We start from the raw sequence: 55,133 nt of genomic DNA on the forward strand, positions 1-55,133 counted from the left end.
GCAACGGCGACACCGCCCTTGAGATAGGTCAGCCAGCGCTCATCGGTCACCATGCCGATACGTGCGGTGGCCATTGCAAGCCATTCGGTGCGCGAGCGCACGTCGAGATTGTTATCAAGGTTGGTGCGGGTGCCGCCGCCGATATCGCCGCCGACCAGTTCGCCTTCGACGCCCATCACGATGACGCCGAGCTGTACATTGGCGCCGATCTGGCCACCGCCGAAGCCGCCGGTCATCGCGAACTTGCCAACCGGCGTGTAGTCACGCCAGTTGCCCTGCCCCGATCCGTAGCCGGCCTGTGCACCGAGATAGAGTCCGGTCCAGTTGAATCCCGTCTGTGCGTATTGCAGCGGCGGGATCGGCTTTGCCTCGTTCGGAGCGCCGAACTGGTAGTTCGCGCCGATCTTGATGAGATGTAGCGTCTGCTTGGTCGACGCCGTGGAGACGACCGGCCCGGTGGAGGCCCGCGTACCGTTAAAGTCGAAGTCGTGGTCGGGGAAGCTGATGAAATCATACTCGCCGCGCAGCGACCAGCTATTGGCAAGCGCATATTCCATGCCGGCGCCGACGATCCATCCCCGCCGCGTCTCGCTGCCGGACAGCGTGATCCTGTCCGGTCCGGGAACCGAGACCTGGACGTCGTAGCCGTGATCTTCATTGGCCCAGGCGAAGCCGCCCTTGGCGTAAGTGAGCCAGCGGCCGTTGGCGAAGCCAACGCGTCCGGTCACGGTTGATAGCCAGTTGATCTGCGACGACTGGGTCAGGGTGGCCTGGTTCAGAACGCTCACCGAGCGATTGCCCTTGATGCCGCTGAAGCTGATGTCGGCTTCGATGCCGAGCAGCAGGTTGCCAATCTGTTGATTGTAGCCGGCCTGCACGCCGCCCAGCGCACCGTCGGTCCGGATATTCAGGATCTGCAATTCGGTCCCGCCGAGACCGTAACCGGCATGAACGCCGGCATAAAAGCCGGTCCAGTTATAGGCAGGATCGATGGCGGGGGCCTTGGTATAGGCGCGGGCCGGCACGTCTGCGGCGATGGCGGCATTGCCGAGGCTGAGGAGGCCGATGGTGCCGAGGAGAAGTTGTTTCATGTCGCTTCCTTGCAGGTGCGCTGGCAGCCTTCGAGGAATCGGGGCTGCTTCGCGCGTCATTTCGGCGGCGACCATGGATAAAAATACCGCTCCCGTCGTGGTCCTACGCGCTTCCTTTGTGCAGGATCGCGCGCTCGACGTCGTATTGTGAGCGGATGTCGCCGCTCGGTCTCACCTGGAAGTACTACTGGGGAGCGCGATCGTGGGACCACACGACGACCACCGGCCAGCGACTTACGGGTCACCACCGGGGCGGAGCAGTGCGCCGCATGGTTTCAAAAGATGATAAATTATCGTCGTCGGCGTTGAACCAAAGTCAGGGGTCCGGACGACCTATCTCCGCACACATTGAAATGGGCGGTGATTGGGAACATGGAAAACACAAATCTCGCATTCAGCAGCCACTCCGACTTTGGATCCGATCGTGCCAAGGTGCACAGCATCGAAAAGCCGGACCCCGTGAACCTCACAGAGGTCGGCGGCCTGCGCGGAGCGCGGATCGCCAGCGTGATCAGTCAGATCAACGAGAGCTTTGCTGACCAGCAGTTCTCAACCCGGGTGGTCGCCGAGAAGCTCGGCCTGTCCGTCCGCTACGTCCAGGACCTGCTGCAGGGCTCCGGCCTCAGCATCACCGATCGGATCATGGAGCTCCGGCTTGAAAAGGCCCGCAGCATGCTGACCGGCGATCGGCAGTGCAGCCTGAAGATCAGCGAAGTCGCGGCCGCCTGCGGCTTCAACGAACTATCCTATTTCCACCGCAGCTTCCGTCGTCGCTTCGGCGCGTCGCCGGCGAAGTTTCGCATCCAGTCAATGAATGGCTGATGCGCGCTTGCGCTTGAAATAGTCCAGCGTCCCGCGGCTGATGACGTAATCCTCAGGGGTCACCTCGTCGGCCGCGATGTCGTCTGCTTTGGCCAGGCGGGTATAGAGTGCGCCGAAATCCTGATAGCTGTCCCGCAGCAGCTTCTCGAAGCTCTCGATGACGAAATAACTCTGCTGGAAGTCATCGATAATGTAGTTCGTCCGCATCACGCGTTCGAGGTCGAACGCGATCCGGTTCGGCGAGGCGTCTTCCAAGGCGAAGACCGACTCTGTTGCTGACGACAGAATGCCGGCGCCGAAGATGCGCAACCCGTCCGCGCTCTTCATCAGTCCGAACTCTACCGTGTACCAGTACAATCGTGCCAGGTTCTTCAACTGGCCGAGCGCCATCGCGCGCTGGCCGCCTTTTCCATAAGCCTCCATGAAGTCGGCATAGACCGGGTTGGCCAATAGCGGAACGTGCCCGAAGACGTCATGGAAGATGTCGGGCTCCTGCAGATAATCCATTTCGTGTTCGGGGCGGATGAAGGCGCCGGCCGGGAAGCGGCGATTGGCAAGATGATCGAAGAAGATCTCGTCAGGCACCAGTTCGGCGACCGGTACAACCTGCCAGCCGGTCAGCGGCTTTAGACGTGCACTCAGTTTCTCCAGATCGGGAATGCCGGATTCGGACAGTTGCAGCATGTTCAATGCAGCGAGGAATTCGTCGCAGGCGCGGCCTTTCAGGACGGTCTGCGCGCGGGCGAACAGACGGTCCCAGCGGTCGTGCTCGGCGGCAGAGTAGGAGCCCCAGTCCTGGTCCAGCGTGAAGTCCGGGCGTTTCGGGGCGCTGAGGTAGCGGCTCTTTTCGGTCGAATGATCCAGCTCAGTCATGACGCTCTCCGACTTCGACGTTTCGATCAAAACATAAGGCGCCGCTGTCGTGAGAGAAGTAACTTCTCACAAGGACTTGTTCGGCGACAGCAATCCACCACCCTCTGCGTTGCATTTGCAAAGGCGTTTCCTTGTCGGAACCCCGTCTCGATGACATTTTCAGTGGCGACAAACGTGCTCCCATATCGCTGAAATGATTGCGAAATCTCGGCGAAACCTCACGGGAGGCACGGGCAAAACACTCTCATCATTGACCATAAGGAATACGACCGTGCGGTCCGTAATGTCTTCTCGCTTCCTCTCAGGCGCTTTCGCGGCAGTGCTGCTGGTCTCCGGCGCAGCAGGGGCTTTCGCTGACAACTGGCCGAGCCGGACAATCAAGCTGATCGTTCCGTTCCCGCCGGGAGGCGCTGCGGACATCACGGCGCGGGTCTATGCCGACAAACTCGGCGAGGCGCTGAAGCAGACCATTGTGGTCGAGAACAAGGCTGGAGCCGGTACGGCTATTGCTGCCGACGCTGTCGCCAAGGCCGATCCGGATGGCTACACGCTGTCGCTGGCACCTGCAGGGCAGCTCACGATCCTGCCGCATATCAACAAAACCATCTCTTACGACCCCTTCAAGAGCTTCGCGCCGGTGGCCATGCTGACGTCGGTGCCTTACGTGCTCGCGGCCAGCCCCGATACGCCGGTGTCATCAGTGAAGGAGCTCGTCGCTGCCGCCAAACGCGAGCCCGGCAAATTCACCTACTCGTCGTGCGGACCCGGCACGCTCTGCCATCTGAGCGGCGAGCTGTTCAAGAGCCTGACCGAAACGGATCTGCTCCACGTGCCGTTCAAGGGCAGTGCGCCGGCCGTCAATGCACTGCTCGGAAACCAGGTGAACCTGTCTTTCGACACGCTGACGGTGCTGGCGCCGCAGATCCGCGACGGCAAGGTCAAGGGTCTCGTGATCACCAGCCGCGAGCGCTCGTCGCAGCTTCCCGATGTGCCGACGCCGGCGGAAGCAGGCGTGTCTGATTTTGTCGTCGACTCCTGGTTCGGCCTCGTCGTGCCCGCAGGGACGCCCGACGCTATCGTCGATCGCCTGAACGCTGAAGTGGTGCGCATCGGTGCGCTGCCGGATGTTCGCGAGCGTCTCGAAAAGCAGGGCCTCAGCATCACGACCTCGACGCCTCAGGCTTTCGCCCAGACGATCAAGGACGATTACGCCCGCTGGGGACGCGTCGTCGATGCGTCAGGCGCGAAGCTTTTCTGACCATCGATACTGCCTGGCGCATCGGTCGGGCAGAGCGAAACGAAGAAAAGGCCGGGTTGAAGTTTCAACCCGGCCTTTCGCTTGTCGATTGTCAGCCGAAGCGTGTGCTCAGGCAGCAACCTTCGACTTCTCGATCGGGTGTGGCACGCGGAAGCCGACGGCGAGACGGTTCCAGACATTGATGGCGCCGATCGCCACGGTGATCTTGAGGCATTCCTCTTCCGAGAAATGCGCGCGCAGCGCTTCATAATCGGCATCGGGCGCACGGGTCTGCGCGATCAGCGTGACGGCATCGACCCAGGCGAGGAGGGCACGTTCGCGCGGCGTATAGACCGTCGATTCGTGCCAAACCGACATCATGTTGATCCACTGCTCGCTGAGGCCGTCGTGGCGGGATTCCTTTACATGCATGTCGACGCAGAAGGCGCAGCCATTGATGATCGACGAGCGGAGCTTGATGAGGTGGACGATCGCAGGCTCGAGGCCGCTCTCCTTGACAACATATTGATCGAGCGCCGCGACGGCTTTGTAAGCGTCGGGGGCGGCCTTGGCGATGTTGAGACGGGCCTGCATGGTCTTTCTCCTTGGTGTGCGGTTTCAGGTTTCAGTTGGCGTTGCGACGTCGTTCGTTGAGTTCGAGGAAGGCGCAGCCGCGGGCAGCGATGACGCCGTCGGTGTCCTTGGCGCGGAGATCGCCGATCACATCTGCGATGCTCACCTTGGCCAGTTCGTCGCGATAGACGCGCTCGGCACGCAACATCGCGGCATTGATGCCGCAGGGCGCCGTGGGTTTGCCGGGCAGGGGATTGGGGCCGCGCTGGCGGATTTCGCTGCAGCGGAAGGCGGGCGCATCGCCCTCAACGGCAAGGACGACATCGAGCAGGGTGATCTGGTCCGGCGTCCGGGCAAGACGATAGCCGCCGGTCGGGCCGGGCTGTGCGACGAGCAGGCCGGCGCCCGAAAGCGCCTGAAGGTGTTTCAGGAGATAGCTGGTGGACACGCCATGGAACTCGGCGAGGGCGCCGGCGGACAACACGCCGTTCGATTGCAGGCCTGCGAGCATGGCCACACTGTGGATCGCCTGCTCAACCCCGTCGCTCATCTTCATGGCTTCATTCCATCTCTATCGTGGATAATTGTTATCCGCGATTAAGGATGTCGTCAAGTGTCCGTGACTGAGGTGGTTCGCAGGTGGGCAGTGCAACAGAATCTAAATGCCGATGCCGGTATGACGCACCAAGGTACTGTGATCCGAAGCCGGGGGGCCGGGTCAGTTCAGGGAACTCGACATGGCATTGCGTGACTTGCTGGCGCCGCAGGCGCGGCGGACGACTTTCGTTGCAGCAGCCATTCTCGGAGCCGGCCTCGCCGCGACATTCGCCATTCGCGAATTTTCGGAACGTTTGATCGCGGCCGATATGCAGCGTCGCTTTGCTGCCGACGCCGTCGATATTTCCAGTGCGATCAGCGAACGGCTGCGCACCCACGCCGAAGTACTGGTCAGCATGCAGGGATTGTACGCCTCGATCGGCCGTGTCGATCGCGCCCAGTTCCGTCGCTACATCGATGTGCTCGATCTCGGCCGCCGCTATCCCGGATTCCAGGCCTTGCAGTCGCTGCGTCATGTGACGCCGGACCATCTCGATGCCTTCGTTGCCGAAGTTCGTGCCGACAGGAGCATCGAGCATTCCGGACAGCCGGATTTCGCCGTGCGTCCGCCGGGGCCCCGATCGATCTACAACATCGTCGAATTCGTCGAGCCGATGCGTGGCAACGAAAGCGCGTTGGGCTTCGATGCCGGTGCCAATCCTGCGCAGCTGGACTCGCTGCGGCGTTCCGCGGAGACTGGCCGGATTGTCGCGACGCCGCCGGTCAAGCTGGTGCAGGACACCTCGGGTGGCCTCGGTTTCATTATCCGCGCGCCGATCTACCGGGCCGGCGAGCCTACGCAGACCGTCTCGCAGCGAAACGCGGCGCTCCACGGTTTCGTTGCATCGGTCTATCGTACCAACGACCTGATGCGCGGCATCCTCGATCCGCGGACGCTGCAGCAGATGCATATCCAGGTGGTTGACCGCGGTTACGCCAAGCCGACGCAGGAAGGCGTCATGATTGGCGAGCCGGAAGATACGACCGTCACTCCGACTCTCATGTACGACAGTCTGGAGCCCAATCTCGGTCTCGTCACGCAGATGGTGATGTCGGCAGGGATCTCGGCAGATCGTTCACTGGTTGTCGGCGAGCGCGTCTGGCGCGTGCTGTTCACCGCCAATCCCGGCTCGATCTACGAGGTCAGCCATACAGTGCCGAACGTCGTCCTCGCCAGCGGCAGCGCCATCAGCCTCCTGATGATGCTGCTCGCCGTGATCACGATGAGGTCGCGCCGGTTGTCCGGCAATCTCAGCACGCTCGATGCCGAACAGCGCGCGCTGGTCGACAATCCGCTGGCAGGCATCCTGTTTACGGCCGGCCATCGCATCCTGCGCGGCAATCGTCGGATCGCCGAGCTCTGCGGTCGCAGCTCCGATACGCTTCCCGGCAACACGATCGACGACCTCGTTGCGACGAAGGTGGACGGGGAGGCGTTTGATGCGGCGTTGAATCGCATTCGTGACAGCGCCATGGCGACTGAAGTCGAATTGCATCTGCGCCGCAGCGACGGCTCCACGCTGCTGGTCGATGCCTATGGCAAGCCGCTGGCTACCGGCGATATCCTCTGGGTGATCCAGGACAAGACAGATGCACTCGCTGTCGAGGCGGAGCGGCGCGCGCATGCGCACGCTATGGAGGAGGCCAACGAACGGCTGACGACCTCGCTGCAACTGGCGGAAATTCGCGGCAAGGAAATCGTCCTGCTCACGGAACTCTCGGGCGTGCTGCAGTCGTGTCAGTCGCGCGAAGAGATTTTCGCGGCGGTTCAGACCTATGCAGGCTACCTGTTCACGGAGGAGGCGGGCGCGCTGTACTATCTGAATAACGCACGCAACGCCGTTCAGCGCGGCGCCCATTGGGGCGCGCTACAGGCCGATGCGGTGTCGTTTTCGGTCAATGACTGCTGGGCGCTGCGTCGTGGCACGACATTCCCGATTTCTGAGGCGAGTCAGGGACTGGTCTGCAATCATGCCGGCCCGTGCGGTGTCTCCGGTACGGGGTTCATTTGTCAGCCGCTGATCGCGCAGAACAACCTGCTTGGTCTGCTGTACCGCGAGCATACGTCAGCGTTCGGTGAGGGGGCAGATCAGTTGGCGACGATGCTGGCCGAACAGGTGTCGCTGGCGATGGCGAATCTCGAACTCCGCGAGTTGCTGCGTCAACAGGCGGTGCGCGATCCGCTGACGGATCTCCATAACCGCCGCTACCTCGAAGATGCCCTGGTGCGCGAGACCGCGCGCAGCCACCAGGACGGCAAGCCGCTGGCGCTTGCGATGCTCGACATCGATCACTTCAAGGGCATCAATGACAGCCACGGTCACGAGGCCGGTGACGCCGTGCTGCGTGGCCTCGGCAGGATATTGCGCGAGACGACACGCGCGTCGGATATCATCGGCCGTTTCGGCGGCGAGGAGTTCCTGATGCTGATGCCGGGCGTGACGGTCGAGGTTGCAGCGCAGCGGGCGCAGCAGGTGCTCGATGCCGTGCATCGCATGCAGGTGACGCTGCCATCGGCCGTGCTCGATGGCGTCACACTGTCGATCGGTCTGGCGGTGATGCCGGTGCACGTCGCCAAGGGCGACGACCTGCTCGCGGCCGCCGACGCCGCGCTTTACGAGGCTAAACGCGAGGGCCGCAACCGCGTCGTGGTCAGCCATCGCCGTGCGAAGGCCGATACTGCGGCCTGAGCTCGTGGGCAATTACAGGAAGGGTGGAGCCTAGCCGTACTGCGCCGAAGCGACACCCCTCGCACATCGTGACAACGAGCCATGAGTTTCGCGAAGATGCTCTTCGATCCTACGGCTCCTGAACGTCTAGGTATCCTTTGTCGGTTTGAGGCAGCTCGATCGGTCAATCCAACGCATTGCGAAGCCGAATGCTGCTGACGTGGAGCGAGGTGTCCCATAGGGGCGCCAGCGTCTTCAGAGACGGCAGGACGCGCAGCTCGACGCCGGCATTCTCCAGTGCCTTTTCGATGTTGTCGATCCGCTCGACATTGAGCGGCATGGATGGTGCGCGCGACACCCACGCGCCTGCATCTCCGAGATCCTCGAACCCGTCAGGCGAAAGTTCGTAGCGATAGATCGTCGTCTGAGAAAGCTTGTCCAGCCAGCCGAACTCGATATGCGCGACCATGCGGCAGGAGGTCATCTTCTTGTAGGCGGTGAGGTATTCCGGCGTTGTCGTCGCTGTCGGCCAGACAAAAACGCGCGGGCAGTCGCGCGGGAATAGATACATCGGCGCATGCCAGTCGTCGATCGCCCAGACCAGTGGTCCGTTGAGCCACTCCTGTCCATGGAGACGAGGTGAAGCAATCTTCGCCGGCCGCGGCATGAAGACTTCGATGTTGTTCTCTTCGCTGAAATGAAACAGGCGCATGGCGCACTCATGGGCATCCGCGCACTGCGCGTCAATGACCGTCATGCGTGTTCTGGCCGTTCACGAAGCTGTGCATGATGAACTTGCGGATCGTCATGTCGGATTGGTCCGTCCCGGAACGTCTTTCAGACGGAGCACGTTGAAATTCACCAAGGGAGGATCATGTCATGACTGGTTCCAGCCTGACGCCTGCGGCCGAACTCGTGAAGAAGGCCAGTTTTCGCTACCCCAATGAGAGCCGTGAATACCGCGACGCACGCAATGCGTTGCTTGTCGAGGAGATCGAATTGCGGCGTCAGATCGAGCGCGTCGCGGAACTACGTCGCGCGCTGCCAGATGGCGGCGAGGTGACCAAGGACTACGACTTCATCGGCGAGAAGGGCCCCGTGAATTTCGCGGGCCTGTTCGGCGACAAGCAGACGCTCGTCGTCTACTCCTACATGTATGGGCCGCAGCGCGAGAAACCGTGCCCGATGTGCACATCGCTACTGTCGGCCTGGGACGGCGAGGTGCCTGACATTACTCAGCGCGTGGCGCTGGCCGTTGTGGCACGCTCGCCGATCGAGCGGCTGGTCGCCTTCAAAAAGCAGCGTGGCTGGCATTACGTGCCGCTGTTTTCGGACACCTCCGGCGCGTTCAGCCGTGACTATCACGGGCTGACCAAGGACGGCGGCGACGACGCGGCCTTCAACGTCTTCACCCGCCGCAGCGGCAAGATTCGCCATTTCTGGAGCGGCGAGATGGATGGGTCCACGGCCGATCCCGGCCAAGACCCGCGCGGGGCGCCGGATCTGATGCCGCTCTGGACGATTCTGGACGTCACGCCGGAGGGGCGGGGCACCGACTGGTATCCGAAGCTGAACTACTAAGGCCGTGATCATTTGGCGGCTTAGGCGGCACAAATTGATCGTCATAGTTACCTGAATACCGCAAAACCGACGTGGTTCCCGGCGCAACAGCCCCACGCTAGGCCAATGGCCTAATCACAGCGCGCCAATAGTTCGGGCCGGGCGTGACCCAAAACCCCAGCGCGCCTGAGACCGGCCTGCGAGAGCCCGCAAAGCTCTCGCAGGTTCCCCGAATTCGTCCTGTCGGTTACTCAAAAAGGCCATGATTGGCAGGCCTTTAGGTAGGTATCGGTGGGGGACCTCCAATTAATTCGCATTTAACTAAAACTCGCCTTAATGGCGTTTCGCATTCCTGCGCGGTGCTTTTCGAGACCTGTGTGTCTCGTCAGGCACAACGGGCAGGGAGCTTAGTAAACGTGTGTTGGACGTCAGGCGTATGAGCAGCAGTAAACGTGCGTTGAACCATTCTGCCCCCTCACGCCCAGGCCCGCACCAGGTGTCGAAATCCAGTTCACGCATGTTCGTGACCGGCGCAGCTCTTGCTGCCGTCGCATTGACCGGTGGATGGACGCTCGCCGGCAAGCTTTTCCAGAACGGCGTGGAGCCTGCGATGGTCTCCGCCAATCTTGGTAATGATGCAGGCGTTGGCCAGTCGTCCTTCGCCGAGCGCTTCGACAGCCGCTTCTCACGCACCGAACACCGCACGTCCTTCTCCGAGCGTTTCGAGCCGGCCGTCAATGCGCCGCTCGCGGCCGCACAGCCCGAGCCGAAGCGTCAGGTCGCCTGGTTCGACCCGACCTATTCGATGGGCGCCGCGCCCGAGCGCTTCGTCAAGCGCACCCCGGCTTCTGAAGCCGTGATCCCTGCACCGGCTGCGAAGCCGCAGGAGGTCGCGCTGATGCAGCCGGCGCCGACAGTGCGCCAGCTCGTCGACAGCATTCCGATGCCGGCCGCAAGGCCTTCCGACGCCCGTACGACGTCCGCACCGCAGCAGGCGACACAAGCGCCGTCGCAGCCGGTCGCACAGGCCAGCGCCGCCAGGGGCGGTGCCTACGGCCATGACTCGCTGGTGCAGAAGGCCCGGCTGGCGCTGGCCGCGCAGCCCAAGTCCGGCAATTTCAACGTCTTTGAAAAACTGTTCGGGGGCAGCGCTCCGCAGTCTGGCCCCGTGCTCGCTTATGCCGGCTCCGATGGCGGCGTGCTGACCAACGGCACCGATGCGGCCGCCAGCAACGAGCCGACCCTGAGCGATCGCACCACCGCGGTCTACGACATCTCCGCGCGTAAAGTGTACATGCCCGACGGCACCAAGCTGGAAGCGCATTCCGGCCTCGGCAACCGTCTCGACAATCCTGCTTACGCCCATGAGAAGATGCGTGGCGTGACCCCGCCGCACATCTATGATCTGAAGCCGCGCGAGGCTCTGTTCCATGGCGTTGCCGCGCTGCGCCTGACGCCGGTCGGCGGCGAGGGCGCGATCCACGGCCGCACGGGTCTACTCGCGCATACCTACATGCTCGGCCCCAATGGCGATTCCAACGGCTGCGTCTCGTTCCGGGACTACAACAAGTTCCTGCAGGCCTATCGCAACGGCGAAGTGAAGCGCCTCATCGTGGTCGCGAAGCTCGACTGATCGATATGACTGACGTGTCGCCCATGAAGGCGGTGCATGTTCACTATGAGCCGACCTTCGGATCGATCTTTCGTGCACTCGCGACATCCGCAGCGCCACCCGTGTTGTCGCCCATTTCAAGCCGTGTCATGCCGCGCAGATACAGCGCCTTTGCGTATTTCGGATTGATGCGCAGCGCCGCATTGAAATCGGCCATGGCGCGATCGTTGTCGCCCTTGTCGGACCACACACCGCCCCGGTTGGTCAGTGCCGCCACATAGGTCGGTGCGATGCGGATCGCCTCGCTGTAGTCGGCGATGGCACGATCGTTGTCCCCCTTCAGGCTGAAGGCGAAGCCGCGGTTGAAGACCGGGCAGGGATCGTTTGGATTGATCCGGATCGCTTCGCTGAAATCGGCGATGGCGCGCGCATGATCGCCCTTCACCAGCCAGGCGCCGCCGCGATTGCTATAGGCGCCGCCTTCCTGCGGATTGAGACGGATCGCCATGTCGTAGTCGGCAATGGCGCGGTCGTTGTCGTCCTTGGCGTACCAGGCGACACCGCGATTGACATAGGCATCGGTGTTGTTGGGATCGAGATTCAGCGTCACGTTGAAGTCGCTGATGGCGCGGTCGTTATCGCCGCGGGCGAGCCAGAGATTGCCGCGCATGAAATAGGCACGGGCATAATCCGGGTTCAGGCGAATGGCTTCATCGAAAGCGGCCATGGCAGGGCCGCTCTCATGCCGCTCATTATACTCGAAGGCACGGTTGAAATGCAGCTCAGCAAGCTGGCGGCCGCGGTAGTTGCCTGACGCGATGGCGCGGTCGCAGGCCGCGATTGCGAGGACGCCGGAGGCATCGGTACATTGCTGTGCATCGTCGGCAACAGCCCGCGTCATCGGCAGTGCCGCGCTAGCAAGCAAAGCAGCGAACAGGACGCGGATAGCGCAACGGTTCAGGCTTGGAAAGTGACGCATAACTCTACCTCTCGCGTGTGACAGGCGTTGGTCACACCGCGAGGAGGAAGGGTTCAATGGTGGGAGAGGCTACCGGAAATCGATGCTGCGCAGCACGATACCGGGCGGCTTGCCCTCAAATTCGGCGTTCGCGAATTTGCGCGCTGCGCAGGCCTCGATGCGATCACGCAGCCGGACGAATTGCTCCTCGCGTTGTTCGGGCTTGGTGCGTTTCGCCTTTTCAAGCTCGTCCATCGCACTGGTGCTGATCGCGCAGGTGACTTCGGTCTGTTCATTCATCATCGAGAACAGGACGACCATACGATTATATTCGAAGCTTTGGAAAACACCGTGTGTAAGCGCCATCACCGTCTTCCCGCGTTAGGCCTTGCGCTTCGGCACGACAGGGTTGAGTTCAGCGATCTTGCGCAAGCATTCGGCCTCGGTGGGATGTGGGCCCGTAACAAAGGTTCCGCTGATCTTGGTGCTGTACCAGCCGGACTCGACGCCGAGGCGGAGAGATTCTGCTACTTGAACGTGACGGTGCAAGAGGTTCTGCATGAGGATGCTTTCGGTTGAGCGCTGGCTGCTGCGGGATCGCTGCGACCTACGTAATGATGGGATCAGTCGTTGGCGGCAAGCCGCGTAAAATCGTCCAGAACGATGGCGATCAGATCGCGGTGCTGGGTATCCTGTGCGCTGAGCGATGCGCCGTAGAGATTGAGGACGTAGCGCGCCTTCGCTGCAGCCTCAGGCCATGTGGTGGCCGGCGTGGTCAGTAACTGCTCTTCGAGTGCCAGCTGCCGCTCACGCAGTGCTGCGGCATTGGATTCGACTTCGGCAAGACTGCGCCGGATATCGGTGGCCTTCTGTGCCGCCATGCCGCGGCGGCTATCCAGCTCGACGGGAGTGTCGGTCATGGTGCGCTCGCATCGATGCGCTGCGCATCTGCCAGCTCAAGCGACCCAATGGAGATCATCTCCATGGAACTTGTATGGGGTGGTGCACCGGGCACCATAATCATGGTCGCCGTACGCCGATAGCTGGCGAAGGACAGTCCCTCGATCATCTCCTCATCGGTGATGACATCATACGACCCTGCCGGGATCAAACGACCAATGCCCTTCAACTGGAAAGGATGTTTGAAAGTAACGGTCTCACGGCGCGATCTCGTCGTCACGCGCGCATGTCGCTGCTGAGATCCGGCATGTGTTCAGCGTGCGCCTATTCACAGACATTAGCCATCGATTTCTTTGAGCGATCCGGTGTTTCGTCGAATTTCGCTATGATTGTCTTGTTATTGGACGTTTTGTCGCCATTTCGAGGATGTATCTCACATCGATGACATTCTGGCCGACGCTTGCGCTGAGTTTTTCTCGCAAGATCGTCGCGCAATGTGCAACGCTTGCGATGTCTCGCTTTTGAAATCAACGATTTTGCCGGGATGAGGTGTTTTGCATGAAGATCCGTGTTGGCTACGAGATGATCTATGATTTCCCGCAGCCGACGCCTGTGATGATCGTGATGGGCATGCATTTCACGCGTGCCTCCGACGTAGTGGTGCCGGACTATCTCACGATAAATCCCTCAGTTCCGATCACGCCGTATCGCGATGGCTTTGGCAACTGGTGCAGCCGCATTGTTGCGCCGACGGGCCGTATCACGTTCAAAGCCGACGGCATCGTCAACGATAGCGGCAAGCCGGATATCATCGTGCCGTCCGCCATGCAGCACGCAGTGGAGGATCTGCCGGCCGAGACGATCGTCTATCTGCTCGGCAGCCGTTACTGCGAGACGGATCGATTGTCGGACGTCGCCTGGCAGTTGTTCGAGAAGACTGTGCCTGGCTGGGCGCGCGTGCAGGCGATCTGCGACTTCGTGCACAACCATATCCAGTTCGGTTACGAGCATGCACGCGCCACCAAGACCGCCTGGGACGCTTACAACGAGGGCAAGGGCGTGTGCCGGGACTATGCGCATCTGGCCATCACCTTCTGCCGCTGCATGAATATTCCGGCGCGCTACTGCACCGGCTATCTCGGTGACATCGGTATGCCGAAGCCATGGGCTGACGGCGATTTCGCCGGCTGGTTCGAAGCCTATATCGGCGGCCGCTGGTATACGTTTGACGCCCGCAACAACATCCCGCGCATCGGCCGTGTGTTGATCGCACAGGGCCGTGATGCGGCGGATGTGCCGATCACGCAAACTTTTGGGCCGAACACGCTGGTGAGTTTCAAGGTGTGGACCGACGAGATTGATGAAACCGCGCAAGCCGCCCACTGATTTGCTTTGCCGGCTCTGTCGTACCTTTGCTTAAAGCCTGCATTTTCAGCAGCATGTGAACGGCCGGCAAGGAACCGGGCGCTCGGGCGAGAATTTCACCTGTCATAACTTCATAAGGACAGGACCGATGGCAAACACTCTGACAAGCCTGACGACTGCCGTGGCGTTGATCGCGGGTTCCAGCGCTGCGGCTTTGGGCAGTGGCACGGACGCACAGCGCGAAGCCTGCACGCCCGATGCGTTTCGCCTCTGTACATCCGCGATGCCGGATGAGGGGCGCGTGGAGAACTGCCTGCGCAACGCTGGCCCGCAATTGAGCCGCGCCTGTTACGATGTGTTCTATCCACGGATGGAAAACGACCAGGCTCGGATGGCGCACGGGCAAGCCCCGTCACGCGAACGCATGAAGCCATCGGCGGCGGATCGCATGCAGGCACCATCGATGCCGCAGATGCCGCCGACCGGCGGGGATGATGATTGAGGCAGGCGAGATCAGGCCTCGCATAACAAGCAAAGGCGGTGCTGATTGCACCGCCTTTGACATATGTTGGATGGCCCGTTGAGCAGAACGCGTAGGTTACCTGAATCCGCCGGTAACGTGCAGCGTTTCGCCGGTCACGTAGGATGCCGCGTCGGAAGCCAGGAAGGCCACGACGGAGGCGATTTCCTCGACCTTGCCGATGCGCCCCATCGGCGTGGCGGATTCAATCCACTTGCGCATGTCGCCTTCATGGAAGCCGGCTGACACCACGCCCTCGGTCGCGATCATGCCGGGATTGACGGCGTTGACACGGATCTTGCGCGGCGCAAGCTCCTTCGCCAGTACCGATGTGATCGCATCGACCGAGGCCTTGGTCGCGGTGTAGACCGCCGAGCCCGGTGGGGTGATGGTCGAGACGCCCGATGAGATGTTGATAATGCTGCCGCCATTGGCGTTGAAGTTTTTGGCCGCTTCCTGCGAGGCGAGGAGCAGCCCGAGCACGTTCAGATCGAAATGCCTGTGAAAGTGTTCCGGCGTGATGCTGTCGAGAGGGGCGAATTCGTAGACGCCCGCATTGTTAACGAGAATGTCGATCGGCCCGAACGCCTTGACCGTCTCGGCCACCACGGATTTGGCGCCGTCCGGTTCGGCGAGATTGCCGTGCACGGCGACGGCCTTGCCGCCCTTGGCGGTGATCTTTGCGACGACCTCGTCGGCGCCCTTTTTGCTCGATGCGTAATTGACGGCGACGGCAGCGCCCCCGGCGGCGAGCTGGATGGCGATTTCAGCGCCGATGCCCTTTGAGCCGCCGGTCACCAGCGCAACTTTGCCTTCGAATGTCTTGGTCATGGTCGTGATCCCTCTTGGATACTTCAGTAGTTCGGAAATATGGAACTATTGAACCAACGCAAGGGGGCGCCTATATCTTTTTTATGGTTCAGTTCGTTCACCCCGCGACCAAGGACATCACGCTGGCCGGCGTGCTCTCGGCGCTGGCTGATCCCATTCGGCTGCAGATCGTCCGGGGCTTGCTGCAGGAAAGCGGCTGTCTGTCCTGCACGGCGGCGTCGCCATGCCCGACCATCGCCAAGTCTACTTTGTCGAACCATTTTCGGGTGCTGCGCGAGGCCGGCCTGATCCAGACAAGCAAAAAGGGCGTCGAGCATCAAAACGCGGTGCGGGCGGCCGATATCGAAGCGCGGTTTCCCGGGCTGCTGATGGCGATCCTGGCGTGCTCGGTGGACGGGGCAGATACGGTCGCGGTTGCCTGACACGAGCGAAGCGAGAGCTTGGTGCGATGGCGAGATTCCATGTGACTAGTACCTTAAATTTTGCAGAGCACGGCCCGCATGAGCGAAGCGATATGCGGGAGATTGCCTGACGCAACGAGACAATACCAGAACATGGGTCTGCTCATCCGGGCTAGGTCTGCTAGTCAAATATCGGTGCCACGTTGTGCCATTCCACCAAGGCGTCCATGTCGATCAAAGAAATTTTGCCGGACATGCCCGCTGACAGTTTCGCGTTTTCCGTGAATGTAGAAGTTGTAACGATGTAGCCTCGAAAGGCACCTTGTTCCTCAATCACGCCCTTGAACTGTTGAACGCTCGGACTGCCGACTTTGTTTTCACTGGCGTTGCGTTTGCATTGGACGACGATCAGACCATCGTTGTGGATCGCATAGCCATCTGCGCCGAAGTCATTCGTTGCTTTGGTCGTCCAAGCTTCAAGTCCTGAATTTAGAAAGAAACTCATTGTGTGCTGTTCGAATTTGAATGGATCCATCTCCAATAAATCTTGCCGAAGCTCCAAGTCCCTTTCGGGCATTGGATAGCGAACCGGGTCCGCTGGTTGCTGCTTCATGGCAGCTTTCATTTCGGCGCTTGTCCGACGTAGGCGCTCATCCTTGATGATGATGTCGATAATATCAGCGATGTGCGGCCGGGCTTCGGGGTTTGTGACAACAGCCTCGATGATCGAGGTGATGCCCGCTGCGCCCAAAAATATCAGCAGTAAAACGGGAACGCCAAGCGCGCCACCAAATGCCGCGATGCCCGCGCCTTGCCCACCGACCAGAGGAAGAGCAGCCAGCGTCGCCGGCAAGGCTATCTTCAACGATAGCGGTAGGTTTGACTTTCGGTAGTTTGCAACAGCTTCAGAAACGCTGCCCGCAACCGCCTTGATCGCGGTGCGGGAGTTGATGAGTTCGTTGAGCTTGCGAAATTTATCGACGGAGTGGAGGTCACTGGCGATAATATCGCGGGACTGCCCGAGCCACTGGACGGCGAGCGCGCGGTCATCAGCCCGGGTCGAATGCCTGATGGCTGACGCAAAAACACCGACAAGCCACTTCCGGATGCCTTCTCTGACTGTGCCGAACATCTTTGCTCGTCGCTGTAGCATCTATCGTTACGCGCTATCTTAGCTAAATAGCATTAGTAGTAATTCTGTAGAAAGCAACCTTGGCGAATTTTCTTTGATTTTGCGGGGCTCATCTGAATTGCGCCCAAACAAAAACCCCGGCATCGCTGCCGGGGTTCTGCATTTGATAGTTTGCTTGAACAGCGCTGGACTTAGAAGTCCATGCCGCCCATGCCGCCGCCCGGAGGCATGCCGCCGCCTGCGCCGCCCTTCTTGGGCAGCTCGGCAACCATGGCTTCCGTGGTGATCAGGAGGCCGGCAACTGAAGCTGCGTTCTGGATCGCTGCACGGACAACCTTGGTCGGATCGATAATGCCCTTCTTGAGCATGTCGCCGTAGGTGCCGGTCTGCGAGTCGAAGCCGTAGCTGTAGGTCGCGGTCTCGAGGACCTTGCCGACGATGACCGAACCGTCTTCGCCTGCGTTGATGGCGATCTGGCGAGCCGGAGCCGACAGGGCCTTGCGGACGATCTCGACGCCGGTCTTCTGATCGTCGTTCGCGGTCTTGATCTTCTTCAGCTGTTCCGAAGCGCGGAGCAGAGCGACGCCGCCGCCGGGGACGATGCCTTCTTCAACCGCAGCGCGGGTCGCATGCATCGCGTCATCAACGCGGTCCTTGCGCTCCTTCACTTCGACTTCGGTCGCGCCGCCGACGCGGATGACAGCAACGCCGCCAGCCAGCTTGGCGAGACGCTCCTGCAGCTTCTCACGGTCGTAGTCCGAAGTGGTTTCTTCGATCTGCGCCTTGATCTGCGCCACGCGTGCTTCGATGTCGGCCTTCTTGCCGGCGCCGTTCACGATGGTGGAGTTTTCCTTGTCGATCATCACCTTCTTGGCGCGACCGAGCATGGCGAGCGTGACGTTCTCGAGCTTGATGCCGAGATCTTCCGAGATCGCCTGGCCGCCGGTCAGGATCGCGATGTCCTGCAGCATGGCCTTGCGGCGATCGCCGAAGCCCGGAGCCTTGACGGCAGCGACCTTGAGGCCGCCACGCAGGCGGTTGACGACGAGGGTGGCGAGAGCTTCGCCTTCGACGTCTTCCGCGACGATGACGAGCGGCTTGCCGGTCTGCACGACGGCTTCGAGCAGCGGCAGCATCTCGTTCAGCGAGGAGAGCTTCTTCTCGTTGATCAGGATGTAGGCATCGTCGAATTCAACGCGCATCTTGTCGGCGTTGGTGACGAAGTAGGGCGAGATGTAGCCGCGGTCGAACTGCATGCCTTCGACGACGTCGAGTTCGGTTTCGAGCGACTTGGCTTCTTCAACCGTGATGACGCCCTCGTTGCCGACCTTCTTCATCGCGTCGGCGAGGAACTTGCCGATTTCTGCGTCGCCGTTCGCCGAGATCGTGCCGACCTGGGCGATTTCGTCGTTCGAGGTGACCTTCTTGGAGTTCTTGACGAGGTCAGCAACCACGGCTTCCACAGCCAGGTCGATGCCGCGCTTCAGATCCATCGGGTTCATGCCGGCAGCAACCGACTTGGCGCCTTCACGGACGATCGCCTGGGCGAGCACGGTAGCCGTGGTGGTGCCGTCGCCGGCTGCGTCGGCCGACTTCGAGGCCACTTCGCGCACCATCTGGGCGCCCATGTTCTCGAACTTGTCGTCGAGCTCGATTTCCTTGGCGACGGTGACGCCGTCCTTGGTGATGCGGGGCGCGCCGAACGACTTGTCGATGACGACGTTGCGGCCCTTCGGACCGAGCGTCACCTTCACGGCGTTGGCGAGAATGTCGACGCCGCGCAGCATCTTGTCGCGGGCATCAACGCCGAATTTCACTTCTTTAGCTGACATGTTTTGCTTCCTTGAAAATCAGGATGGGTGGGAAAGGCGCTTAAGCGGCCTTCTTCTTGGCGGGAGCGGCACCTTCGAGGACGCCCATGATGTCGCTTTCCTTCATGATCAGCAGGTCCTGACCGTCGATCTTGACCTCGGTGCCCGACCACTTGCCGAACAGCACGCGCTCGCCGACCTTCAGATCGATCGGGATCAGCTTGCCGGCTTCGTCGCGGCCGCCCGGGCCGACGGAGACGATCTCGCCCTGGGAGGGCTTCTCTTTGGCGCTATCCGGAATGATGATGCCGCCAGCGGACTTCTCTTCGGCGTCGATACGCTTGACCACAACGCGATCGTGAAGCGGACGGAATTTCATGCAGTCCTCCTAAGTTTCTGTAGATGCTTGAGAAATTTAAATTGGCAGTCTGAGCCAACAAGTGCCAGCGCAGCTGGTCCGGACATAGGCCGAACGTTCCCCACCGGCAAGGGTCTGTACCAAATATTTTGGCACTCAAATATGACGGGTGCCAGAATTGGTTAAGACCCTCCGATACCGGTTCTTGAATCCGTTAGCATCCACGGTAAGTGGCTGCTAACACTCGGCTTTCAATACATTATTAAACTTTTAAGCTTGTGATGAAGACGTTGCTTGCGTCACATTTCATGCATCGTGTTGTCATGGGCGAAGTGGAAGCCGGTTCGCTGCAGTCAGCACGGTCACAGGAGAGCAGAGCGAAGTTCGACGTCAAACCGGAATCCACTTAGCCGAATGCGCTCTGTCCATGGAGGTTGAACATGGTCTCGAGAAATGCAGCTTCTGACGATTTCAGGAAGCAGGTGCTTGGCTACGGACTGACGACGGCGCAGATTCTCTATCGCATGCCCGACCACCCCTCGCTGCTGCAAACATATGTCTGGCAGAACTACGATCTGTTTCCGAAGTTTCCGGCGCTGAAGGATTTCCTGGATTTTTGGCAAGAGAAGCTCGATGGCCCATTATTCGCGGTGACCGTCGCGCATTCCAAACTGATCAAGCCGGCCGAGCTTCGTGCCGTGGATGGCGTCTTCCGGTTGCACTAGTCCGCGCCTCTCAACGCGCCGGATGAATTGCCGCTGTGCTGAACTACAGCTAGGTTCCCACACGCGCTGGCCGCTTGTTTGGCATTGCGCCGGGTGGGAAACACGACATGGCGAAGCTGAAGCGAACGTCAAAGAGCGCGGCGAAAACGGCTGCGACGAAGAAGTCTGCGACACGGGCGGTGGCGAAAGCGGCAAAGACATCACCTGCCAGTAAGCCGGCAAAGCCGAGCGCGAAGAGTGTCGCCGCGAAGCCCGGCTCGCGCCGCAAGCAGCGCGTTGCGATCAGTCACTATCAGGAAGAAGCATTTCTCGGCGATGGCCTGCGTGCCTACGCGAAGTATCGCGATCTCGGCGTCGCCGCTGCGACCGGCGGTTTGGCGCACGCGCATGTCATCCGGCTGATCGGACCTTGCGATCCGAAAGAGGTCTCCAAGCTGCACTATCACGATGCCGAGTTTCAGCTGGTCTATGTGCTGAACGGCTGGGTGAAGGCCTATATGGAAGGCGAGGGCGAGATGACCATGCGTCAGGGGTCATGCTGGACCCAGCCGCCGCGCATCAGGCATCTGATCCGCGATTACTCCGACAATTGCGAACTGCTCGAAGTGATCCTTCCGGCGGAGTTCAAGACCGTCGAGGTCAAGGGCTAATGAATTAGTTCAGCATGCCGACGATCGCGCCCATCAGGCAGGTCGTCAGCGTCCCCGAGACGATCGACTTCACACCGAGCGCGTTGATTTCGTTACGACGTTCCGGGGCCATCGTGCCCAGGCCTCCGATCATAATTCCGAGGCTGGCAAAATTTGCAAATCCGCACAGCGCATAAAGCATGATGAGGCGCGAGCGCGCATCCAGCGCGTCGGGACCGAGCTTCGCCAATTGAACATAGGCGATCAACTCGTTGAGGATCGTCTTGACGCCCATCAGCGAGCCCGCGGTCAGCGCCTGGTCCCACGGCAGGCCCATCAGCCAGCATATCGGTGCCATCAGGTAACCCAGCATCCGCTGGACCGAGATCGGCGTTCCTCCGATCGTCGGCATCATCATGAGGATGGCGTTCATGAGATACATCAGCGCCACGAAGACCAGCAGCAGGGCGATGATGTTGACGAGCAGTTCGATGCCTGCACTCGTGCCCTTGACGATCGCATCTATCGTGCTCGTGGCCGATGCGTCCGGATTGGCGAGCAATCCACCGGTGCGGCGATCCTCCGTCTCAGGCACCATGATCAGGCTGACGAGGATCGCAGCTGGCGCCGAGAGCACAGAAGCAATCACGAAATGCGCCGACGCATCGGGGATCAGCGGCGCCATGAAAGTGGCGTAGAGCACAAGCACGGTGCCCGCGATCCCCGCCATGCCGCCCGTCATCACCAGAAACAGTTCGCTGCGCGTGAGCTGCGCGAGGTACGGGCGAATAAACAACGGGGCCTCGACCATGCCCAGAAAGATATTCGCGGCCGTTGACAGCCCGACCGCGCCGCCGATGCCGAGTGTGCGTTCGAGCAGCCAGGCCATGCCGCGCACGATCGGCGGCAGGATACGCCAGTAGAATAACAGGCTGGTCAGCACGCTGATGACCAGCACCACGGGGAGTGCTTGCAGCGCAAGCACGAAATCCGCGCCGGGATTCTTGAGGTCGAACGGCAATGCGCCGCCGCCGAGATAGCCGAACACGAAGGAGGTTCCGGCGCGCGACGCTGCGGCGATAGTACTGACAGCATCGTTGATGCCGCTGAAGGCGCGGGTAACGACGGGAAGCTTCAGCAGGACTGCGGCAGTGACGATTGTCAATGCGAGACCGATCGCGGCCTGTCTCGGCGACACCTTGCTGCGGTTTTCACCGAGCGCCCAGGCGATCCCCAAAAGCGCGATGACGCCGAACGCCGATTGTAGCTGAAGCATAAATCCCCCGAAGCCGCGGCGATGATGCCGCGGCCCCCCATGTCATGCAATCGCAATGCCGCTAAGACGGGTTACGTTTTAGCCGCGTCCGACGAACGGCATCTTCGTCGCCATGACCGTCATGGTCAGCACATTGGCGTCGAGCGGCAGGCCGGCCATATAGGCGACCGCGTCGCCGACGGCTTTGGCGTCCATGCGCGGCTCCTGCTTCGAGGTGCCGTCGGGCTGCAGCACGCCGGGGCCGTTGACCATGCGGTCAGTCATGGGTGTGGCAGCGTTGCCGATATCGACCTGGCCGACGGCGATGTCATAGGCGCGGCCGTCGAGATTGCTGGCCTTGGTCAAGCCGGTGATGGCGTGTTTGGTCGAGGTGTAGGCGGCGGAGAACGGGCGCGGCGCATGCGCCGAGATCGAGCCGTTATTGATGATGCGGCCGCCGCGGGGCGTCTGATCCTTCATGATGCGGAAGGCGTGCTGCGTGCACAGGAACGGCGCGGTGAGGTTGGTGTTCACCACGGCCTGCCATTGTTCGAGACCGAGGTCTTCGAACGGCAGCGGAGGCGCGCCCATGCCGGCATTGTTGAACAGCACGTCGAGCCTGCCGAACTCCTGCATGGTCCTGGCGAATAGCGCGGCGATCGAGGCAGGGTCGGCCATGTCGGCGCTCACGGGGAGGCTCTTGCCGTCATTGGCCGCGCCGAGCTTCTGGGTCTCTTGCAGCAGTTCGAGCCGGCGACCGGCGAGCACGACGGTGAAACCGGCATTCATCAGCGCGAGCGATGCGGCACGGCCGACGCCGGTGCCCGCTCCGGTCACGAGTGCGATTTTGTTGGTCATCTGTTTCGTCCCTGTTTTCTTTTTACGAGAGGTCTTTTTGAGTGAGGTCTTTTTTTGAGAGATCTCGGACCATGAAACGTGCGTTGTCACCGTAGCTTTGCAGTTTCTGATCCAGTTCGGAATCGCGCAGGATGGTGAAATCGTGCCGCTGCCAAAAATGAACTGAATTGTTGACGGCAACAAGCGTCATGTTGGGCAGTTGCATCAGTCTGGCGTGTGCCGCCATCATATCGACGGCCACAGTCGCCGCGCCGGATCTGCGGGTTTCGGGCAGCAATGCGAGATCGTGTATGTAGAAGGTCGACGGCGCCGCGGGCATTGTCAGCAGGCTGTTCAGTGCCGGCGGCTCCCTGAATTGCCAGGGATGGCTGACGATGTAACCCTTGATCCCGTCCTGGGCTTCGAGCACGGCGCAACCGCTTGGATTCAGCGCCAGCCGGTTTGCGAACACGACCTCATCTTCGGGAAAATCGGGATGAACGGCATCGGCAATGGCGAGGACGGACGGCAGGTCTGCCTCCGCCATGATGCGCCATTTCATTGGAACTGCGGTCATCGTGGCCGCGCTCAATTGTCTTTCTTGTAGGGCGGGCGCGGAATGTTTTGATGCGCCGCGCGCAGTGCTGCCGACCAGCGCGAGCGCAGGTCGTGGAAATAGGGCTCGCCGGCTTCGATACGGTGATTGAGATCGGCGTCGCAGACATCGGTGCGCACCACCAGCACATCGATCGGCAGGCCGACGCCGATATTGGAGCGCATGGTCGAGTCCATCGAGATCAGGCCGGTCTTGAGTGCCTCATACAATTCGACGTCGTAATGCATAGCCCGGTCGAGCACCGGCTTGCCGTATTTATGCTCTCCGATCTGCAGATAGGGCGTATCCACCGTGCATTCGATGAAATTGCCGGCCGGGTAGATCATGAACAGCCGCATCTTGGCGCCCTTGATCTGGCCGCCGAACAGGAACGAGACGTCGAAATTGATATCCTCGGCCTCCAGCGCCTTGCCCTCGGTGGCGTTGACGTGCCGGATGGCGCGGCCGATGCGCTGCGCAGCCTGAAACATCGTCGGCGCGTTCAGCAGGGTTTCCAGTTCGCCGGTCGCTGGATTCTCCAGCCCTTCGCTTAGCGTGGAGAGCACCGACTGGCTGATCGCCAGATTGCCGGCCGAGGCCACCGCCATGATGCGGTCGCCGGGCTGGTTGAAGATGTGCAGCTTGCGGAAGGTTGAAATATTGTCGAGCCCGGCATTGGTGCGCGTGTCCGCGATCATCACCAGGCCGTCCTTGACGAGAATTCCGCAGCAATAGGTCATCGTCGGTCCCTTAATCAGGGAAGCGTCTTACGCGGTGGGTATCGCCCGGGCAACCTCGGAAAACCGGTTTGCGGTTGTTCAGGACTGGCTCTGCGATTGCGACTGGCCGCGGCCATTGGCCTGATCGACCTTGACGGCCACGGTCAAAGTTTCCGTGCCGCCGCCGTAGCGGGTACCGCGGACCGGGGCTGCGCCGAGGTAATCCAGGCCGATGGCAACGCGGGCATGGGCATCGGTGGTGCAGATGGCATTGGCGGGGTCGAAGCCGACCCAGCCGAGATCCGGCACATAGGCCTCGGCCCAGGCATGACCGGCCTGCTGGTTGCTCTCGCCATCGGCGCGCCAGAAGTGCCCTGAGACGAACCGGGCGGGGACGCCGGCCGAGCGGGCGCAGGCTATGAAGATATGCGCGTAATCCTGACAGACGCCGCGCTTGCCGATGAAGGCTTCGCTGGCCGACGTACCGGTGCTGGTTGGGTCGGTGTCGAAGGTCATGTGCTCGTTGATGGCCATCATCAGCGCATGTAGATAACCGAGCACGTCGGTCTCCGAGCTCGGACTCAATTCCCTGGCGAAGGACTGCATCGCTGCGCTGAGGTCGGTGAGATCGGTCTGGCGCAAGAAGAAGCTTGGCGGAAAGCGCTCGTCGGTGCCCTTCAGCACGCCACCGGTATCCTGGGTGTCGATCAGGCCTTCGACGGTGACCGTGAGGTCCGCGATGGGCCCATGGGTCAGCACATGGGTGACGTTGCCGAATGCATCTTCATGGAGATCGAGGCGGGAATCGGTGGAGACGTCGATCTGCCACTCGGCGACATATTGGCCGTCATGGCTGCCCGGGGTCATCCGCAGAATCTGGATCACGCCCGAAGCCGGTGGCTCGTAGCGATAGGTGGTCGAATGGGCGATACGCAGGCGCATGGCAACGTGTCCGAATCTGCAGATGAGCCGGGACGCTAGCTCAAATCAGGTATTGTTTGGCAATGATGTCGCCCAGACGGCTGTTATCTGCAATGAATTCCTGGATGAATTCATGCAACCCATGCTGGAAAATATCCTGCATGTTGCTGTGTTCGAGCCGGTTGCGGACGCCGCGGGCGTGCCGCTGCGCTGCGCCCTGACGGCCATAGGACACGCCGATCTGGTCGAGATTGCGGACCAGATTGCCGTAGCAGCTCGCCAGCGAGCGCGGCAGCGTGTCGTTGAGGATCAGGAGGTCGGCGATCAGCCAGGGCTTCAGCGTCTCGCGATAGACCCAGTGATAGGCTGTCAGTGCGGAGACCGAGCGTAGGATCGAGGTCCACTGATAGTAATCGAGCGGGCCGCCGACATGTTCGTCTTCGGGCAGCAGCAGATGATATTTCACATCGAGAATGCGCGCGGTATTGTCGGCGCGTTCCAAATGCAGGCCGAGCCGCGAGAACCAGTAGGCGTCGTTGCGCAGCATGGTCCGGTAGGCCGAGCCGTCGAAGCGCAGCGATGTTTCCTGCACGAAGCGGAGGAAGTTCGCCAGTTGCTCGCGTGTCTTGGCGCCGCCGCTCCAGGCAGATTGCAGTTCCAGCCAGGCGCTGTTGATCGTGTCCCACATCTCGCCGGTCAGCGCGGTGCGTACCGAGCGCGAATTCAGCCGTGCCGCCTCGATGCAGTTGCGGATCGAGGAGGGATTGGCCGTCGAGAACGAGAGATATTCGACGACGTTGGTCTCGTTGGCTTCTTCGTAGATCTCGTAGAAGGCTGCGCTGACGCCTGCGGTCAGTAGCGCCGAATCCCATTCGTTGGTCTGGCCGATATAGGTATTCGGCAGCGCGGTGACACGCAGTGTCGCCTCGATCGTGCGCGCGAGATATTCGGCGCGTTCGACATAGCGGGCTAGCCAGTAAAGGTTCTCGGCGGTGCGCGACAGCATGCGGGGATGTTACTCTTTGAAAAATGGGTCGTCGGTCGAAGTCCGGTTGCCTATATCGAGAGTTATTCGTCCAGTATCCACGTGTCCTTGGTGCCGCCTCCCTGGCTGGAATTCACCACCAGCGAGCCTTCCTTCAGCGCCACGCGGGTCAACCCGCCTGCGACGATGGAGACGTTCTTGCTGCCGGTGAGCACGAAGGGGCGAAGATCGACGTGGCGTGGTGCCAGGCCTGACTCGGTGCAGGTCGGACAGGTCGAGAGCGCCAGCGTCGGCTGCGCGATGAAGCCTTCCGGCTCGCGTTTGAGCTTGTCGCGGAACGCCTCGATGGTCGCCTTGGTGGCGGCCGGGCCGATCAGCATGCCGTAACCGCCGGAGCCGTGAACTTCCTTGACGACGAGTTCGCTGAGGTGATCGAGCACATAAGCGAGATCGCCAGGTTCGCGGCAGCGCCAGGTCGGCACATTCTTCAGGATCGGCTCTTCGCCGAGATAGAACTTCACCACTTCCGGCATGTAGCTGTAGATCGCCTTGTCATCGGCGATGCCGGTGCCGACTGCGTTGGCCAGCGTGACGTTGCCGGCCATATAGGCCGACATCAGGCCGGGGACGCCGAGCGCTGAATCCGGGCGGAAGGTGAGGGGGTCGAGGAAATCGTCATCGACGCGGCGATAGATCACGTCGACGCGTTTGAGGCCTTCGGTGGTGCGCATGAAGACTTCATCGTTCTTGACGATGAGGTCGCGGCCCTCGACCAGTTCGACGCCGAGCTTGTCGGCCAGAAATGAATGCTCGTAATAGGCCGAGTTGTAGACGCCGGGTGTCATCAGCGCGACGGTCGGCTCTGTCGAGGCGCTGCGTGGTGCCACGGAGCGCAAGCAGGACAATAGCTCGTCGGGATATTTTTCGACCGGCGCGACGCGATGTCGCGCGAACAGATCGGGGAATAGCCGCATCATGATCTCGCGGTTCTCCAGCATGTAGGAGACGCCGGAGGGTGTGCGGGCATTGTCCTCGAGGACGAAGAATTCATCGGGATTGGTGCGGACGATGTCGATCCCGGCGATGTGCACATAGACATCGTGGGGGACGTCCTGGCCGTTCATCTCCGGACGGAACACCGGGTTCTGGAAGATCAGGTCATCGGGGATCAGGCCGGCGCGGAGAATGTCGCGGCCGTGATAGATGTCCTTGAGGAACATGTTGATGGCGCGGGTGCGCTGTTTCAGGCCCTTTTCCAGCAGGGTCCATTCCTTGCCGGAAATGATCCGCGGAATGACGTCGAAGGGGATCAGCCGTTCGGTGGATTCGGAGTCGCCGTAAACCGCGAAGGTGATGCCGATCCGGCGGAACAGCAGCTCCGCTTCCTGGCGGCGATGTTCCAAAGCGTCCGGAGGCGTCTCCTTGAGCCAGCGGGAGAGTTCTTCATAGGCCGGGCGGAGTTCGCCTTGGGGCCCGTTCATTTCGTCGAACGCGACTGCCATGTACCCTGACTGTTGTTTCGAGGCCGTACGGAGATTGCACGACTAAAAGGGATGGTAGCAAGGGGCGGGCCAGCACGATATGCATTCAACAAGAGCAATTCGTATGAGATGCGTATAAAGCTGCCTGAAAAAACGGCTGGACGCTGCTCGTTTCGGCAGCAAAACCCCGTGACATCAGGACTTTGCCTGCGCATGGTCCCGGGAATGGTGAGGAACGACAAATGACCGAGATTGTGACCGCGGGCATCCTGGTGATCGGCGACGAGATTCTGTCAGGTCGGACCAAGGACAAGAACATCGGATTCATTGCCGAGTACCTCACCAATATCGGCATCGATCTCAAGGAAGTCCGCGTCGTCTCCGATGATGAGCCGGACATCATCGCGGCGCTCGATGCGCTGCGAAAGCGCTACACTTACGTTTTTACCACTGGCGGCATTGGGCCGACCCATGACGACATCACGGCCGATGCGGTGGCCAAGGCGTTCGGCGTCAAGATCGACCATCATCCGGAAGTGGTCGCGCGTTTCCAGGAGCGCTTCGGCGCCGATCTGAACGAAGCCAGGCTGCGGATGGCACGCATCCCTGACGGCGCCGACCTGATCCAGAGCGCAACGATTTTGGCGCCCGGCTTCAAGATCGACAATGTGATCGTCATGGCCGGCGTGCCGTCGATCATGCAGGCGATGATGGACATCGTCGCGCCAAAGCTGAAATCTGGTTTGCGGATGCTATCCGATACGGTGAAGGCCAATGCGCGGGAGGGGGACGTCGGCGGTCCGCTGCGCGATATCGCGAAGGCGCATCCGGATACGATCATCGGCAGCTATCCGTTCATGGACGAACAGGGCAAGCCGAACACCAATCTGGTGGTGCGTTCGCGCGATCAGGATAAGCTCAATGCGGCAATGGAGGCCGTCAAGGCGATGTTGGCGACGCTCAACGCGCCTAAGTGAAATTAAACGAGTAGATCAACATAAGTCCGGCCGCCTGAGGGCGACCGATGTGAGGAGACGAACATGGCCGATCATCCGGAATTGAGTGCTGAGGAGCGCGCCGGCAAGGCATTCCCGGTGTCCTGGGATCAATTCCATCGCGATTGCCGCGCGCTGACTTGGCGGCTGAGTAGCGCAGGTCCATTTCACGCGATCATCGCCATCACGCGTGGCGGCCTCGTGCCGGCAGCGATCGTGGCGCGCGAGCTCGGCGTGCGCGTCATCGATACGGTTTGCATCGCGAGCTATGAGCACAACAAGCGCGGCGAGTTACAGGTGCTGAAGGGGCTCTCGGCCGATGCGCTGAAACTCGGCGGCGGCGACGGCAAGGGCCTCCTGATCATCGACGACCTGGTCGACACCGGCAAGACGGCGCGCATCGTCCGCGACATGCTGCCCAAAGCGCACTTTGCGACGGTCTATGCCAAGCCGATGGGGCGACCGCTGGTCGACACCTTCATCACCGAAGTCTCGCAGGACACCTGGATCTTCTTTCCGTGGGATCTCGGCCTGTCGTTCCAGCCGCCGATGCGCGAAGGCGCAGGCTAGGCTCTCGTTGCGAGGAGACGCGATTGCCGCTGCAAAATCGTGTCACGCCGACAGGCGATATCGTTGCGACACCGGAACGCGGCACCTTCACCGGCAATCGTGGCATCATTCACGATCCTTCGACTAAGACGCTCCTGAACAGGCGCTGGTCGAATCCGGCATGGATCACCTGCGTCTGCGAATTCCGAGGGCGTCGCCGCGATGTGATGACGACACGCAGCTGGACCGAGCTGTTCTTTCTCGACGAGGCGACGTCCTTCGCCGCCGGTCACCGCCCATGCTTCTATTGCCGCCGCGACGACGCCAACCGCTTCCGCGCGGCGTGGGAGGAGGGCAACGGCGTCATGCGTGTACGGGCGACGGAGATCGATGCGGTGTTGCATCGGGAGCGGCTGGATAACAGGAAGAAGCGATTGCATCCGGTGGATGGACCTATCGAGGCATTGCCGGATGGGGCGATGGTGCAGGCGGGCGACGAAAGCTATCTGATCGCGCAGGGGCGGGCGTTGCGATGGTCGTTCGTCGGCTATAGCACCTCGGTCGGCGAACTCGTCGACGCGCAATTGCTGACGCCACCATCGACGCTGAATGCATTTCGCGCCGGCTATCGACCGGTGCTGCATGTGAGTGCCGCCGCGGGTAACTAGAACTCGTCATGGCCGGGCTTGTCCCGGCCATCTACGTCTTTCCTTGCTTGGTGCTAAAACGTGGATGCCCCGGCACAAGGCCGGGGATGACGGCGTTTGTTGCGGGGAACGTCTTACCCCAGCTTCTCTCTCGCCAGCTTTGCACCCGCACCCAGTGCGCGCAGCTTCGCTTCCGCGATATCCCGCTGCATCGGGGCCATGCCGCAATTGGTCGTCGGCACGATCTTGTCCTTCGGTACGTGCTTCATCACGGCTTCGATGGTGGCGACCACATCCTCCGGCGTCTCGACCTCATCGCTCGCGACATCGATCACGCCGGCTTGCACGACCTTGTTCTTCAGCAGCCCCAGCAATTCCAGCGGCACGCGCGAATTGCGGCATTCGATGGCGACCTGCTGGATCGGGCTGGCGTCGATGGCCGGGAAGATCTCCTCATACTGCCGCCACTCACTGCCGAGGGTTTCCTTCCAGTCGGTATTGGCCTTGATGCCGTAGCCGTAGCAAATGTGAACGGCTGTAGCGCAAGTGAGGCCCTGCGCGGCGCGCTCGAGTGCCTTGACGCCCCAGTCGGCGGCTTCGTCCATGAAGACGTTGAAGGCCGGCTCGTCGAACTGGATCATGTCGACGCCGTCGGCCTGCAGCGCGAGCGCTTCCTGGTTCAGCAATTCGGCGAAGGCGAAGGCCATCTTGACGCGGTCGCCATAATAGCTGTCCGACAGGGTGTCGATAATGGTCATCGGACCGGGCAGGGTGAACTTGAACTTGTTCTTTGTGTGCGCGCGGGCGGCCTGCGCCTCGAAGGCGTGGACGCGGCCCTTGAGCTGCAGCGGCGCGGTCACCTGCGGCACCATTGCTTTGTAGCGATCCTTGCGGATGCCCATCTCGACCTTGTGGGCGAAGTCGATGCCGTCGACCTTCTCCAAAAAGCCGTGGACGAAATGCTGCCGCGCCTGTTCGCCTTCGGTGACGATGGTGACGCCGGCATCTTCTTGCATCTTCACCGCCAGCAGCGTCGCGTCGCGCTTGGCGCGCGCCAGTTCGTCGCCGGAGGAGCGCCAGGTCGGCCACAGCTTGTTCGGCTCAGCGAGCCATTCGGGCTTCGGCAGCGAGCCGGCGATGGTGGTTGGAAACAGCATTTGTTCGCTCCCCGGAAATTGTGTTTTGCGGAGGCCTATCTGCCACGTTCCTGCCCCTCCGTATATGGGATTGGCGCACCCATAAGGGAGGGCTAGGATCGGCTAAAACGCATCGAGGAACACCATGATCGACCTGCATTACGCACCGACGCCGAACGGCTGGAAAATCTCGATCATGCTGGAGGAGTGCGGGCTGCCCTACACCGTCGTTCCGATGCAGCTTGGCCGCGGCGACCAGCACGAGCCTGAATTCCTCAAGCTCAGCCCTAACGGCCGGATGCCGGCCATTGTCGATCACGCGCCCGCCGATGGCGGTGCGCCGGTGTCGATCTTCGAGAGCGGCGCAATCCTGATCTATCTTGCGGAGAAGTCCGGCCGGTTCATGCCGGCCGAGATGCGCAAGCGTTTCGACGTCATGCAGTGGCTGATGTGGCAGATGGGCGGGCTCGGCCCGATGCTCGGCCAGAACGGACATTTCCTGCTCTACGCCCCCGAGAAGATTTCCTATGCGATGGATCGCTATACGCGCGAGGCCAAGCGGCTGTATGGCGTACTCGATGCGCATCTCGAGGAAGGTCGCGATTACATCGCCGGCGACTACTCCATCGCCGATATGGCGTGCTTTCCGTGGATCATGACCCATAAGGCGCAGGGCCTGACGCTGGATGATTTCCCGAACGTGAAGCGCTGGTTCGCTCTGGTCCGCGCACGGCCGCAGGTGCAGGCGGGGCTTGCCGTCGGCAAGCAGGAGAAGAAGCCGATGGATGAGCAGGCGCGGAAGATCATGTTCGGTGTCGATGCGCCGGCGCATGCGCAGGCACAGCAGCAATAGAACTCGTCATTCCGGGGCGCGCATGACGACGAAAATAATAACAAAACGAGGAAACACCCATGATCGAATTCTTCTTCGACTGTTCCAGCCCCTGGACCTATCTCGCCTTCCACAACATCCAGCCGCTCGCGAAGGAATTCGGCGAAGAAATCTCGTGGCGGCCCATTTTGGTCGGCGGCATTTTCAATTCGATCAATCCCAGCGTCTATGCCTCGCGCGAAACCCCAGTGCCGGCGAAGGCGCGCTACATGAAGAAGGATCTCGGTGACTGGGCGCGCTCGGCGGGCCTGGCCATCAACATGCCGCCGACGGTGTTTCCGGTGAACAGCGTTAAGGCGATGCGCGGCTGCATCTGGCTCGGTAACGACGCCATGGTACCGTTCGCGCGCGCGGTGTTCGAAGCCTATTGGGGCGACGACAAGGATATCTCGAAAGATGATGTTCTCACGGAGATCTGTACGCGCACCGGCATCGATCCCGCGAAATTCTTCGCGGGCATCGGCGATCAGGCGATCAAGGATCAGCTCAAAGTGAACACCGATGAGGTGATGGCACGCGGCGGCTTCGGCTCGCCGACCATCTATCTCGACAAGACCGACATGTATTTCGGCAACGACCGCCTGCCGTTGATCCGTGAGGCGCTGCAGCGTCGCAGGGCTGGCGCTGCAAGCGCCGAGAGCGCAGCCTGATGCCGAAAGCAATCGTTTGCCGTGAGCTCGGGTCGCCTGAAAGCCTGCGCCTCGAACAATTTACATCGGTGCCGCTGAAACCCGGGCAGGTCCGCGTTGCCGTGCGCGCCGCCGGAATCAATTTTCCGGATATCCTGATGGCGGCCGGCGAGTATCAGCTCAAGCCCGAACTGCCGTTCACGCCGGGCATGGAGGCGGCGGGCGACGTCAGCGAAGTCGCCGGCGATGTGCCGGGCCTCGCGGTCGGGGATCGCGTCATCGTCAAGCTGCGTCATGGCGGCTATGCCGACGAGGTCGTGGTGACGTCGGCACAACTCACCCCGCTGCCGTCGACATTCGACTATGCGGAGGGGGCGACGTTTCTTGCGGCGCATGGCACCGCGCATCACGCGCTGGTCGATCGCGGCCAGATCGGGGCGGGCGAAGTGCTGCTGGTGCATGGCGCCGGCGGTGGCGTGGGGTTGGCAGCGGTGGAGATCGGCAAGCTGCTGGGCGCCACGGTCATCGCGGCTGCATCCTCGGAAGAGAAGCTTGCAGTCGCCAAAGCGCGCGGTGCGGATCATGGTATGTTGTATGGCTCCGAACCGTTCCGTGACGCGGTAAAGCGCATCACCGAGGGGCGCGGCGTCGATGTGGTATTCGATCCGGTCGGTGGCGAAATCTTTGAGCAGAGCCTGCGCTGCATCAATTGGGGCGCCCGCCTGCTGGTGATCGGCTTCACCGGTGGTATCGGTGTGGCGAAAACCAATCTCGTGCTCATCAAAGGCGCCAGCGTGCTCGGCGTCCGCGCCGGCGAGGCGGCGCGGCGCGATCCGAAGATCGGCGAAGCCCGCATCGCGCAGCTCCTCGCATGGGCAGAGGCAGGAAAGATCAGGCCAAATGTTTCGCATCGCCTGCCGCTGGCGGATGTTGCGGCTGCCATGCGGCTGCTGACGGAGCGCAGGGCGATCGGGCGCGTGGCGCTGACCATGGGCTGAGCGCTCAGCGCCGAAACCCGCCGTCCTTCAGGAAGGCGATGGTCTGCATGATTGCTTCCCGATTCCGGATCATTATCGCATGGGATGCGTGGAGGACGAGGTGATCGGTCATGCCGTCAAGCCTCGTGCGCGCGACCGTGACACGGCCATCATTCGGGCCACGCAACATCAAGCGCGAAGCGATCGGATCGAGCGTACGATCGCCGGCGATGATACCGACCGGATAGTCAACTGGGGGAAGCATCGCCTCAGTTACGTCATCCCGCACCGTAACGAGTTGTTGCCCCGCCGGGCCGAAATACTGGCGATAGGGCATCCAGTTCTTGAACAGATCGGCGATTTCGCTGCCGCCATTCGGCGTGCCCAGCATCACCACGCGGCCCAGACGTGAGGGGCGGTGGCGCGCCAGATAGACACGCGCCAGCAGGCCCCCCATCGAATGGCAGACGAAATGTGTGCAGCCTTCGTTGGCTTCGGCAAACGGCGCGATGGCGGGATGGATGTCATCGGCCAGTGCAGACAGCGTCTTGCGCCGGCTGGGATAGCCGATGTTCCGCGTGGCGAAGCCTGCAGCCTCGACCGCCTGCTGCATCTTGATGAAGGAGCGGAACGACCGGCTGATGCCGTGCAGGAAAATGACGCCCTCGAGTGGACGATCAGAGGGCGTCGGATTCATTCATGGTCCTATTTGTAGTCGCGCTCGTCCCACCACGGGAAATAGCTCGGCATGTCCGTGCTGACCTTGTTCTTGAATTCGGCCGGACGCTTCTCGAGAAAGGCCACGACGCCTTCCTTGACGTCCTCGGAGCGGCCGCGCGTATAGATGCCGCGGCTGTCGATCTTGTGGGCTTCCATCGGATCGTCGGCACCCATCATGCGCCACATCATCTGGCGGATCAGCGCGACGGAGACTGGGGCGGTCTTGTCGATGAAGGTCTTGGCCAGCGCGCGTGCGGTTGGCAGTAATTCCTCGGGCGGCACAACCTTGCTGACGAGGCGGCCGGCAAGGGCCTCCTGTGCCGGGAACACGCGGCCGGAGTAGCACCATTCCAGCGCTTGCGAGATGCCGACGAGGCGCGGCAGGAACCAGCTCGACGCGGCTTCCGGCACGATGCCGCGCTGGGAGAACACGAAGCCGAAACGTGCGGCTTCCGAGGCGATGCGGATGTCCATAGCGAGCTGCATGGTAGCGCCGATGCCAACGGCCGGGCCGTTCACCGCAGCGATGACCGGCTTGAGGCATTTGAAGATGCGCAGGGTCACCTGACCGCCGCCATCGCGCACCATCGGATCGCTGTAATCGACATCGCCGCTCGCGAGGCGCTTCACCGGGCCGCGCCGCGCGTCGCGATCGAATGTGTCGGCGCCGGACGACAGGTCGGCACCCGCGCAAAAGCCGCGTCCGGCACCGGTTACGATGATCGCGCGCACATTGTCGTCCGCATCGGCCTTGTCGAAAGCGTCGATCAGCTCGGCCTGCATAGTTGCGTTATAGGCATTGAGCTTTTCGGGGCGGTTCAGCGTGATGGTGAGGATCTGCTCTTCGACGCTGTAGAGAATGGTCTCATAGGCCATGATGATTTCTTCCCTGTTTTTTTGTTTGTTGGGCGGTTGCTCGCCGCCGACTTTAAGATGGGTTGCGCGATAGCGAAACCCATCTTGTCATGTGCGCAGTCATGACGGGTTGTCGGGCAGCAGCTTGCACGGCTGCGCTCAACCCATCCTGCGGAATTATGCCGGTAGCGTGGGCCGCCGCTTCTTACACCGGCAGCCGGGTTTCGACGATGCGGGCGAACATGCTGGCGCCGATGGGCAGGATTTTATCGTCGAGATAATAGCCGGGATTGTGCACCGGTACCGAACCTTCTTGGCCGACCCAGAAATAGGCGCCGGGCACGGCATGCAGCATGTCGGCGAAATCTTCGGAGCCCATTTTCGGCTTCGCGCGGGTGATCACATTGGCGTCGCCCACGATGGTGCGTGCAACGTCTTCGACAGCTTTGGAATGTTCTTCCTGATTGACCAGCACGCTGAAGCCGTCGCGGATGTCGACCTTGATCTCGCAATCGAACGCCGTCGCCATGCCGGCAGCAAGCGCATGCATGCGCTCGCGGATCTGCATCCGGACCTTCTCGGAGAAGCAACGCACGGTGCCGCAGAGCTTCGCATCATCCGGAATGACGTTATAGGCCGAGCCCGCATGGATCTGGGTGATCGACAGCACCGCGGATTCGAACGGATTGACGTTGCGGCTGACGATCGACTGCATGGCCTGACCGAGCGACATCGCGATCACGACCGGATCCTTCGAGCGTTCCGGCATCGCGCCATGGGCGCCGTAGCCCCGGATCGTGATGTCGAAGAAATCAGCGGCGGCCATTGCAGGACCGGGGAAGATGCCGACTTCGCCGTGATTCATGTCCGGTGCATTGTGCAGGCCATAGATTTCATCGCAGGGAAACTGCTTGAACAATCCGTCCTTGATCATCGCGCGGGCACCGCCAAGGCCTTCTTCGGCGGGCTGGAAGATGAAATGCACGGTGCCGTCGAAATTGCGGGTCTCGGCGAGATAGCGAGCGGTGCCGAGCAGCATGGTGGTGTGGCCGTCATGGCCGCAGCCGTGGAAGCGGCCGGGAATGGTCGAGCGCCAGGCGAGGTTGGTGTTCTCCTCCATCGGCAGCGCGTCCATGTCGGCGCGCAGGCCGATGCGCTTGCCGCCCGAACCCTTGCCCTTCAACACGCCGACGACGCCGGTACCGCCTAAGCCGCGATGCACTTCCACGCCCCAGGAGGTCAGCTTGTCGGCAACGATGCCGGAGGTGCGGACTTCCTCGAAGCCGATTTCCGGATGCGCGTGCAGGTCGCGGCGGATGGCGGTGAGTTCGTCGGCGAAAGCGTCGATACGTTCGAGTGTGGGCATGGGTTTATCCGTTCACGGCACGAGGGCAGGTGATGAGGTCTGGGGCGTAAATGGTTCGCCATTCGGCTTCAGGCGAATGCCGGGCCGCAGATGCTTCCAGGGCAGTACCGACGTATCCGCCGGCATCGCGCCGGGCGCGGCGCAGATCAAAAGCTTGCCGGCGATCGGCTCGAAGTCGGCGCGGAAATGCACCGAGCTCTTGTTGACGAGAATGTTCTGCTCAGTCGGCTCGATGCCAACATAGCGATACATCGACTGGTCGGCGAGCTGCGCCTTGTGCGAGGAGATGACGACGCGAACATCGTCGATACGCAGACAGGCGGAGGGGCCCATATCCATGTCGCGACCGCCGTAATAGGGGCCGGGAGCGACGAACTTGCCGTCCGACAGTTTCTCGACCACGAACGTGTTCTCGTAAGGCGCATCGCCGGGAATGCCGGATTTGCCGCCGATCGAGAGTTTCACGGTGGCGCCTTCACCGGCCTCATGCGCGGCCTTGGCGGCGGCGGGATCGTAGATCACGCCATGGGCGGCCTTGATCGCCTTGTTCTTCACCAGCGCGCGCAGCATGCCGGTGGTGTCGCTGTCGCCGCCGGCGCCGGGATTGTCCTGGGTATCGGCGATGACAACCGGCTTGGTCAGGGTCTTCGCCAGCTCCATGGCATGCAGCACGCCTTCGTCCGGCTTGTAGATTTTGCCGTCGAAATCGTTCTCGTGGCCCATCACCAGCTTGACGATGGTGTCCGCTGCTGCGTCGGCATCGGCCTGCGTCACGCCATAGGCGAATACGCTCGGACAGCAATGCGGGAAATCGGCTGCGGGAAAGCCGGGGCAGAACGACAGCGTCGGGATCTGATCGTGTTCGAGCGCGGCGAGCTTCAGATAAATGCTCTTGGTCGGCTCGTCATTGGTGCATTGCCAGCTGATCGGAATCAGGAACGGCAATTGACGGAACGCCTTGGCGAAGCGGTTGCCGGCCAGCAGCAGCTCCATGTGGCGCGCGCAGGCGCGGCCGGTGTCGGCCATGTCCACATGGGGATAGGTGCGATAGGCGATCAGGGCATCGGTATATTCGACTGTTTCCGGCGAGATGTTGCCATGCAGGTCGAGGCTGACCACGAACGGAATGTCCGGCCCGATCACCTCGCGCACGCGCCGCACGATTTCGCCTTCGCCGTCGTCGAGATGTTCGGTGACCATGGCGCCGTGCAGATCGAGATAGACCGCATCCAGCGGCAGCGCTGCCCTGATGCCGTCGATCATCTCGCCGACGATGCGCTCGAACGCGTCCTTGGTGACATGCGCCGAAGGGCTCGCGCCGCAGGCGATGGTCGGGATTAGCTCCCAGCCGCGTGTCTCGGCTTCCTCGACGAAGCCGGCGAGGCCGACATTGATGCCGCGCATCACCTTGAGGACGTCGGCGCCATGGGTCATCGACGGCCAACCGCCGCCATGTACAAAGGCCTCATAGGTCGCCTTGGTCGGCGCAAACGTGTTCGTCTCGTGCAGAAAGCCGCCGACAGCGATACGGGTCATTCAGAATCCAAGGTCAGTTTTGGTATGGGCTCAGGCCGCCGGCACGGTGGTGCTGCCATCGACCGCGCGGAAGTTGGCGAAATCCCATCCTCGTCCGGGCGCCGCGTCAAGCAGCTGGCGCGTATAGGGCTGTTGCGGATTTGCGAGGACTTCCGCTGCCGGGCCCTGTTCCACCACCCGGCCATGCTGCATCACGGCAACGTCGTCGCAAATCTGGGCGGCGACGCGCAGATCGTGGGTGATGAACAGGATGGCGATGCCGAGCCGGGTCTGGATGTCATCGAGCAGCCGCAGCACCTGCGCCTGTACCGAGACGTCGAGGGCAGAGACGGCCTCGTCGGCCACCAGAACTTCCGGGTCGAGGGCAAGCGCGCGCGCAATCGCGATGCGCTGGCGCTGGCCGCCGGAGAACTGGTGCGGATAGCGCGACACTGCGTCAGGTGGAAGACCGACCAGTTCGAGCAGTTCACGCGCCCTGGCCATTGCCACCGCATGTTTGGTGCCGAAATTGATCGGACCTTCGCAAATGGACTCGCCGATGGTGATGCGCGGATTAAGCGAACGATAGGGGTCCTGGAAGACGATCTGTATCTTCTTGCGGTGCGGCTGCAACGCGTGACGTGACAGGTCGGAGATTTCGCGTCCGGCGAGGCGGATGCCGCCCGAGGTTGGATCGATCAGTCGGACGATACAGCGCGCCACGGTCGATTTGCCGGAGCCGCTTTCACCGACGATGCCGAGCGTGCGGCCCTTGCGCAGTGTCAGCGTGACGTCCTGAGCTGCGTGGACCTCGCGTGGTTTCCCGAACATAGAACGCTCGCGATAGACCTTGCCGAGTTCGTTGGCCTCGAGCACGACGGGATTGAAGCCTGCTTCCTCGCGGGCCGCGCGGGGCACAAGGCTCGGCACTGACGACAGCAGGTTACGGGTATAGTCCTGCGTGGGCGCGCTCAGAACATCCTTCAATGCTCCGGTTTCCACCAGCCGTCCATGACGCATCACGGCGACGCGATCGGCGATGTCGGCCACCACGCCCATGTCATGGGTGATGAACAGCACGGCTGTGCCGTGATCCTTCTGCAGGTCGCGCATCAGCTTGAGGATCTGCGCCTGGGTGGTGACGTCGAGCGCTGTCGTCGGCTCATCGGCGATCAGCAGTTTCGGCTCCAGCACGAGCGCCATGGCGATCATGATGCGCTGGCGCTGGCCGCCCGACAGGCGGTGCGGATAGGACGCGAAGATGCGCTTCACATCGGGAAGCCGCACCTGCTCCATCATGTCGAGAATGCGCGCACGGCGGGCGCTGGCGCCGAGACTGGTGTGGGTGCGTAGTACTTCGTCGATCTGCCGTCCGACCGGGACGACAGGGTTGAGCGCCGTCATCGGCTCCTGGAAGATCATCGCCATTGTCGTGGCGCGGAGTTGACGCAGCCGGCGATCGCTGGCCTGCAGCACATCTTCGCCGACCAACTTGATGCTACCGCCGATGGCTTTGAGAGAATCTCGCGGCAGCAGGCCCATGGTCGAGAGCGAGGTCACCGATTTGCCTGAGCCACTTTCGCCGACCACGCAGAGCGTTTCGCCCTGGCGTACCTGGAGAGAAATGCCGTCGATGATCTTCTTGCCGGCGCCGCTCTTGCCGACACCGACGACGAGGTTTTCGATTTCCAGTGCGATGGGGCGGGTATTCACGGTGGGATTCACTAGTTCACTCACTTGCCGGCCTCACGCTGTTGCATGCGGGGATCGAGTGCGTCGCGGGCAGCGTCGCCGATCAGATTGACGGAGAGGATGGCAATCGAGAGCAGTAGTCCCGGCCAGAAGATCAGCGACGGCTTGACCTGGAAGAAGGCGCGACCCTCGGCCATGATATTCCCCCAGGTCGGGGTTTCCGGGCTGATGCCGGCGCCGAGGAACGACAGGATCGCCTCGGTGAGAATAGCGGATGCGGCGATGAAGGTGCCCTGGACGATCAGCGGCGCCACCGTGTTGGGCATCAGATGCTTCAACATGATCTTCGGCATGCTGGAGCCGAGCGAGATCGCCGCCTCCACATAGGGCTCCTCACGCGCCGACAGCACCACGGAACGCACCAGCCGCGCGACACGGGGGATTTCCGGAATAGTGATCGCAATCAGCACCGTCGTCAGGGTGGCGCCTGACAGCGACACGACGGCGATGGCCAGCAGCACGCCGGGCATCGCCATCAGGCCGTCCATGACACGCATCATCACAGCGTCGGCTAATTTGAAAAAGCCCGAGAATAGGCCGATGAACAGGCCGATGACGATACTGGTGACGGCGGCGCCGAGGCCGATCAGGAGCGAGATGCGACCGCCATAGAGGATGCGCGCCAGCACGTCGCGGCCATAAGCGTCGGTGCCGAGCAGATATTCCGAACTGGCCGGCTTCAGCCGCAAGGCGGGTGCCAGCAATTGCGGATCGTGCGACGTCAGCCACGGTGCGAAGATCGCCGACAGGATCACCAGCGTCAGGCAAATCGTCGCCACGGCGATGATCGGCGTCGCGGTGAGAAAGCCGAACGACGGACCGCTGCGGGAGGGGAGGGCCGGGTTGGGAAGGGATTCGATCGCCATGAGATACAGATTCCTAGTAACGAATTCTGGGATCGAGCAGTGCGTAGGCAAGGTCGATCAGCAAATTGACCCCGACATAAACGCCCGAGGTCAAAAGGATCATGGCCTGGATCACGGGAAAATCCCGCGCCAGCACGGCATCGACCGTCAAGCGACCGATGCCGGGCAGGTTGAACACGCTTTCGGTGACGACGACGCCGGAGATCAGCAGCGCGAAGCCGGTACCGATCACCGTGATGACCGGCACGGCGGCGTTACGCAGCGCGTGGCGGAACAGCACACCGCTCTCGTTGATGCCCTTGGCGCGCGCGGTGCGGACATAGTCTTCGCCCAGCACCCCGAGCATCGCCGCGCGGGTCATGCGCGCGATCAGCGCGACATAGACAAAGGACAGCGCGATGGTCGGCAGCGTGATGCGCTCAAAGAACGGCCCGAAGCCACGCGAGATGCTGCGGAAACCCTGCACCGGAAACCAGCGTAGCTCGATCGCGAACACTTGGACCAGCACGTAACCGATCACGAATACCGGCACGGAGAAGCCGATCACGGACAGCGCCATCACGAAACGGTCGATCCATGTGCCGTGTTTCCATGCGGCGATGACGCCGAGCGGGATCGCAACAAGGATCGAAACCAGCATCACGCACAATGCAATGCTCAAAGAGGGCTCGATGCGCTGGTTGACCATCTGCAGCACAGGCACGTTGGAGATCAGCGAGGTGCCGAAGTCACCATGCAACAGCCGCCAGACCCAGCTGAAAAACTGCGTGTAGAGCGGTTCGTTGAGGCCAAGCTGCGTCCGGATGCGGTCGAGTTGCTCGGGCGTTGCGTTATCGCCGGCGATGATCGCGGCAGGATCGCCGGGCGTCAGCCGAAGCAGCAGAAAGACAAATAGGGCCACCACGCCCATGACGGGTATGGCCGCAAGAATCCGGCGAATGAGGTATCCGAGCATGGCGCTTTCCTAGTGGTGGTGTTGATCGAACGTAACTGGACCGCGTCGGTCAACCGGAAACGTCACGGGCTCGCTGCTCTTGATCGTCATGGTCCGCGAAAAGCATAGATTTCTCGAGAAACAATGATTCACTGTCGCAACTTGCCTCAACCCGAAGTTCGCTAAACTTAAACGTAATGGTAGCAAGTCCTGTGCCATCCCCCGGTTCACGCCTGCGATGCAGGGCGCGAACCGGGCGACGTTGCATTAATCGAGGGTTGCCAGCAATCCCGCCATCAGGCGGCCGCGGTCAACAAGGCTCTGCGCAACAATATATTCGTTGAGCGTGTGCATATCGGCGCCATGAACGCCAAGGCCGTCGAGGGTGGGGATACCCATCGCGCCGGTAAAATTACCGTCCGAACCGCCGCCCTTGCTGCCATGGGTCAGTTCGGGCAGGCCGAGCTTTGCGTTGATGGCCTTGGCTTTCTCGAACAGGGCCATGGTTCCTGCATTGGGTTCCCACACCGGGCGGGTGACGCCGCGTGTCACATTGAAGGTCACGTCATTCTCAGTACCTGAGAGAGCGAGCATGCGCTGAACGCCGGCATCGAGGTCTTCCTGGCGCTTGGCCATGCTCAGTGCTTCGCCGGTGCAGGATGAGGCAACGCAATTGACCCATTGTCCGCCATGAACGATGCCGACACTGAATGTGCAATCCGGTCCGGTCATCTCGTCGATCTGCACGATCTTCTTCGCCATTTCGCGAATCGCGGAGCGGCCATTCGACAGCGTGGCGCCGGAATGGCTGGGGCGTCCGATGGTTTCGAGATTGAAGCGGGCGATGGCGTAGCGGCCTGACGTGACGCCGTTGTTGGCGCTGCCGGGCTCCGGTACCAGCACATATTTGTTGCGCGCGGCCTCGGCTTCGATGACGTCGCGCGTCGAGGGGGTGCCGACCTCCTCGTCCGGCGTGAAGAGCACGGTGATCGGCAGCGGAGTCGTGTAGGAGATTCGCATAAGCTGGCGGATCGCTTCCAGCGACAGATAATTACCGCCCTTCATGTCGCAGATCGCAGGGCCGTAGCAAAGTTCGCCGTCGCGGCGCCACTTCAGTTTTTCGATGGTGCCAACGGGATGAACGGTATCCATATGGCCCGCGATCAGGATGCCGGGTTCGCCGAATTTCGGGTGTGGAAAACGTGCGCGGATGCAGCCGCCGAATCCCTGACGCCCCGCGATGCGCTCGATGGTCGCACCCATGATCTGCATATCGCGCGCCGCGAGATCGAGCATGCTGTTAACCGCGTTCGCATCCCAAGTGGGGCTCTCGCATTCGACCCAGGTGCGCAGGCCCTGCAACATGTTCTCAAGATCAAATGGAAGTTCGGCGGGGTTCATCAAGTCATTCCTCTTGGATGAGAATTTCGTCACGGATGACTAAGGCGCTCCGTGCGTGCGCACATTTCCAGAGTTCGTTGGCGAGAGTTCGTGCATGACTTAGCAGCAGCGCAATCGCCTTTGCAAATCGACGATGTGCATTGCAATGCATTCTACACCGTGTGGATGTATCGCGTGGAAAACGCGATTGACGCGCACCACGCTTGATGCCAAGCCTTTGAAGCCTAAATGATAAAGGCAATACGCGAAGGCGCCTAAAATTCTATCGCGTTGCATAATCGATCATCGATCGATGATCAGATTCCAGTCAGGAGAGATTGAGTGTCCTACATGTCACGTTGGCAGCGTTCTGCGGCCTTCACGAAATTTGCGCTGCCCGGTCTGGCGGTCGCCGTTGCGCTCGCGCTGCCGGTGCTGTCGTCGCCCGCGCATGCTGCAGGCAAGACCATCACTGCAGTGATGCATTCCGATTTGCGCGTGCTCGATCCCGGCATCACGACCGGCTATATTGTCCGCGACCACGGCTATATGGTTTACGATACGCTGCTCGGCATGAACTCGAAATACGAGATCAAGCCGCAGATGGCCGACTGGAAGGTCTCCGACGACAAGCTTGTCTATACATTCACGCTGCGCGACGGCCTGCTGTGGCACGACGGCAAGCCGGTGACCGCGGAAGACTGCGCCGCCTCGCTGCAGCGCTGGGGCCGCAATGACGGCATGGGTCAGAAGCTCATGGACTTCACCAAGAGCATCGAGGCGCCCGACGCCAAGACCATCGTACTGACGCTGAAGGAGCCCTACGGCCTCGTGCTCGACTCCATCGCCAAGCCGTCGTCGCTGGTGCCGTTCATGATGCCGAAGCGTCTCGCCGAAACGCCGGCAGGGAAGGCGATTTCCGAGCAGATCGGTTCGGGTCCGTTCAAGTTCGTGCAGGCTGAATTCCAGCCCGGCGTGAAGGCGGTCTACGAGAAATTCAAGGACTACAAGCCGCGCTCCGAGCCGACCGACTGGCAGGCCGGCGGCAAGGTGGTGAAGGTCGATCGCGTCGAATGGATCACCATGCCCGATGCACAGACCGCGGTGAATGCGCTGCAGTCGGGTGACATCGACTTCATGGAAAATGGTCCCTACGACCTGCTGCCGGTCCTGGCGAAGGACCCGGAGCTCAAGATCGAAGTGCTCAACCCTCTGGGCTTCCAGACCTTCGGCCGCATGAACTTCCTCAACCCGCCCTTCGACAATCCGAAGATTCGCCGTGCCGCATTTCTGGCAATGAACCAGAAGCCGGTGCTGGATGCGCTGGTCGGCGATCCCAAATATTACAAGGTCTGCGGCGCCGTGTTCGGTTGCGACACGCCGAATGCCACCGATGTCGGCTCGGAAAGCCTGGTGAAGGGCAACGGTCTCGCAGAGGCCAAGAAGCTGCTCGCTGAGGCCGGTTACGACGGCACGCCGGTGGTGATCATGGCGCCGACCGATGTGACCACGTTGAAGGCGCAGCCGATCGTTGCGGCGCAGCTGCTCCGCGATGCCGGCTTCAAGGTCGAGGTGCAGGCCACCGACTGGCAGACGGTGCTCAGCCGTCGTCCGAGCCAGAAGCCCGTCAAGGAAGGCGGCTGGAACATGTTCTTCTCGAACTGGGTCGGCGCCGACATTCTCAATCCCATCAGCAATGTCGCGACCTCCGGCCGCGGCAAGAGCAATGGCGGCTGGTTCGGCTGGAGCGAAGATGCCGAGCTGGAAGTGCTGCGCGACAAATATGCGCGCGCGACCACGCCGGAAGAGCAGAAGAAGCTCGCCGCCGAGATCCAGAAGGAAATCTACGACAAGGTGATCTACATCCCGCTCGGCGAATACAAGGTGCCGAGCATCTGGCGCACCTCGCTAACCGGCGTCACCCAGGGCGCTGCCATTCCGATGTTCTGGAATATCGACAAGAAGGACTAACCCGGCACCGCTGCGGCGGTCCGTGTGAAGTAACAAACGCCGGCCTGAGTGATCAGGCCGGCGTTTTTTGTTTTTGCGAATGACCTCTCCACGAGTGATGCGTTCGATGGTCGCACCCATGATTGCCATGTCGCGTGCAGCGGGGTCGAGCATGCCGTTGGCTGCGTGCGTGACTTGGCAGCAGCAGGCAATCTCCTTTGCAAATTGACGATGTGCATTGGAATGCCTTCTGCAGCATGTGGATGTAGCGCGTGGAAAACGCGATTGACGCGCATCACGCTTGATGCAAGTCTTTGATGTCTAAAAGATAAAGGCAACGCGTGGTCGCGCCTAAATTTCTATCGCGTTGCACAAGCAATCATCGACCGATGGTCAGTTTCAAGTCAGGAGAGATCGAATGTCCTACATGTCACGTTGGCAGCGTTCTGCGGCCTTCACGAAATTGACGCTACCGGGTCTGGCGGTAGCCGTTGCGCTCGCGCTGCCGGTACTGTCGTCGCCCGCGCATGCTGCGGGCAAGACCATCACCGCAGTGATGCATTCCGATTTGCGCGTGCTCGATCCCGGCATCACGACGGCCTATATCGTGCGCGATCACGGTTACATGGTTTACGACACGCTGCTGGCGACGGACGCAAACTTCAAAGTCCAGCCGCAGATGGCGGAGTACAAGGTCTCCGATGACAAGATGGTCTACACCTTCACGCTGCGCGACGGCCTGAAGTGGCATGACGGCAAGCCTGTCACTGCGGAAGATTGCGTCGCTTCGCTACAGCGCTGGGGCCGCAATGACGGCATGGGCCAGAAGCTCATGGACTTCACCAAGAGCCTCGAGGCGCCCGACGCCAAGACCATCGTGCTGACGCTGAAAGAGCCCTATGGCCTCGTGCTCGACTCGATTGCCAAGCCGTCCTCGCTGGTGCCGTTCATGATGCCGAAGCGCCTCGCCGAGACCCCCGCCGGCAAGGCTATTCCGGAGCAGGTCGGTTCGGGTCCGTTCAAGTTCGTGCAGGCTGAATTCCAGCCCGGCGTGAAGGCGGTCTATGAGAAGAACAAGGACTACGTGCCGCGCTCCGAGCCTGCGAGCTGGGCGGCCGGTGGCAAGGTCGTCAAGGTCGACCGCGTCGAATGGGTCACGATGCCCGATGCGCAGACCGCGGTGAACGCGCTGCAGTCCGGCGACATCGATTTCATGGAAAACGGTCCCTACGACCTGCTGCCGATTCTCGTCAAGGACAAGGATCTCAAGATCGAGGTCCTGAATACGCTCGGTTACCAGACTCTGGGTCGCATGAACTTCCTTTTGCCTCCTTTCGACAACGTTAAGGTTCGCCGCGCGGCCTTCCTTGCGATGAACCAGAAGCCGGTACTCGATGCTCTGGTCGGCAATCCCGAATACATGAAGGTCTGTGGTGCGATGTTCGGCTGCAACACACCGAACGCCGCTGATGTCGGTGCGGAAACCCTGGTCAAGGGGAACGGTATGGCGGAAGCCAAGAAGGCGTTGACCGAATCCGGTTATGATGGCACGCCCGTTGTCATCATGGCGCCGACCGACGTATCGACGCTGAAGGCGCAGCCGATCGTGGCGGCGCAGCTGTTGCGCGATGCCGGCTTCAAGGTCGAAGTGCAGGCGACCGATTGGCAGACCGTGGTGACCCGCCGCGCCAGCCAGAAGCCCGTCAAGGAGGGCGGCTGGAACATGTTCTTCACCAACTGGGTCAGTGCGGACATTCTCAATCCGGTCTCGAACGTCTCGATCTCGGGCCGCGGCAAGAATGGCGGCTGGTTCGGCTGGTTCGAGGACGCCAAGATCGAAGAGCTGCGCGACAAGTATGCGCGGGCATCGACGCCTGCAGAACAGAAGGCCATTGCTGCGGAAGTTCAGGCCCGTGCCCTTGAGCAGGTCGCGTATCTGCCGCTTGGCGAATACCAGGTCCCCAGCATATGGCGGAAATCGCTGACCGGCGTGCTGCCGGGCGCCGCCACTCCGGTGTTCTGGAACATCGACAAGAAAGAATAACCGGCGCCGCTGTGGCGGCTTGGTTTGAATAAGAGAGCGCCGGCCTGAGTGATCAGGCCGGCGCTTTTGTTTTTGCGAACGACCTCGCAATGACGGGGATGGGCCGGTACTACCGCTCGGGCGATGCCGCCGACACTACGAGCAGCACGTCGGCCTTGGGCTTGCCGATGCTGCGCACCCAGTGCGGCGTCTCGCCGGAAAAGTACAAGCAGTCGCCTTTCTTCAGGACGATCTCTTCGTCCTCGATCTTGATCGCCATCTTGCCTGATATGACGAACAGGAATTCTTCGCCTGCATGCGATGCGCGCGGCGCGAATTTCAGCGGCGGCCGGATCAGGAACGGCTCCATCATCTTGCGTGTGCGTCCCGCAGCCAGCGCCAGCAGATCGACGCCGTCATCCTGCATGGGCGTTTGCTGTTCGTCCTGCCGGAACAGCGTGTAACGCGGAGCCGGCGTCGGATTGGGATCGAACAGATAGGTGACGTTGACGTCGAGCGCAGCGGCGAGGCGCAGCAGCGCATTGACCGACGGCGTTTTCAGGCCGCGCTCGACGAGGGAAATGTAGCCGCGCGTCAGTTCGCTCTGGGTGGCGAGCTGATCCAGCGTCAGTCCCTTGGTGGTGCGTAGCTGGCGCAGATTGAAGCCAACCGCATTCTTGCTGACGTCGAGCAACGTCGATCTCCTGATGAGGTGCTTGTTCTTTTAGAGGGCGCGCGGCGATGGTGGAAGGGCCGTCTCGCTGATCTCTTTGAAAGAGCTCCAGAGCGATGCCGGAGTGTTTCTACAGGAAAACATTGCTGCAGATATTTCCAGCACGGGCAAGGATAATTTAGGCAAAAGTGCCGGGAAATGCTGATTTTTCGCCTTCGTTATGTGCATCGGCTGCCTTTTGCCGATTTAGGCATCAGATGCCGATTTTCGTGACGTTGATTTCTGTCAGTAAACCTGTTGGATTTTGATGACGGGAATATGTCCTCAGAAAACGACACGAAGGCAGATATATGATCAAGCGTTTGAAACCCGGCAAGCGGCTCAGCATGGCCACTGTTCATGGTGGTCTCGTTTATCTCGCAGGACAAGTGCCGGACGATCTGTCCGTCGGCGTCGAAGCGCAGGCCTCCGAAGTGCTCGCCAAGATCGATGCGCTGCTGAGCGAAGCAGGTACCGACAAGTCATCGATCCTGAGCGCCACGGTGTGGTTGCCCAACATCGGCGATTTCGCGGCTTTCAATACGGTCTGGGATGAATGGGTGCCGGCCGGCGCATCGCCTGCACGCGCCTGCGTCGAAGCGCGGCTCGCCAATCCGTCGATCCGCGTCGAGATCGCAGCCATCGCTGCCATTCCTTAAGCGCCACCGATGCCTGCGCTGAGGCGACTGAAGCAACAGCGAAAGTTCACGAGAAGACCCGGACTGCGCCGCGAGATGTCGCGGCACGGAACGAGCCCACGCGCCTGAAACTGAACATGTCTTTTGAAGGAGTGAACATGACCGTCGCAGAAGAATTCAACACAGTCACCGCCGTGTCGGAGAATCCCGACGACGCGGCCATGCGCAAGATCGTCTGGTCGAGCGTGATCGGCACCGCCGTCGAATGGTACGACTTCCTGATCTACGGTGCGGCCACCGCGCTGGTGTTCAACAAGGTGTTCTTCGCCGCCGGCGACCCCGCGCTCGCGACTATCGCGGCCTTCGGCACCTATGCCGTCGGCTTCCTCGCGCGCCCGCTGGGTGCTGCGATTTTCGGTCACTATGGCGACCGTGTCGGCCGCAAGGCGATGCTTGCGATTACGATCATGGTGATGGGCCTCGGCACTTTCGCGATCGGTCTGCTGCCGACCTACGCCCAGATCGGCATCGCAGCGCCGATCCTGCTCATCGCACTCCGCTTCCTGCAGGGCATCGGCCTCGGCGGCGAGTGGGGCGGTGCGGTTCTGATGGTGGTCGAGAATTGCCCGACGCATAAACGCGGCTTCCTCGGCAGCATGGTGCAGGTCGGCAATCCCGTCGGCAATCTCGCGGCCATCGGCATGTTCGCGCTTGTCTCGCAACTGCCTGAAGAAGACTTCATGAGCTATGGCTGGCGCATTCCATTCCTGATTTCGATTCTGTTGGTCGGCGTCGGCCTGTGGATTCGCATGAGCATGGAAGAGACGCCCGCATTCCGCGCCATCAAGGCCAAGAACGAAGTCGCCAAGATGCCGATCGTCGACATCTTCAAGTATCACCGCCGTCCGTTCTTCACCGCCGTCGGCCTGAAGATCTCGGAAATCGCCTATGCCTCGATCGCCGGCGTGTTCATCATGTCCTATGCGACGTCGAAGCTCGGCCTGTCGCGCGGGCTGGTGCTGAACGGCGCTTTCATCGCATCCTTCGTTGCGCTGTTCTCAATTCCGTTCTTCGGCTGGCTGTCGGACAAGGTCGGGCGCAAGGTGATGTTCTATGCGAGCTGCGCGTTCTGTGCCGCTTTTGCATTCCCGATGTTCTGGCTGCTCGATACCCGCGATCCGACCATCGTGATCCTGACCATCGTTGTCGCAATCTCCTTCGGCCAGATGGTGATGTTCGGCATCGGCGCGCCCTGGTATTCGGAACTGTTCACGGCCAAGCTGCGCTATAGCGGTGCGTCGCTCGGCTTCCAGGTCGGCGCGGCTATCTCGGGCGGTCTCAGCCCGCTGATCGCGGCATCGCTGATGACCTGGGCGGGTGCGACCTGGCCGGTGTCGGTGTTCCTGATCTTCTGCGCCTGCATCACCGCGATCGCGACGTCCTTTGCGCCGGAAATGGCGAACAAGGAACTGACCTGACGGCTGCGGGGCGGCAGCGCGCCTGTCGCCCCATGTCCTTCCAGCCCATCAATCGCTGCGATGATCTCATCCGCAGAAGGAGTTGAGCGATGCTCGATACGTTGACTGCCAAACCTGCATCTGGCGCTGTGGTTCCGTCATGGACCGGCGTGGTGCGTTATCTCCACATCACGCCGCGCGCATTCCTGCCGATGCGCGAGATGCCCGAACTCACGTTGGTCGCCGGCCGGGGCATCGAAGGCGATCGTTACATGATCGGCCGCGAGGAGGGGTTCTATTCGCACAAGCCCGAAGAAGGGCGACAGGTCACGCTGTTTGAATACGAGACGCTGGTGGCGTTGAAGCGCGATCACAATATCGATCTCGGTCCCGAGGAACATCGCCGCAATGTCACCGTGTCCGGCGTGCCGCTGACGCATCTTGTCGGCCGTCAGTTCTGGCTCGGCGAAACGCTGCTGGAGTCGACGCGGCTCTCGATTCCGTGCCGGCATATCGAGGAGATCACCGGCAAGGCGATCTTCGACCCGCTGATCAACCGCTCGGGCCTCAACTGCAGGATTCTGCAGGGCGGCACCGTGCGCGTCGGCGATGCCGTGCGGAACATGCAATGAGCGCGATGCCGATCACGAAGGTCAGGACCATCATCGACAAGATCGAGGACGGGGGCCAGGGCATCAAACTGTTCTCGCTGATCGATCCCGATCACTGGGAGCTGCCGCCGTTCCGGCCGGGCGCGCATATCGACCTGCATTTGCCGGGCGGCTTGGTCCGGACCTACTCGCTCTGCAATGATCCGGCCGATGACAAGCGCTACGTCGTTGCCGTGAAACGCGAGGCCGACGGGCGGGGCGGTTCGATCGTGCTGCATGACGAGGTCAAGGTCGGCGACACCATCGGCGTGACGCTGCCGCGCGGCGGGCTGGATCTGTCCACGGAGGTCACACGCTTCACCTTCGTCGGCGGCGGCATCGGCGTGACGCCGTTCCTGTCGGCGGCGGCCTGGCTCAAGCGCATGGGCCGCTCGAAATTCACGCTGCACATGATTGCGCGCGGCGAGCCGCCGCTGGCCGCATTGCTAGCGCCGCTGCGCAAGTCCGGTCATCTGGTGCTTCACGACACGTCGAGCGGGCAGCGCCCGGATATCGCGGCACTGGTCGGCCGGCCGCTGTCGGATGTCGCGCTCGCCTGTTGCGGTCCTGATTCCATGATCGACGACTTCGAACAGGCGTCACGCGACTGGCCTGCCGATCGCGTTCATATCGAACGCTTCGTGCCGCCGCCGCTGCCGGTCGATCCCGACGCCAAGCCCTATGTGCTCGCACTCGCAAAATCGAACCGGGAAATCACCGTGGCTGCCGGGCAGACCATGCTGTCGGCGCTGACAGATATTGGCATCGACGTGCCGGCATCCTGCTGCGGCGGCATCTGCGGCTCCTGTAAGGTGGACTGGCTCGAAGGACAGCCGGTGCATCGCGACCGCGTGCTGTCGCCGGCTGAACGCGAACGCAGCCTCCTGGTCTGCGTGGCAGGCTCCGCAGGGGATCGCCTGGTTCTCGATCTCTGACGTCCTGATCTGGCGGCCAAACAGGCGGCAACGGTCATCCGTTGCCGCCTGTTTGCGTTTGATCCCGCGCATGGCAACGCTCGACGTTCCGGTCAGCGAAGCGCCCGCTTTGGATGGCTTACGGACATACCTTGGGCACTTAACTAATTTTTAGAAATTGCGCAATTTGCGCAAAAAGTGTTTGATGGCTGCGCAATTTGCGCATATTGGGCGATGTGCGCGGGGCTCCTGAGGGAAATTGCGCAGAATAATCAGTGACGCGCAGGACGCGGGAAGGAAATAGACCATGCAGATTCCAATTAAGCGGGCGATTGAGAAGGTACCGGGCGGCATGATGACGGTGCCGCTGCTGATCGGCGCGCTGTTCGCGACCTTTGCCCCCAACACCCCGAAATTCTTCGGCTCCTTCACTGGCGCGCTGTTCTCCGGCGGCGCCCTCAGCATTCTCGCCGTGTTCTATGTGTGCATGGGCGCGAGCATCGACTTCAAGGCGACGCCTTACATCGTGAAGAAGGGCGGCGCCCTGATGATCGTGAAGGTCGGCACCGCAATTATCTTGGGCCTGATCTTCGGCCGCTTCCTCGGTGAAGCTCCGGTCACAGCCGGCATCTTCGCAGGCGTGTCGACGCTGGCGATCGTCGCCGCCATGAACGACACCAATGGCGGTCTCTACATGGCGCTGATGGGCCAGTATGGCCGTCCGCGCGACGTCGGTGCCTACAGCATCATGACGCTGGAAAGCGGTCCGTTCCTCACCATGGTGACGCTCGGCGTTGCCGGCCTGTCGTCGTTCCAGTGGCCCGCACTTGTTGGCGCGATCCTGCCGCTGGTGGCCGGCATGATCCTTGGTAATCTCGACCGCGAACTGCGCGACTTCCTCAGCAAGGCTGTGCCTGTGATGATCCCGTTCTTCGCCTTCGCGCTCGGCACCGGCCTGAACCTGACGCAGGTCTGGCAGGCGGGTCTGCTCGGCGTGGGTATGGGCGTTGCCGTCGTGATCGTGACCGGCATCCCGCTGTTCTTCGTTGACCGTCTTACCGGCGGCAACGGCGTTGCGGGTGTTGCTGCGGCATCGACCGCCGGCAATGCGGCGGCCGTGCCTGCGATCGTCGCTGCGGCCAATCCGGCCTATGCGGCTGCTGCCGGCCCGGCGACCATCCTGATTGCGGCCTGCGTTGTCGTGACTGCGATCCTGACGCCGATCCTGACCTCGTGGGTTGCCGGCATCGTCGGCCGCGATGTCGAGCCGGAAGCGGAGGCGACGACGCCTGCCGCGCCAAGCGTCGCATCAGTCGCACCAGTGGCTGGGCACTAAGATGACGGAGCGCTGGCTGATCCTCGCCGATGATCTCACCGGTGCAGCGGACTGCGCTATCGCCTTCGGTCGTCGGGGCCTTGCGGCTGCCGTGACCTGGGGCGAGATCGCAAGTGCCGGGGCAAGTGCCGGGGATCGCCAGCATCCTGTTCTCTCCTATGATGCAGCGAGCCGCGGCCTCACGGCCGAGGCCGCTGCGCGTCGGCACGCCGACATATTGCGACAGTTGATGGAGCCGGGTCGGCTCCTGTTCAAGAAGATCGACTCCACGCTGCGCGGACAGCCGGCCTCCGAGACGGCAGCCGCACTGGCGCATCTCAAGGCGCAGTCCGGTTCGGCCTTCGGCATCTTCGCGCCGGCCTTTCCCGCGACCAACCGCACCACCATCGATGGCCGCGTCGTCGTCAATGGTCGTCCGCTTGAGGAAGCCGAGGTCTGGAAGCGCGATCACACCTACGACAATGCCGACATCGCTGATGTATTGACCTCGGCTGGTATTCGCAGCGAGAAGGTGCTGCTTGGGACCATTCGCGGCGGCGATCTCAAGGCGCATCTTGCGCGTATCGCATCCGGCGACAGCGTCGTTGCGATCTGCGATGCGGAGACTGAGCACGATCTCCATCGGATCGCGGAAGCCAGTCTGAAGATTTCACCGGCGACGCTGTTCATCGGCAGTGCAGGCCTCGCGCATGCGCTGGCTGAGCTCGATGATGCTAGCTCTGTCGAGACGCTGGAAATTCCGCCCAGTGCATATGGCACATTGATCGTTGTCGGCTCGCTCGCCGGTGCATCGCGGTCCGCAGCGCGCAAGTTGGTGGCGAGCGGCACCGTCACCCATCTCCCGGTCACGCCTGAGGTTCTCCTCGGCGACAAGGCCGGGCAGGCGGCGCTGGCCAAGCGCGTGACCGAAGGGCTCACCGCAGGCGGCGATGTCCTGGTCGAGATCGTGATGGATGATAATCCGAAAATGTCGCTCGGCCCGCAGCTCGCGCAGAATCTCGCCGATGCTCTGATGCCCGTGGCGTCCAGCATCGGCGCCTTTGCCGCAACCGGCGGCGAAACCGCAGCGGCGCTGCTGTCGCGCTTCGGCGTCAACGGCATCCGTCTGGCCGACGAGATCGAGCCCGGCGTCTCGCTGGGTCTTACGCTTGGCGCATTGTCCGTTCCGATCGCCACCAAGGCCGGCGCCTTCGGTGACGAGAACAGCCTGATCAAAATTCGCGAACGTCTTCACACCGTCCGAACTCAAGGAAGCTTCACATGACCCGTCCGACCATTGCGATCACCATGGGCGATCCCGCAGGCATCGGGCCCGAAGTGATCATGAAGGCCTTCGCTCATCCGGAAATGCTCGCGATGTGCAATCCGCTGGTGATCGGCGATGCCAATCGCCTGCGCAAGGCCGGCGAGATCGTCGGTGCCAAGATCGGTGTCGACTCGCTCAGTGATGCAAAGGCGGCGAATTTCGCGTCGAAAAACGTCCAGTGCGTGGATCTGAAGATCGTGCCCGATGACCTGCCGTTCGGACAGAACTCCCCGATCGCAGGCGAGGCGGCTTATCGCTTCATCGAGAAGGCTGTCGAGATCGTTCAGGCCGGCATCGCGCAGGGCATCTGCACGGCGCCGCTGTCCAAGGAAGCGCTGCATGCGGCCGGCCACAAATATCCCGGTCATACCGAACTGCTCGCGCATCTGACCGGCACGCCTGAAGTGTCGATGATGCTGGTGTCGCCGAAGCTGCGCGTGATTCACGTGACCACGCATATCGGTCTGATCGACGCCATCAAGAAGATCGAGCCGGGTCTGGTCGAGCGCGTCATCACGCGCGGCCACGAAGTGCTAGTCAAGGCCGGGATCAAGAATCCGAAGATCGGCGTTTGCGCCATCAATCCGCATGCCGGTGAAAACGGGTTGTTCGGCTATGGCGAGGAAGCCGAGAAGATCACGCCCGCCGTCGAAGCCTGCCAGAAGAAGGGCTGGGACGTCCGCGGTCCGCTGCCGGCCGACACGCTGTTCTTTCTCGCAGGGCGCGGCGACTACGACATGGTGGTGGCGATGTATCACGATCAGGGCCATGGCCCGATCAAGGTGCTGGGTCTGGAATCCGGCGTGAACATCACGGTCGGCCTTCCGGTGATCCGCACTTCGGTCGATCACGGCACCGCCTTCGACATCGCCGGCAAGGGCATTGCCGATGAGCGCAGCCTTCTCGAGGCCTTGCGGCAGGCAGTGGATCTCGCACCGGGATCCAAGGCGGCCTGATACCGGCTGTCATTCCGGGGCGCGCGCTCTTGCGCGCGAACCCGGAATCCCGTTGTGCTCTAGCCATGACAAGGTTCCGGGTTCGTCGCCGCGAAGGTGCGGCGACGCCCCGGAATGACGAGTGTGATGAGAGGGCAGGGACATCCATGTCGATGCGCAGCAAGGAGCGGCACGCCCGCCTGTTGGACGCCCTGAACGCCGGCGAGATCGATGTCGACGATCTCGCGCGGCGCTTCGGTGTGTCCGGGTCCACCGTGCGGCGCGACCTGCAGCATCTCTCGAAGAACAACGCGGTGCGCCGCACTTATGGCGGCGCGATTCTCACCGGCCATGTCGCGGAGACGACGCTCGATCAGCGAATCTCAGTTCAGGGCAAGGAAAAACAGGCCATCGCGCGTGCCGCGATCGACCTGATCGAGGATGGCGACACGCTGATCCTGGATGCCGGATCGACAGTTGCGGCTTTCGGCAAGCTGCTGTTGCAGCGCCGCCTGCGCATCATCACCAACAATATCGCGCTG

Annotated in this window: 57 protein-coding genes (2 of these 57 only partly in view); 26 read left to right on the forward strand and 31 right to left on the reverse strand. The window is 61.6% G+C overall.

What is annotated here, in order from left to right:
• Positions 1-1,091, reverse strand: partial view of an outer membrane protein gene (locus tag AB8A33_RS08435; protein ID WP_439092339.1) — the 5' portion only. Its footprint begins 286 nt before the window's first position; the window shows 1,091 of its 1,377 coding nt (coding positions 1-1,091); its start codon is at positions 1,089-1,091; its stop codon lies off the left edge, out of view.
• A gap of 372 nt (positions 1,092-1,463) precedes the next feature.
• Between AB8A33_RS08435 and AB8A33_RS08440 the strand changes: the two genes are divergently transcribed.
• The gene (locus AB8A33_RS08440; RefSeq protein ID WP_092146820.1) at positions 1,464-1,913 is read left to right on the forward strand and encodes a helix-turn-helix transcriptional regulator; all 450 of its coding nucleotides are present in this window, start codon (positions 1,464-1,466) and stop codon (positions 1,911-1,913) included.
• Here AB8A33_RS08440 and phhA read toward each other — a convergent pair.
• Positions 1,899-2,786, reverse strand: coding sequence for a phenylalanine 4-monooxygenase (phhA, locus tag AB8A33_RS08445; RefSeq protein ID WP_439092340.1), 888 nt, complete (start codon positions 2,784-2,786; stop codon positions 1,899-1,901). The two genes, AB8A33_RS08440 and phhA, sit on opposite strands and share 15 nt — an antisense overlap.
• A 283-nt stretch (positions 2,787-3,069) precedes the next feature.
• Here phhA and AB8A33_RS08450 point away from each other — a divergent pair, with 283 nt between their 5' ends.
• On the forward strand, positions 3,070-4,044 hold the full coding sequence (locus AB8A33_RS08450; RefSeq protein WP_439092341.1) for a Bug family tripartite tricarboxylate transporter substrate binding protein: 975 nt from the start codon (positions 3,070-3,072) through the stop codon (positions 4,042-4,044).
• Between the two features lie 108 nt (positions 4,045-4,152).
• Here AB8A33_RS08450 and AB8A33_RS08455 read toward each other — a convergent pair whose 3' ends face one another.
• Positions 4,153-4,617, reverse strand: coding sequence for a carboxymuconolactone decarboxylase family protein (locus AB8A33_RS08455; RefSeq protein ID WP_439092342.1), 465 nt, complete (start codon positions 4,615-4,617; stop codon positions 4,153-4,155).
• Between the two features lie 31 nt (positions 4,618-4,648).
• Entirely contained in the window at positions 4,649-5,152 is a 504-nt protein-coding gene (locus tag AB8A33_RS08460; RefSeq protein WP_439092343.1) for an RrF2 family transcriptional regulator, read from the reverse strand.
• A 181-nt stretch (positions 5,153-5,333) separates the two neighbouring features.
• Here AB8A33_RS08460 and AB8A33_RS08465 point away from each other — a divergent pair, with 181 nt between their 5' ends.
• Positions 5,334-7,883: a diguanylate cyclase gene (locus tag AB8A33_RS08465; protein WP_439092344.1), complete on the forward strand. Its 2,550-nt coding sequence runs from the start codon at positions 5,334-5,336 to the stop codon at positions 7,881-7,883.
• Between the two features lie 163 nt (positions 7,884-8,046).
• On the opposite strand, the gene AB8A33_RS08470 is transcribed toward AB8A33_RS08465, so the two are convergent.
• Positions 8,047-8,574 carry a DUF6886 family protein gene (locus tag AB8A33_RS08470; protein WP_439095888.1) on the reverse strand — a complete coding sequence of 176 codons (528 nt, stop codon included), beginning with the start codon at positions 8,572-8,574 and terminating at the stop codon, positions 8,047-8,049.
• Positions 8,575-8,741: 167 nt separating this feature from the next.
• Between AB8A33_RS08470 and AB8A33_RS08475 the strand changes: the two genes are divergently transcribed.
• Positions 8,742-9,443, forward strand: coding sequence for a DUF899 family protein (locus tag AB8A33_RS08475; RefSeq protein WP_439092345.1), 702 nt, complete (start codon positions 8,742-8,744; stop codon positions 9,441-9,443).
• A gap of 475 nt (positions 9,444-9,918) precedes the next feature.
• Entirely contained in the window at positions 9,919-11,055 is a 1,137-nt protein-coding gene (locus AB8A33_RS08480; RefSeq protein WP_439092346.1) for a tlde1 domain-containing protein, read from the forward strand.
• 43 nt (positions 11,056-11,098) lie between these two features.
• Here AB8A33_RS08480 and AB8A33_RS08485 read toward each other — a convergent pair whose 3' ends face one another.
• The 5 genes from AB8A33_RS08485 to AB8A33_RS08505 form a co-directional block, all read right to left on the reverse strand.
• Positions 11,099-11,935 (reverse strand): tetratricopeptide repeat protein, encoded by an 837-nt coding sequence (locus AB8A33_RS08485; protein ID WP_439092347.1) that lies wholly within the window; start codon positions 11,933-11,935, stop codon positions 11,099-11,101.
• Between the two features lie 147 nt (positions 11,936-12,082).
• Positions 12,083-12,358, reverse strand: a complete 276-nt coding sequence (locus AB8A33_RS08490; RefSeq protein ID WP_439092348.1) for a DUF1488 family protein — start codon at positions 12,356-12,358, stop codon at positions 12,083-12,085.
• A gap of 15 nt (positions 12,359-12,373) precedes the next feature.
• Complete coding sequence (locus tag AB8A33_RS08495; RefSeq protein ID WP_068736084.1) at positions 12,374-12,553, reverse strand: hypothetical protein; 180 nt, start codon at positions 12,551-12,553, stop codon at positions 12,374-12,376.
• Between the two features lie 62 nt (positions 12,554-12,615).
• A complete protein-coding gene (locus tag AB8A33_RS08500) occupies positions 12,616-12,912 on the reverse strand; it encodes a hypothetical protein (RefSeq protein WP_068736086.1) in 297 nt (98 codons plus the stop codon).
• On the reverse strand, positions 12,909-13,172 hold the full coding sequence (locus AB8A33_RS08505; RefSeq protein ID WP_439092349.1) for a hypothetical protein: 264 nt from the start codon (positions 13,170-13,172) through the stop codon (positions 12,909-12,911). Before AB8A33_RS08505 ends, AB8A33_RS08500 begins: the two co-directional genes overlap by 4 nt.
• A gap of 278 nt (positions 13,173-13,450) precedes the next feature.
• On the opposite strand from AB8A33_RS08505, the gene AB8A33_RS08510 reads away from it, so the two are divergent.
• Together AB8A33_RS08510 and AB8A33_RS08515 are read left to right on the forward strand one after the other, a co-directional pair.
• A complete protein-coding gene (locus AB8A33_RS08510) occupies positions 13,451-14,278 on the forward strand; it encodes a transglutaminase domain-containing protein (RefSeq protein ID WP_439092350.1) in 828 nt (275 codons plus the stop codon).
• A 127-nt stretch (positions 14,279-14,405) separates the two neighbouring features.
• Positions 14,406-14,759 (forward strand): hypothetical protein, encoded by a 354-nt coding sequence (locus AB8A33_RS08515; protein WP_439092351.1) that lies wholly within the window; start codon positions 14,406-14,408, stop codon positions 14,757-14,759.
• Between the two features lie 96 nt (positions 14,760-14,855).
• Here the strand turns inward: AB8A33_RS08515 and AB8A33_RS08520 are convergent, their stop codons facing one another.
• Positions 14,856-15,608 (reverse strand): SDR family NAD(P)-dependent oxidoreductase, encoded by a 753-nt coding sequence (locus AB8A33_RS08520; RefSeq protein WP_439092352.1) that lies wholly within the window; start codon positions 15,606-15,608, stop codon positions 14,856-14,858.
• A gap of 83 nt (positions 15,609-15,691) precedes the next feature.
• On the opposite strand from AB8A33_RS08520, the gene AB8A33_RS08525 reads away from it, so the two are divergent.
• Positions 15,692-16,030 carry an ArsR/SmtB family transcription factor gene (locus AB8A33_RS08525; RefSeq protein ID WP_439092353.1) on the forward strand — a complete coding sequence of 113 codons (339 nt, stop codon included), beginning with the start codon at positions 15,692-15,694 and terminating at the stop codon, positions 16,028-16,030.
• Between the two features lie 160 nt (positions 16,031-16,190).
• On the opposite strand, the gene AB8A33_RS08530 is transcribed toward AB8A33_RS08525, so the two are convergent.
• From AB8A33_RS08530 to AB8A33_RS08540, 3 genes are all read right to left on the reverse strand, one after another.
• Entirely contained in the window at positions 16,191-17,141 is a 951-nt protein-coding gene (locus AB8A33_RS08530) for a restriction endonuclease (RefSeq protein WP_439092354.1), read from the reverse strand.
• Positions 17,142-17,332: 191 nt separating this feature from the next.
• Positions 17,333-18,973: a chaperonin GroEL gene (gene groL / locus AB8A33_RS08535; RefSeq protein ID WP_439092355.1), complete on the reverse strand. Its 1,641-nt coding sequence runs from the start codon at positions 18,971-18,973 to the stop codon at positions 17,333-17,335.
• Between the two features lie 40 nt (positions 18,974-19,013).
• The gene (locus AB8A33_RS08540) at positions 19,014-19,331 is read right to left on the reverse strand and encodes a co-chaperone GroES (RefSeq protein ID WP_089264960.1); all 318 of its coding nucleotides are present in this window, start codon (positions 19,329-19,331) and stop codon (positions 19,014-19,016) included.
• A gap of 419 nt (positions 19,332-19,750) precedes the next feature.
• On the opposite strand from AB8A33_RS08540, the gene AB8A33_RS08545 reads away from it, so the two are divergent.
• On the forward strand, positions 19,751-20,035 hold the full coding sequence (locus tag AB8A33_RS08545; protein ID WP_068736319.1) for an usg protein: 285 nt from the start codon (positions 19,751-19,753) through the stop codon (positions 20,033-20,035).
• Positions 20,036-20,142: 107 nt separating this feature from the next.
• On the forward strand, positions 20,143-20,685 hold the full coding sequence (locus tag AB8A33_RS08550; protein WP_439092356.1) for a cupin domain-containing protein: 543 nt from the start codon (positions 20,143-20,145) through the stop codon (positions 20,683-20,685).
• Positions 20,686-20,689: 4 nt separating this feature from the next.
• On the opposite strand, the gene AB8A33_RS08555 is transcribed toward AB8A33_RS08550, so the two are convergent.
• The 7 genes from AB8A33_RS08555 to AB8A33_RS08585 all read right to left on the reverse strand — a co-directional run bounded on the left by AB8A33_RS08555 (position 20,690) and on the right by AB8A33_RS08585 (position 27,478).
• Positions 20,690-21,940 (reverse strand): NupC/NupG family nucleoside CNT transporter, encoded by a 1,251-nt coding sequence (locus AB8A33_RS08555; protein WP_439092357.1) that lies wholly within the window; start codon positions 21,938-21,940, stop codon positions 20,690-20,692.
• Between the two features lie 78 nt (positions 21,941-22,018).
• Positions 22,019-22,777 carry an SDR family oxidoreductase gene (locus AB8A33_RS08560; protein ID WP_439092358.1) on the reverse strand — a complete coding sequence of 253 codons (759 nt, stop codon included), beginning with the start codon at positions 22,775-22,777 and terminating at the stop codon, positions 22,019-22,021.
• A 22-nt stretch (positions 22,778-22,799) separates the two neighbouring features.
• Entirely contained in the window at positions 22,800-23,348 is a 549-nt protein-coding gene (locus AB8A33_RS08565) for a GNAT family N-acetyltransferase (protein ID WP_439092359.1), read from the reverse strand.
• On the reverse strand, positions 23,345-24,091 hold the full coding sequence (locus tag AB8A33_RS08570; RefSeq protein WP_439092360.1) for a peptidase: 747 nt from the start codon (positions 24,089-24,091) through the stop codon (positions 23,345-23,347). Before AB8A33_RS08570 ends, AB8A33_RS08565 begins: the two co-directional genes overlap by 4 nt.
• Before the next feature lie 78 nt (positions 24,092-24,169).
• Positions 24,170-25,012 (reverse strand): transglutaminase family protein, encoded by an 843-nt coding sequence (locus tag AB8A33_RS08575; protein WP_439092361.1) that lies wholly within the window; start codon positions 25,010-25,012, stop codon positions 24,170-24,172.
• Between the two features lie 40 nt (positions 25,013-25,052).
• Positions 25,053-25,997, reverse strand: a complete 945-nt coding sequence (locus tag AB8A33_RS08580) for an alpha-E domain-containing protein (protein WP_068736110.1) — start codon at positions 25,995-25,997, stop codon at positions 25,053-25,055.
• 62 nt (positions 25,998-26,059) lie between these two features.
• Positions 26,060-27,478: a circularly permuted type 2 ATP-grasp protein gene (locus AB8A33_RS08585; protein ID WP_439092362.1), complete on the reverse strand. Its 1,419-nt coding sequence runs from the start codon at positions 27,476-27,478 to the stop codon at positions 26,060-26,062.
• A gap of 221 nt (positions 27,479-27,699) precedes the next feature.
• Here AB8A33_RS08585 and AB8A33_RS08590 point away from each other — a divergent pair, with 221 nt between their 5' ends.
• The 3 genes from AB8A33_RS08590 to AB8A33_RS08600 all read left to right on the forward strand — a co-directional run bounded on the left by AB8A33_RS08590 (position 27,700) and on the right by AB8A33_RS08600 (position 29,669).
• On the forward strand, positions 27,700-28,434 hold the full coding sequence (locus AB8A33_RS08590) for a competence/damage-inducible protein A (RefSeq protein WP_439092363.1): 735 nt from the start codon (positions 27,700-27,702) through the stop codon (positions 28,432-28,434).
• A gap of 63 nt (positions 28,435-28,497) precedes the next feature.
• Positions 28,498-29,022 carry a xanthine phosphoribosyltransferase gene (gene gpt, locus AB8A33_RS08595; RefSeq protein ID WP_092146877.1) on the forward strand — a complete coding sequence of 175 codons (525 nt, stop codon included), beginning with the start codon at positions 28,498-28,500 and terminating at the stop codon, positions 29,020-29,022.
• Between the two features lie 23 nt (positions 29,023-29,045).
• On the forward strand, positions 29,046-29,669 hold the full coding sequence (locus tag AB8A33_RS08600; protein ID WP_439092364.1) for a hypothetical protein: 624 nt from the start codon (positions 29,046-29,048) through the stop codon (positions 29,667-29,669).
• 113 nt (positions 29,670-29,782) lie between these two features.
• Here AB8A33_RS08600 and AB8A33_RS08605 read toward each other — a convergent pair whose 3' ends face one another.
• The gene (locus tag AB8A33_RS08605; RefSeq protein ID WP_439092365.1) at positions 29,783-30,805 is read right to left on the reverse strand and encodes a methionine synthase; all 1,023 of its coding nucleotides are present in this window, start codon (positions 30,803-30,805) and stop codon (positions 29,783-29,785) included.
• Positions 30,806-30,929: 124 nt separating this feature from the next.
• Here AB8A33_RS08605 and AB8A33_RS08610 point away from each other — a divergent pair, with 124 nt between their 5' ends.
• The 3 genes from AB8A33_RS08610 to AB8A33_RS08620 are packed head-to-tail and all read left to right on the forward strand — an operon-like array spanning position 30,930 to position 33,303.
• Entirely contained in the window at positions 30,930-31,637 is a 708-nt protein-coding gene (locus tag AB8A33_RS08610) for a glutathione S-transferase N-terminal domain-containing protein (RefSeq protein ID WP_439092366.1), read from the forward strand.
• A gap of 59 nt (positions 31,638-31,696) precedes the next feature.
• Positions 31,697-32,326 carry a 2-hydroxychromene-2-carboxylate isomerase gene (locus tag AB8A33_RS08615; RefSeq protein ID WP_439092367.1) on the forward strand — a complete coding sequence of 210 codons (630 nt, stop codon included), beginning with the start codon at positions 31,697-31,699 and terminating at the stop codon, positions 32,324-32,326.
• Positions 32,326-33,303: an NADPH:quinone oxidoreductase family protein gene (locus AB8A33_RS08620; RefSeq protein ID WP_439092368.1), complete on the forward strand. Its 978-nt coding sequence runs from the start codon at positions 32,326-32,328 to the stop codon at positions 33,301-33,303. The genes AB8A33_RS08615 and AB8A33_RS08620 overlap by 1 nt, the downstream gene beginning before the upstream one ends.
• Positions 33,304-33,307: 4 nt before the next feature.
• Here the strand turns inward: AB8A33_RS08620 and AB8A33_RS08625 are convergent, their stop codons facing one another.
• From AB8A33_RS08625 to AB8A33_RS08660, 8 genes are all read right to left on the reverse strand, one after another.
• Complete coding sequence (locus AB8A33_RS08625; protein WP_439092369.1) at positions 33,308-33,979, reverse strand: esterase/lipase family protein; 672 nt, start codon at positions 33,977-33,979, stop codon at positions 33,308-33,310.
• Between the two features lie 8 nt (positions 33,980-33,987).
• Positions 33,988-34,878: a crotonase/enoyl-CoA hydratase family protein gene (locus AB8A33_RS08630; RefSeq protein ID WP_439092370.1), complete on the reverse strand. Its 891-nt coding sequence runs from the start codon at positions 34,876-34,878 to the stop codon at positions 33,988-33,990.
• A gap of 184 nt (positions 34,879-35,062) precedes the next feature.
• The gene (locus tag AB8A33_RS08635) at positions 35,063-36,223 is read right to left on the reverse strand and encodes a M20 aminoacylase family protein (RefSeq protein ID WP_439092371.1); all 1,161 of its coding nucleotides are present in this window, start codon (positions 36,221-36,223) and stop codon (positions 35,063-35,065) included.
• Positions 36,224-36,235: 12 nt separating this feature from the next.
• Positions 36,236-37,759: a M81 family metallopeptidase gene (locus AB8A33_RS08640; protein ID WP_439092372.1), complete on the reverse strand. Its 1,524-nt coding sequence runs from the start codon at positions 37,757-37,759 to the stop codon at positions 36,236-36,238.
• Between the two features lie 30 nt (positions 37,760-37,789).
• The gene (locus tag AB8A33_RS08645; protein WP_439092373.1) at positions 37,790-39,475 is read right to left on the reverse strand and encodes an ABC transporter ATP-binding protein; all 1,686 of its coding nucleotides are present in this window, start codon (positions 39,473-39,475) and stop codon (positions 37,790-37,792) included.
• Positions 39,472-40,356 (reverse strand): ABC transporter permease, encoded by an 885-nt coding sequence (locus tag AB8A33_RS08650; protein WP_149530999.1) that lies wholly within the window; start codon positions 40,354-40,356, stop codon positions 39,472-39,474. The genes AB8A33_RS08645 and AB8A33_RS08650 overlap by 4 nt, the downstream gene beginning before the upstream one ends.
• 13 nt (positions 40,357-40,369) lie before the next feature.
• Positions 40,370-41,311: an ABC transporter permease gene (locus AB8A33_RS08655; protein WP_149530998.1), complete on the reverse strand. Its 942-nt coding sequence runs from the start codon at positions 41,309-41,311 to the stop codon at positions 40,370-40,372.
• Positions 41,312-41,557: 246 nt separating this feature from the next.
• Entirely contained in the window at positions 41,558-42,691 is a 1,134-nt protein-coding gene (locus AB8A33_RS08660; protein WP_439092374.1) for a M20/M25/M40 family metallo-hydrolase, read from the reverse strand.
• A gap of 330 nt (positions 42,692-43,021) precedes the next feature.
• Between AB8A33_RS08660 and AB8A33_RS08665 the strand changes: the two genes are divergently transcribed.
• Both AB8A33_RS08665 and AB8A33_RS08670 read left to right on the forward strand, forming a co-directional pair.
• On the forward strand, positions 43,022-44,641 hold the full coding sequence (locus AB8A33_RS08665; protein ID WP_439095889.1) for an ABC transporter substrate-binding protein: 1,620 nt from the start codon (positions 43,022-43,024) through the stop codon (positions 44,639-44,641).
• Positions 44,642-45,038: 397 nt separating this feature from the next.
• Complete coding sequence (locus AB8A33_RS08670) at positions 45,039-46,664, forward strand: ABC transporter substrate-binding protein (RefSeq protein WP_439092375.1); 1,626 nt, start codon at positions 45,039-45,041, stop codon at positions 46,662-46,664.
• Positions 46,665-46,773: 109 nt separating this feature from the next.
• On the opposite strand, the gene AB8A33_RS08675 is transcribed toward AB8A33_RS08670, so the two are convergent.
• Entirely contained in the window at positions 46,774-47,337 is a 564-nt protein-coding gene (locus AB8A33_RS08675; RefSeq protein WP_068736144.1) for a helix-turn-helix domain-containing protein, read from the reverse strand.
• Positions 47,338-47,666: 329 nt separating this feature from the next.
• On the opposite strand from AB8A33_RS08675, the gene AB8A33_RS08680 reads away from it, so the two are divergent.
• From AB8A33_RS08680 to AB8A33_RS08715, 8 genes are all read left to right on the forward strand, one after another.
• Positions 47,667-48,014 carry a RidA family protein gene (locus AB8A33_RS08680; RefSeq protein ID WP_439092376.1) on the forward strand — a complete coding sequence of 116 codons (348 nt, stop codon included), beginning with the start codon at positions 47,667-47,669 and terminating at the stop codon, positions 48,012-48,014.
• 137 nt (positions 48,015-48,151) lie between these two features.
• The gene (locus tag AB8A33_RS08685) at positions 48,152-49,471 is read left to right on the forward strand and encodes an MFS transporter (protein WP_439092377.1); all 1,320 of its coding nucleotides are present in this window, start codon (positions 48,152-48,154) and stop codon (positions 49,469-49,471) included.
• Positions 49,472-49,560: 89 nt separating this feature from the next.
• Positions 49,561-50,082, forward strand: a complete 522-nt coding sequence (locus AB8A33_RS08690) for an MOSC domain-containing protein (RefSeq protein ID WP_439092378.1) — start codon at positions 49,561-49,563, stop codon at positions 50,080-50,082.
• On the forward strand, positions 50,079-51,035 hold the full coding sequence (locus AB8A33_RS08695; RefSeq protein ID WP_439092379.1) for a PDR/VanB family oxidoreductase: 957 nt from the start codon (positions 50,079-50,081) through the stop codon (positions 51,033-51,035). Before AB8A33_RS08690 ends, AB8A33_RS08695 begins: the two co-directional genes overlap by 4 nt.
• Before the next feature lie 286 nt (positions 51,036-51,321).
• Positions 51,322-52,350 (forward strand): 2-keto-3-deoxygluconate permease, encoded by a 1,029-nt coding sequence (locus tag AB8A33_RS08700; RefSeq protein ID WP_439092380.1) that lies wholly within the window; start codon positions 51,322-51,324, stop codon positions 52,348-52,350.
• Position 52,351: 1 nt separating this feature from the next.
• A complete protein-coding gene (locus tag AB8A33_RS08705) occupies positions 52,352-53,614 on the forward strand; it encodes a four-carbon acid sugar kinase family protein (RefSeq protein ID WP_439092381.1) in 1,263 nt (420 codons plus the stop codon).
• Positions 53,611-54,612 carry a 4-hydroxythreonine-4-phosphate dehydrogenase PdxA gene (pdxA, locus tag AB8A33_RS08710; protein ID WP_439092382.1) on the forward strand — a complete coding sequence of 334 codons (1,002 nt, stop codon included), beginning with the start codon at positions 53,611-53,613 and terminating at the stop codon, positions 54,610-54,612. The genes AB8A33_RS08705 and pdxA overlap by 4 nt, the downstream gene beginning before the upstream one ends.
• A 146-nt stretch (positions 54,613-54,758) precedes the next feature.
• Positions 54,759-55,133 carry the 5' portion of a DeoR/GlpR family DNA-binding transcription regulator gene (locus tag AB8A33_RS08715; RefSeq protein ID WP_439092383.1) on the forward strand. 390 nt of this gene lie beyond the right edge of the window, so the window shows 375 of its 765 coding nt (coding positions 1-375); it begins with the start codon at positions 54,759-54,761; its stop codon lies off the right edge, out of view.

It is taken from the genome of Tardiphaga sp. 813_E8_N1_3 (assembly GCF_051811025.1).
Classification (GTDB): domain Bacteria; phylum Pseudomonadota; class Alphaproteobacteria; order Rhizobiales; family Xanthobacteraceae; genus Tardiphaga.

What these genes read in the sequence shown, in the direction of transcription:
- AB8A33_RS08440 (WP_092146820.1), top strand. Translation starts at nt 1,464, where the DNA reads ATGGAAAACACAAATCTCGCATTCAGCAGCCACTCCGACTTTGGATCC.
- phhA (WP_439092340.1), bottom strand. Translation starts at nt 2,786, where the DNA reads ATGACTGAGCTGGATCATTCGACCGAAAAGAGCCGCTACCTCAGCGCC.
- AB8A33_RS08450 (WP_439092341.1), top strand. Translation starts at nt 3,070, where the DNA reads ATGTCTTCTCGCTTCCTCTCAGGCGCTTTCGCGGCAGTGCTGCTGGTC.
- AB8A33_RS08455 (WP_439092342.1), bottom strand. Translation starts at nt 4,617, where the DNA reads ATGCAGGCCCGTCTCAACATCGCCAAGGCCGCCCCCGACGCTTACAAA.
- AB8A33_RS08460 (WP_439092343.1), bottom strand. Translation starts at nt 5,152, where the DNA reads ATGAAGATGAGCGACGGGGTTGAGCAGGCGATCCACAGTGTGGCCATG.
- AB8A33_RS08465 (WP_439092344.1), top strand. Translation starts at nt 5,334, where the DNA reads ATGGCATTGCGTGACTTGCTGGCGCCGCAGGCGCGGCGGACGACTTTC.
- AB8A33_RS08470 (WP_439095888.1), bottom strand. Translation starts at nt 8,574, where the DNA reads ATGCGCCTGTTTCATTTCAGCGAAGAGAACAACATCGAAGTCTTCATG.
- AB8A33_RS08475 (WP_439092345.1), top strand. Translation starts at nt 8,742, where the DNA reads ATGACTGGTTCCAGCCTGACGCCTGCGGCCGAACTCGTGAAGAAGGCC.
- AB8A33_RS08485 (WP_439092347.1), bottom strand. Translation starts at nt 11,935, where the DNA reads ATGACGCGGGCTGTTGCCGACGATGCACAGCAATGTACCGATGCCTCC.
- AB8A33_RS08490 (WP_439092348.1), bottom strand. Translation starts at nt 12,358, where the DNA reads ATGGCGCTTACACACGGTGTTTTCCAAAGCTTCGAATATAATCGTATG.
- AB8A33_RS08495 (WP_068736084.1), bottom strand. Translation starts at nt 12,553, where the DNA reads ATGCAGAACCTCTTGCACCGTCACGTTCAAGTAGCAGAATCTCTCCGC.
- AB8A33_RS08500 (WP_068736086.1), bottom strand. Translation starts at nt 12,912, where the DNA reads ATGACCGACACTCCCGTCGAGCTGGATAGCCGCCGCGGCATGGCGGCA.
- AB8A33_RS08510 (WP_439092350.1), top strand. Translation starts at nt 13,451, where the DNA reads ATGAAGATCCGTGTTGGCTACGAGATGATCTATGATTTCCCGCAGCCG.
- AB8A33_RS08515 (WP_439092351.1), top strand. Translation starts at nt 14,406, where the DNA reads ATGGCAAACACTCTGACAAGCCTGACGACTGCCGTGGCGTTGATCGCG.
- AB8A33_RS08520 (WP_439092352.1), bottom strand. Translation starts at nt 15,608, where the DNA reads ATGACCAAGACATTCGAAGGCAAAGTTGCGCTGGTGACCGGCGGCTCA.
- AB8A33_RS08525 (WP_439092353.1), top strand. Translation starts at nt 15,692, where the DNA reads ATGGTTCAGTTCGTTCACCCCGCGACCAAGGACATCACGCTGGCCGGC.
- AB8A33_RS08530 (WP_439092354.1), bottom strand. Translation starts at nt 17,141, where the DNA reads ATGTTCGGCACAGTCAGAGAAGGCATCCGGAAGTGGCTTGTCGGTGTT.
- groL (WP_439092355.1), bottom strand. Translation starts at nt 18,973, where the DNA reads ATGTCAGCTAAAGAAGTGAAATTCGGCGTTGATGCCCGCGACAAGATG.
- AB8A33_RS08540 (WP_089264960.1), bottom strand. Translation starts at nt 19,331, where the DNA reads ATGAAATTCCGTCCGCTTCACGATCGCGTTGTGGTCAAGCGTATCGAC.
- AB8A33_RS08545 (WP_068736319.1), top strand. Translation starts at nt 19,751, where the DNA reads ATGGTCTCGAGAAATGCAGCTTCTGACGATTTCAGGAAGCAGGTGCTT.
- AB8A33_RS08550 (WP_439092356.1), top strand. Translation starts at nt 20,143, where the DNA reads ATGGCGAAGCTGAAGCGAACGTCAAAGAGCGCGGCGAAAACGGCTGCG.
- AB8A33_RS08555 (WP_439092357.1), bottom strand. Translation starts at nt 21,940, where the DNA reads ATGCTTCAGCTACAATCGGCGTTCGGCGTCATCGCGCTTTTGGGGATC.
- AB8A33_RS08560 (WP_439092358.1), bottom strand. Translation starts at nt 22,777, where the DNA reads ATGACCAACAAAATCGCACTCGTGACCGGAGCGGGCACCGGCGTCGGC.
- AB8A33_RS08570 (WP_439092360.1), bottom strand. Translation starts at nt 24,091, where the DNA reads ATGACCTATTGCTGCGGAATTCTCGTCAAGGACGGCCTGGTGATGATC.
- AB8A33_RS08575 (WP_439092361.1), bottom strand. Translation starts at nt 25,012, where the DNA reads ATGCGCCTGCGTATCGCCCATTCGACCACCTATCGCTACGAGCCACCG.
- AB8A33_RS08580 (WP_068736110.1), bottom strand. Translation starts at nt 25,997, where the DNA reads ATGCTGTCGCGCACCGCCGAGAACCTTTACTGGCTAGCCCGCTATGTC.
- AB8A33_RS08585 (WP_439092362.1), bottom strand. Translation starts at nt 27,478, where the DNA reads ATGGCAGTCGCGTTCGACGAAATGAACGGGCCCCAAGGCGAACTCCGC.
- AB8A33_RS08590 (WP_439092363.1), top strand. Translation starts at nt 27,700, where the DNA reads ATGACCGAGATTGTGACCGCGGGCATCCTGGTGATCGGCGACGAGATT.
- gpt (WP_092146877.1), top strand. Translation starts at nt 28,498, where the DNA reads ATGGCCGATCATCCGGAATTGAGTGCTGAGGAGCGCGCCGGCAAGGCA.
- AB8A33_RS08605 (WP_439092365.1), bottom strand. Translation starts at nt 30,805, where the DNA reads ATGCTGTTTCCAACCACCATCGCCGGCTCGCTGCCGAAGCCCGAATGG.
- AB8A33_RS08610 (WP_439092366.1), top strand. Translation starts at nt 30,930, where the DNA reads ATGATCGACCTGCATTACGCACCGACGCCGAACGGCTGGAAAATCTCG.
- AB8A33_RS08615 (WP_439092367.1), top strand. Translation starts at nt 31,697, where the DNA reads ATGATCGAATTCTTCTTCGACTGTTCCAGCCCCTGGACCTATCTCGCC.
- AB8A33_RS08620 (WP_439092368.1), top strand. Translation starts at nt 32,326, where the DNA reads ATGCCGAAAGCAATCGTTTGCCGTGAGCTCGGGTCGCCTGAAAGCCTG.
- AB8A33_RS08625 (WP_439092369.1), bottom strand. Translation starts at nt 33,979, where the DNA reads ATGAATCCGACGCCCTCTGATCGTCCACTCGAGGGCGTCATTTTCCTG.
- AB8A33_RS08630 (WP_439092370.1), bottom strand. Translation starts at nt 34,878, where the DNA reads ATGGCCTATGAGACCATTCTCTACAGCGTCGAAGAGCAGATCCTCACC.
- AB8A33_RS08635 (WP_439092371.1), bottom strand. Translation starts at nt 36,223, where the DNA reads ATGCCCACACTCGAACGTATCGACGCTTTCGCCGACGAACTCACCGCC.
- AB8A33_RS08640 (WP_439092372.1), bottom strand. Translation starts at nt 37,759, where the DNA reads ATGACCCGTATCGCTGTCGGCGGCTTTCTGCACGAGACGAACACGTTT.
- AB8A33_RS08650 (WP_149530999.1), bottom strand. Translation starts at nt 40,356, where the DNA reads ATGGCGATCGAATCCCTTCCCAACCCGGCCCTCCCCTCCCGCAGCGGT.
- AB8A33_RS08655 (WP_149530998.1), bottom strand. Translation starts at nt 41,311, where the DNA reads ATGCTCGGATACCTCATTCGCCGGATTCTTGCGGCCATACCCGTCATG.
- AB8A33_RS08660 (WP_439092374.1), bottom strand. Translation starts at nt 42,691, where the DNA reads ATGAACCCCGCCGAACTTCCATTTGATCTTGAGAACATGTTGCAGGGC.
- AB8A33_RS08665 (WP_439095889.1), top strand. Translation starts at nt 43,022, where the DNA reads ATGTCACGTTGGCAGCGTTCTGCGGCCTTCACGAAATTTGCGCTGCCC.
- AB8A33_RS08670 (WP_439092375.1), top strand. Translation starts at nt 45,039, where the DNA reads ATGTCCTACATGTCACGTTGGCAGCGTTCTGCGGCCTTCACGAAATTG.
- AB8A33_RS08680 (WP_439092376.1), top strand. Translation starts at nt 47,667, where the DNA reads ATGATCAAGCGTTTGAAACCCGGCAAGCGGCTCAGCATGGCCACTGTT.
- AB8A33_RS08685 (WP_439092377.1), top strand. Translation starts at nt 48,152, where the DNA reads ATGACCGTCGCAGAAGAATTCAACACAGTCACCGCCGTGTCGGAGAAT.
- AB8A33_RS08690 (WP_439092378.1), top strand. Translation starts at nt 49,561, where the DNA reads ATGCTCGATACGTTGACTGCCAAACCTGCATCTGGCGCTGTGGTTCCG.
- AB8A33_RS08695 (WP_439092379.1), top strand. Translation starts at nt 50,079, where the DNA reads ATGAGCGCGATGCCGATCACGAAGGTCAGGACCATCATCGACAAGATC.
- AB8A33_RS08700 (WP_439092380.1), top strand. Translation starts at nt 51,322, where the DNA reads ATGCAGATTCCAATTAAGCGGGCGATTGAGAAGGTACCGGGCGGCATG.
- AB8A33_RS08705 (WP_439092381.1), top strand. Translation starts at nt 52,352, where the DNA reads ATGACGGAGCGCTGGCTGATCCTCGCCGATGATCTCACCGGTGCAGCG.
- pdxA (WP_439092382.1), top strand. Translation starts at nt 53,611, where the DNA reads ATGACCCGTCCGACCATTGCGATCACCATGGGCGATCCCGCAGGCATC.